Source organism: Streptomyces sp. NPDC006872, from assembly GCF_040635845.1.
In the GTDB taxonomy this organism is placed as follows: domain Bacteria; phylum Actinomycetota; class Actinomycetes; order Streptomycetales; family Streptomycetaceae; genus Streptomyces.
Map to the genome: position 1 here is coordinate 1 of NZ_JBEYIL010000015.1, position 54,935 is coordinate 54,935.

Here is a 54,935-nt window from a genome sequence, read left to right on the forward strand (position 1 = left end):
ATTTTTGGCACGCTGTTGAGTTCTCAAGGAACGGACGCTTCCTTTGTACTCACCCGAGACACTCTCAGGCTTTCCTCCGGGCAGTTTCCCTTCGGCCTTGCGTTTCCGACTCTATCAGATCCTTTTCTTGATCCGATTCCCTGTCGGCGGGATTGCCTTGGGCTTTGGACTTTCGTCCGTCGGCCTTTCGACATTCACTACGTTAGCCGATTCCCTCCGCAACTCATAATCGAGTTCCGCCGAGTTCGAATTCGGGCATGCGGGCACGCCGAATTCGCTCCCGTTGTAGGGGCGTCGTAGGTAGTGGGTTGGCCGCTTCCGGCTGCTGGCGATTGCCGTACCCGGTTCAAGCGGCTCGGGCTACGTTACGCGCAGGCCAACAGCGAGTCAACTTCGTCGGCGCTTGGGGGCATGGGCCCGATACGGGCTCACCGTCGGGTCGTCGGCGACCCAGTACCGCCAGGGGTGGACGGCCCCGTCGCCGGAGACTCCCGTGCGCGGGCCGTTGCGTACCTGGTCGGAGGGGACCGGGGTGCCGGTCAGGATCTTCAGCGGGGTGTCTCCGGTGGCGCAGGCGTCGGTGCCGTCGAGGGCTCGGTCCACGTCCAGGGCGGTGGCCAGGCGGGCGGGGCCTTTGGCCAGTTCCTTGTCATTTCGGGCCGAGAGTCGACGTTTGCGCGCCGCCTCGGTGCCCTCGACGATCTCGCCGGCGCGCAGCAGGACGGCGCTCGCCCTGCCCTCCGGGCCGCAGACGAGGTTCATGCAGTGCCACATGCCGTAGGTGAAGTAGACGTACACGTGTCCGGGCGGACCGAACATCACGCCGTTGCGGGCCGTGGGGCCGCGATAGGCGTGGGATCCCGGGTCGTTCGGGCCGTCGTAGGCCTCGACCTCTGTGAGGCGCAGGGTGATCGGACCCTCGGGGGTCGTACGGACGAGGAGGCGGCCGAGGAGATCGGGGGCCACTGCCAGGACAGGGCGGTCGAAGAAGGTCCTGGGGAGGGGCGTACGGTCGGGGGTCGCGATCATGCCCGCCGAGCGTAGTGCAGACAGGTGGCACCGACAGGTGGGTGCGTCGGGGTGGTCAGCGGGCGCTCGGCTTGCCAGGGTGTGGGACGCGGAACCGGCCACGTCCGGATCGCGTTTGTAGGGATCGAGGGATCCCGTCCGAAGGTCGTAGTTAGGGAGAGTCATGGCGTTCAAGAAGCTGCTCGCGAGTCTGGGGGCCGGCGGAGCTTCGGTCGAGACGGTGCTGACCGAGGTCAACGTCGTTCCGGGCGGCGTCGTCCAGGGCGAGGTGCGGATCCAGGGCGGGTCCGTGAACCAGCAGATCGAGGGGCTGTCGGTCGGGCTGCAGGCCAAGGTCGAGGTCGAGAGCGGCGACCAGGAGTACAAGCAGGACATCGAATTCACGAAGCTGCGGCTCGGTGGCGCCTTCGAGCTGCAGGCCGGTGCCGTGCACGCGGTGCCGTTCGGGCTGGAGATCCCGTGGGAGACGCCGGTCACGACGATCGACGGTCAGACGCTGCGTGGCATGCACATCGGTGTGACCACGGAGCTCGAGATCGCCCGCGCCGTGGACTCCGGTGACCTGGACCCGATCAACGTGCACCCGTTGCCGGCGCAGAAGGCCATCCTGGACGCCTTCATCCAGCTGGGCTTCCGTTTCAAGAACGCAGACCTCGAGCGCGGTCACATCCGGGGTACGCGGCAGAAGCTGCCGTTCTACCAGGAGATCGAGTTCTTCCCGCCGTCGCAGTACCGGGGGCTCAACCAGGTCGAGCTGAGCTTCGTGGCCGACGAGCACGCGATGGACGTCGTGCTGGAGATGGACAAGAAGCCCGGGCTGTTCAGCGAGGGCAGTGACACCTTCCGCTCGTTCCAGGTGGGACAGCAGGACTACCAGCAGACCGACTGGGCGGGCTACCTCAACCAGTGGCTGTCCGAGGTCGGCAGCAAGCGCAACTGGTTCTGAGACCCAGGGGCTGAACACACAGCGAGGGCCCGGAGTGCCGTACGGCACTCCGGGCCCTCGCTGTCCTACATGCGGGCGTAGCCCTGCGCAGTGATCTTCTCGAAGGAGAGGTGGACGACCGTGGACCGGTCCGTGGGGTCGGTGTTCGTCTCGCGCAGGGCGGTGAGCTCGTCCGCGGTGAGGGCGCGGCGGATCAGACGGAACTCGTCCAGGGATCCCTTGAGGCGGGTCGAGGCCGCGCCGTCGGGGCGGACGCCGAGGTGCACGCCGGTCACGTCAAAGGCGTCGCCGTAGGTGAGGGAGCCGGTGGGGACGGTGCCGGGGGTGCCGGTCGTGCCGTCGACGGAGAGGGTCAGTTGGGTTCCCTTGCGTTGGAGGACGACGTGGTGCCACTCGGTGCCGGTGCGGAACGGGGTGTCCGGGGCGTAGGCCGTGGTGGCCGCGTTCTCCGTCTGGACGAGTGCGGCCAAGCGGCCCGCTCCCGGTTCCGCGCGGAGCCAGAGCTGGCGTTCGGTGGCGCCCTGGCCGTAGGCCCAGGCGAGGACCGGTATGCCGGTGGCCGTGGTGGCGTCGTAGCGGAGCCAGGTGGCGAGGGTGAAGTCGCCGGAGCCGAGGGCCTTGGAGTCGGTGTACGGGAGTTCGACGGAGTCGTCGGTTCCGTCGAGGTCGAGTCCGCTGCCGAAGGCGCCCGAGGCTGTGGAGAGGGCGGGGTTGCCGCGGACGTGGGCGTGGTTGCAGTGGGCGGAGGCGTCCGGGGTGGCGGGGCCGGTGGCCGGGCGTGTGACGTCGTGGGACTGGGTGGTGCCGTTCTCCATGGACCACCAGATCCTGCTGCCGGCGGGGTAGGCGCCGGTGCCCGAGGTCGGGGCGGCGATCTTGGCGAGTTCGGTGTCGGTGAGGGCGCGGTCGTAGAGGCGGAAGTCGTCGAGGGTGCCGGTGAGGATCTCGGTGGTGCCGGGGCGGGAGCCCAGGCGCAGGCCGGGGACGGTGGTGCGGCCGGCGGTGAAGGAGCCGGTCAGGCCGGCGGCGTGCTGGGTGTGGGCGGCGTCGACGGAGACGGTGAGGGTGGTTCCGGCGCGGGTGGCGGTCAGCAGGTGCCACTGGTCGTCGCCGAAGGCCGTGCGGGCGGTGTCGGGGTCGGGGAGGGAGAAGTTGACCTTGCCCTGGTCCGTTTCGGCCCAGGCGTAGAGCTCGTCGTTCTGGGGGCGGGCGCGGATCCAGAGGGAGGGTTGGCCCGTGGTGGAGCCGTAGGCCCACAGGAGGGCGGCGTTGAGGGTGGTGGGGGTGGCGGTGTAGCGGAACCAGAGGGTGAGGGTGAAGTCGTCGTCGCCGGTGTCCAGGGCGGGTACGTAGGGGACTTCGAGGCCCGGGCGGTCCGTGGCGACGGGGAGGGCGCCGAGGCCCATGCGGGCGGTGGTGGTGACACGCGGGGTGGCGCCGGAGCCGAGCAGCAGGGTCGCGTCGGCGCAGTTGGCGGAGATGTCGTCCTCGATGGCGACCGTGGTGAGTGCGGGGTCGGTGGCGGTGTCGACGGTCTGGAAGGGGAGGTGGGCCGTGAGGGTGTTCTCCGCCGCGGCGGTGGTGTTCTTGGTGCGTAGTTCGGTGAGCTGGGCGTCGGTGAGGGCGGTGCGGTAGAGGCGGAACTCGTCGAGGGCGCCGGTGAAGGTGTCGCCGGCGGTGGCGTCGGGTTTGGCGCCGAGGCGGATGCCGTCGACGCCGGAGGCGCGGGGTGCGGTGAGGGTGCCGGTCAGGCCGGTGCCGTTGACGGTGGTGCCGTCGACGGCGAGGCGGACCTGGCTGCCGGAGCGGACCAGGGTGAGGTGGTGCCAGGCGCCGTCGCCGTAGGCCGCGGAGCCGGCCGGGGCCTGGAGGGTGAGGCTGACCCTGGTGCCGGAGCCCTGGATCCAGGCGACGATCTGGTTGTCCTTGGGGATGGCGCGGATCCAGAGCTGTGGGGCGGCGGAGTTGTGGCCGTAGGCCCACAGCAGGGCCCGTTGGGGTGTGGTGGAGGTGGCCTGGTGGTTGAAGAAGAGGGAGTAGGTGACGTCGTCGGGGCCGGGGTCGATCGTGGGGCTGTAGGGGAGGTCGGCGTGGCCGCCGGCGGGGAAGTTCAGGGCCTGCCGGAATCTGCCGCTGACGGCTGCGGCGGTGCCGGTGAGGTAGGCGTCGTTGGCGTCCGGTGTGGTGTCGGGGGTGGTGGGGCCGGCGTCGGGGGTGGGCTGTGGGAGGACGGCGCCGTCGAAGGTGCCGGGGAGTCCGATGGCCGTCGGGGCGAAGCGGTTGAAGTAGATGTTGGCGGCGGAGAAGTCCGTGCCGCCCTCGTAGACCAGGCCGAGTTCGCCGCCGGTGAGTTCGGCGAGGTCGGAGTAGCCGGCGCGGGCCGCGTTGAGCTGACCGGCGGGGGCGTCGGTCCAGGTCGTGCCGCGGTCGGTGGAGTAGCGGATGCGCATCTTCTCGCGGCCGGTGCTGCCGCTGGGGGCGGCCAGGACGAGGGTGTCGCCGGGGTGGTCCTGGTAGGTGTGGCGCAGGGTGAGGACGGAGGCCTGGATCTGGGGTGTGGTGAGGTTCGCGACGGTGTGGCGTCCTACGGTCGTGCCGCCGTCGGTGCTGATCACGTGGGTGCGGTGCGGCTTGGTGTCGTCCTGCTCGTTGCGGGCGGCGAGGTAGAGGTCGCCGTTGTCGAGTTCGGCGAGCGCGGTCTCGGTGGGCTTGAGCTCGCCTGCGACGTAGGAGTTCTCGGTGGTGCTCGTCTGCCAGGTCTCGCCGTGGTCGGAGCTGTAGAGGACGCCGGCCAGTTGGGTCGTGGCGTTGGGGCTCTCGTAGGCGCTGACGACGAGACGGCCGGCTTCGGGTCCGGTCCGGAGCTGGATGCCGTGTGCGGGGCCGGTGGCGAACCAGCCGCTGGTCCTGCCGCTGAGCCGGGGCAGGGCGCGCGGGGCGTCGAAGGTGAGGCCGTCGTCGGTGCTCTTCTGGACGTATGGCAGGCGCGTGCCGCGGGTGGCGGGTTCGCCGGTGGAGACGAGGAAGACGTCTCCGGTGGTCTCGTCGGCGACGGGGGTGGCGTTGTCGCGGGTGTACGGCGCTTCGGGGTCGGTGGCGCTGCCGGCCAGGACGGCTCTGATCGGGCCCCAGGTGCGGCCGTCGTTGGTGGAGCGTCGTACGACGATGTCGATGGGGCCGCGGTCGGCGCAGGACGGGGAGGCGCGGCCTTCGGCGAAGGCGAGGAGGGTGCCTGCCTTGGTGCGTATGAGGGTGGGGATGCGGAAGCAGCCGTAGCCGCCGGTGCCGGAGCGGAAGAGGGTCTGTTGGGTGCCGACGAGTCTGTCGTCGGAGGTCCGGGTGCCGCTCGCGTCCGCGGCGGGTGCGGCGACGAGGGTGGTGGCCACGGACAGCAGGACGGCGGCCAGGGCTCTTCGGCGTCCCCGGTTGGTCAACGATCTCCGATAGGGCATCGGGCAACGGTATGTGACGGTGTGAAGGTCGTGGGAGTCGTGGGCTCTCGGAAGGTCGTAGGCTCCGGAGGGAGGCATGGAGTGCCTTTCCGATCTAGCAGGAGGTGTCGAGGTGACCGAGCTGAAGAGGCGGCCGCTGCCCCACGATTTCCATCCGCCGGTGCCGTCGTTCACGGTCACGAGCGAGGATGTGCAGGAGGGGGCGACGCTCAAGGACGCCCAGGTGCACGCGGCGGGGAACCTCTCGCCGCAGCTGCGGTGGGAGGGGTTCCCGGCCGGGACCAAGAGCTTCGCCGTGACCTGCTACGACCCCGACGCTCCGACGGGCAGCGGGTTCTGGCACTGGGTGCTGTTCGACATCCCGGCGTCGGTGACCGAGCTGCCGGCCGGTGCGGGCAGCGGCACGTTCGAGGGGCTGCCGAAGGGTGCCGTCCAGGCGCGCAACGACTACGGCGGCAAGGACTTCGGCGGGGCCGCGCCGCCGCCCGGGGACGGGCCGCACCGGTATGTGTTCACGGTGTACGCGGTGGACCAGGAGAAGCTCGGTCCGGACGCGGACGCCTCGCCCGCCGTCGTGGGCTTCAACCTGCGCTTCCACGCGATCGGCCGCGCTCAGCTGATCGGTGAGTACGAACATCCCAAGGAGGGATGAGTCAGCTCATCGTTCATTGAACGTTTGCCCGCCCCTGGTCTTGGAAGTGATCAGGGGCGGGCATTTTGTTGCCGGGGGTCGCGGGGGTCACCCCTCGTGGAGCAGCAGATATTGCGTTGTCCATCTCGGCGTGCCCGGCCAGAGTTGATCCCAGTCCGCCAGGGGGTGGGCCGGTGCACACAGGAGGTGGGCTGGTATGCGGGACACGCTGGTACTGAACGCGAGCTTCGAGCCGCTGTCGACGGTGACGTTGAACCGAGCCGTCGTTCTGGTGCTCCAGGACAAGGCCGTCGTCGAGCAGGCCCACCCCGAACTGCGGATGCGTGGCGCGGAGTTGGACATTCCGGCGCCCCGGGTGATCAGGCTGTGCAGGTATGTACGGGTGCCCTTCCGAAGACAAGCGCCGTGGTCGAGGCGGGGTGTGCTGGTCAGGGACCGGCACCGGTGCGCGTACTGCGGTCGTCGGGCGACGACCGTGGACCACGTGGTGCCGCGGGCGCAGGGTGGTCAGGACTCGTGGCTGAACACGGTCGCCTCGTGCGCGGAGGACAACCACCGTAAGGCGGACCGGACTCCGGAGCAGGCGGAGATGCCGTTGCTGCGGCAGCCGTTCGAGCCGACGCCTGCGGACGCGATGCTGCTGGCGTTGGGGCAGGACGACCTGGCCGCGCTGCCGGACTGGCTGACGGTGGACGCCGCGTAGGCCGACCGTGCCCGTGCATGACCGGGGCCCACCTCCCGAGCAGCGGAGGTGGGCCCCGGTCGTGTGCCGGTCAGTCGATCGACGGCTTCTCCCGGCGTTCGCCGCCACCGTCGCCGTTGCCTCGGTTGCCGCTGTTGCCGCTGTTGCCGCCCGAGTTGCCACCTGAATTGCCGCCGAAGGGGCCGAAGTTGCCCATGGCGCCGGACAACCCCTTGAGCGCGTCGCCGATTTCGCTGGGGACGATCCAGAGCTTGTTGGCGTCGCCCTCGGCGATCTTCGGGAGCATCTGGAGGTACTGGTAGGAGAGGAGCTTCTGGTCCGGGTCGCCGGCGTGGATCGCCTCGAAGACCGTGCGGACGGCCTGGGCCTCGCCCTCGGCGCGCAGCGCGGCGGCCTTGGCCTCACCTTCGGCGAGCAGGATCTGGGACTGCTTCTCGCCTTCGGCGGTGAGGATGGCGGCCTGGCGGACGCCTTCCGCGGTGAGGATCGCGGCGCGCTTGTCACGGTCGGCGCGCATCTGCTTCTCCATCGAGTCCTGGATGGAGGTCGGGGGCTCGATCGCCTTCAGTTCCACGCGGTTGACGCGGATGCCCCACTTGCCGGTGGCTTCGTCGAGGACGCCGCGCAGGGCCGCGTTGATCTCCTCGCGGGAGGTCAGGGTCCGTTCGAGGTCCATGCCGCCGATGATGTTGCGCAGGGTGGTGACGGTGAGCTGCTCGATCGCCTGGATGTAGCTGGCGACCTCGTAGGTGGCGGCCCGGGCGTCGGTCACCTGGTAGTAGATGACCGTGTCGATGTTCACGACCAGGTTGTCCTGGGTGATCACCGGCTGCGGCGGGAACGGCACGACCTGTTCGCGCAGGTCGATGCGGTTGCGGATGGTGTCTATGAACGGAACGACGATGTTGAGTCCCGCGTTCAGCGTCCGTGTGTAGCGGCCGAAGCGCTCCACGATGGCGGCGCTGGCCTGCGGGATGACTTGGATCGTCTTGATCAGGGCGATGAAGACCAACACCACCAGAATGACCAGGACGATGATGACCGGTTCCATCGTCGGCTCCCCGTACCCTTCTCCGCCTCAGCGCTTTCGGAAGATCTTATGTCTGTTGAAGATCTTGCTGGTCGAGTCTGTCAGACCGTCGTGCGGCTCGCGAGGTGTTCGGTTCACTTACGTGGTGCGGGAGTTGTACAAGGTCAGATGACGATCGCGGTGGCTCCCTCGATCTCCACGACGTCGACCTCCTGCCCCACGTCGTAGGCGCGGTCGGTGTCGAGTGCGCGCGCCGACCATACTTCGCCGGCGAGCTTGATGCGGCCGCCGGAGCCGTCGACCCGCTCCAGCACGACGGCTTGCTTGCCCTTCAACGCGTCGATGCCGGTGGCGAGTTGGGGCCGTTGCTTGCTGTGCCGGGTCGCGATGGGGCGTACGACGGCGATGAGGGCGACGGAGACGACGACGAAGACGAGCACCTGGGCGACGGCTCCGAACCCGAGGCCTGCCACGATCGCCGCGGCCACCGCGCCGACCGCGAACATGCCGAACTCGGGCATCGCGGTCACCACGAGCGGGATTCCGAGCGCTGCCGCGCCGACGAGCCACCACACCCATGCGTCGATGTCGTTCACACCGTCATGGTAGGGCCGGGGGTCCCGCCTCCGACAGGGCGCAGAAGGAGCGGTCAGGACAGCGGCAGGCCCTGCGCCGTCCAGCGGTCGCCGACCTGTTCCACGACGAGCGGGAGGCCGAAGCAGAGGGAGAGGTTGCGGGAGGTGAGCTCGAGCTCGACGGGACCGGCGGCGAGGACCTTGCCCTGGCGGATCATGAGGACGTGGGTGAAGCCGGGGGCGATCTCCTCGACGTGGTGCGTGACCATGATCATCGAGGGGGCGATGGGGTCGCGGGCCAGGCGCCCGAGACGGCGTACGAGGTCCTCGCGGCCGCCGAGGTCGAGGCCGGCGGCGGGCTCGTCGAGGAGGAGCAGTTCGGGGTCGGTCATCAGGGCGCGGGCGATCAGGGTGCGCTTGCGCTCGCCCTCGGAGAGGGTGCCGAACTTCCGGTCGAGGTAGTCGCTCATGCCGAGGCGGTCGAGGAAGGCGCGGGCGCGCTGTTCGTCGATGTCCTCGTACTCCTCCTGCCAGCCGGCCGTCATGCCGTAGGCGGCGGTGAGCACGGTCTGCAGGACGGTCTGGCGCTTGGGGAGCTTGTCGGCGAGGGCGATGCCGGCCATGCCGACGCGCGGGCGCAGCTCGAAGACGTCGGTGCCGGGCTTGCCGAGGGGCTCGCCGAGGACGGAGACGGTGCCGGCGCTCGGGAAGAGGTAGGTGGAGGCGATGTTCAGGAGGGTCGTCTTGCCGGCCCCGTTGGGACCGAGGATGACCCAGCGCTCGCCTTCTTTGACCGACCAGGAGACCTGGTCCACAAGAGCCCGGCCCTCGCGGACCACGGATACGTCCTGAAGCTCCAGAACATCGCTCATGAGCGCGTTGTCTCCCCTTGCAGTGTGGCCGGTCGGTTTGTCGCGGACGTCTGTGGGTCGGACCGCCGCGCGTGGGTGGGCGCGGCCCCCTCGGGAAAATCTACGCCACCGGTCGGGCGACCCGTTCCATCGGTCCGGTCCTTAGGGTGGGGGCATGCTCTCGGAACCGCGCTCTGGTCGCCTTGCCGCTTGGGGAAATGCCCTGTTGGCCGGATTTGTCTCGCCGGACGACGCCGTACTCGCGATCGTCGGGGAGGACGCCGTCCACCGGGTGGAGGGGCTGCCCGGGGAATCGGCGCCCGTCGGGCTGACGCTGGCGCTGGGGCGGCTGCGGGCGCTCGGGGTGAGCGGGCTGCGGGTGGCGCTGCCCGCGCCGGGGCATCCGCTGGGGTTGAGCGGTCCGCCGGAGTTCAACGCGCGGGCGCTGGAGGCGGAGGAGGCGGTGGTCTGCCACGGCGCCGGGTACGGGCTGGTGCCGGAGGTGTACGAGGCCGGGCCCGAGGGCGACGTACATGTCGAGGTCGTCTGGCACTGTCTGCCGGTGCGGGAGGCTCCGCCGGCCGATGTGCCGTCGCTGGGCGAGGCGGAGCGGGAGCTGGCGGAGGCGTTGCGGGACGCCACGGCGGTGCTGACGCAGCTGGACGTGGCGGGGTCCGGGCCGGTGGCGGAGGCGGCGATCGATGCGTACCGGGCTCGGGCCGACGCGGGGCGGGAGGTGCTCGCGCCGGGGTATCCGCCGCGGGCGGTGCGGGTGCTGGAGCTGGCGCAGCGGGTGGGGCTGCTGGTGGCCCTCGCGTCGGAGCACGGGCACGGCGGGGCGGTCAGCTCCGCCGAGATGGCGGCGCGGGCCGAGGCGTTGCGGCCGGTCGAGCGGACGGCTCGGCGGGCGCTTGTCGCGGCGTACAACTCCGTTGTGGAGGAGCGGGAGCGGGGGGTTCGGTGAGCGTTTGCCGGGGGCTCTGCCCCCGGACGGGCTGGTGGGTGCCGGCACCGGCGTGAGAAAGGGGCCCCGCGTCGAGGACGACGCGGGGCCCCTTTCTCGCTGCGGCGGCCACCTCACCGGTTGACGCCCGTGTCGCCGAAGGCCGGGTTCAGGAGGGCGATGAGGTTGGCGGTGTCGCCGACCGGCGCCGGACAGGCCCTGGGCGGCAAGCGGACCGGCCTCCCCCGGTGGGGGCCGGGGGAGGCCGGAGGTCAGTGCGGGTGCGGGCCGGACCTCAGTGGTTGAGGCCCAGGTTGCCGAAGGCGGGGTTCAGCGCACCGATGACGTTCACGCTGTTGCCGACCACGTTGACCGGGACGTGCACCGGGGCCTGGACGAGGTTGCCCGAGACGACGCCCGGCGAGCCCTTGGCCTCGCCGAGGGCGGTGGCGCCGTCGGTGGCGGAGGCCATGCCGGCGCCCGCGGCGACCAGGCCGCCGGCCACCATCGTCACAGCCGCTGCCTTCTTCAGGTTCTTCACTTCTGAGCCCTCCTCGCGATGGCCGCGGCAGTCGCCGCGGCACGCACTGGAGAACGGCGGAGATCGACGAAGGATGCGCCGTCCGGGGGACATTCCCACGACGGTATGAATCTCGGATCGGAAGTTAACCTTCCATGTTGCCCGCGCCGGTCGTCAGCCGGCCACGCCGTGGCGTACGGCCCACAGTGCGGCCTGGGTGCGGTCCGCGAGGTCGAGCTTCATCAGGATGTTGGAGACGTGCGTCTTGACGGTCTTCTCGGAGAGGACCAGGGCGCGGGCGATCTCGCGGTTGGAGCGGCCGTCCGCTATCAGGCCGAGCACCTCGCGCTCCCGCTCGGTGAGCGAACCGCCTCTCCCCTGGCCCGAGTTGGCTTCGTCCTGGGACAGCAGGGCGTCGGCGACCTCCGGCTGGAGCAGGATGTGGCCGGCGTGCACCGAGCGGATGGCGCCGGCCAGGGCGTCGGGATCGACGTCCTTGTAGACGTATCCGGCGGCGCCCGCGCGCAGGGCGGGGACCACGGTGCGCTGTTCGGTGAAGCTGGTGACGATCAGCACGCGCGCGGGGTTGGCCGCTTCGCGCAGCTTGCGGAGGGCCTCGACGCCGTCCATGCCCGGCATCTTGACGTCCATCAGGACGATGTCGGGTTTCAGCTCCTCGGCGAGGGCGACTCCTGCCGCGCCGTCGGCGGCCTCGCCGACGACCTCGATGTCGTCCTGTACCTCCAGGAAGGTGCGCAGACCCCGGCGGACGACCTGATGGTCGTCGACGAGCAGCACCTTGATTGCGTCAGCCACCGGGAGCCTCCATCTCGATCGTGGTGCCCTTGCCGGGCGCCGATTCCACCATGAGCGTGCCGCCGACGCCGCTCGCCCGGTCCCGCATCGACACCAGGCCGAGGTGGCGGCCGGCCCGGCGGACCGTCGTCGGGTCGAAGCCGCCGCCGTCGTCCGTGACACGCAGGACCGTGTCCTGGCCGCGCTTGCGGAGGATCACCTCCACATGCTCCGCGCCGGAGTGGCGCAAGGCGTTGTGCAGGGCCTCCTGGGCGACCCGCAGCAGGGCCTCCTCCTGGGCGGCGGGCAGGGCGCGCACACCGTGGCTGGTGAAGGTCACGCGCGCGGTGTGGGCGCGGTCGAGGACCTGGATCTGGGTGCGGAGGGTGGCGACCAGGCCGTCCTCGTCGAGCCCGGCCGGTCTCAGCTCCACGACCGCGGCGCGCAGCTCGTCGGCCGCCTCCGCGGCGAGCGCCGCGACCTGCTGCAGCTCGCCCTTGGCGCGCGAGGGGTCGCGGTCGACGAGGGCGGCGGCGGCTTGGGCCGTCAGGCGCAGGGAGAACAGCTTCTGGCTGACCGCGTCGTGCAGTTCGTGGGCCAGCCTGGAGCGTTCCTCGGCGATCGTCAGTTCGCGGCTGCGCTCGTACAGGCGGGCGTTGGTGAGGGCTATCGCGGCGTGCTGGGCGAGGATCGAGAGCAGTTCCTCGTCGTCCTCCGTGAAGCCGCAGCCACCGTGCGGCTTGGGACAGTTCTTGTTGGCGAGGAACAGGGCGCCGATGACCTCGTCGCCGTCCCTGATGGGCAGGCCCAGGAAGTCGGACATCTCCGGGTGGGCGGACGGCCAGCCCTCGAAGCGGGGGTCCTTGCGGACGTCGGCGAGGCGCTCGGGCCTGGCCTCGTGCAGCATCGCCGCGAGGATGCCGTGCTGGCGGGGCAGCGGGCCGATGGCCTTCCACTGCTGGTCGCTGACGCCGTCGACGACGAACTGTGCGAAGCCCCCGTGGTCGTCGGGGACGCCGAGGGCGGCGTACTGCGCGCCCAGCAGTTCGCGGGCGGAGGCGACGATCGTCTTGAGGACGTCGCGCACCTCCAGGTGCCTGCTCATGGCCAGCAGCGCGGAGCTCACCGCGGCGAGGCCGGACCGGGGGCCTTGACTCATGTCCTCACGGTACCGGCGGGGTGTGACAGCGCGGATCGGACCTGTGACGGCCCTGGGTGGGGCGGGAGACCTAGGCCGGAGGTCCCGGGTCCTGCGATCCAGGGCGAAGGGACCGGGTGCTCGGGTGTACGACGAAGGGCCCCTCTCGGCCCGGTCCCGCGTCCGAGGCGGGGGTGGGGGGCCGGTTCCTAGGTTGGGGGTACCGCCGAGCGGGGCGGTCGGACGAGGGGACGGTTGTCATGCCGGTAGCGATCATCACGGGGGCCTCGAAGGGGCTGGGGCGGGCGCTGGCCGAGGCGCTGGCCGCGCGGGGCTGGGATCTGGTGCTGGACGCCAGAACGGCGGAGGTGCTGAAGGAGACGGCGGCGGCCGTGGCGGCGCTCGGGACCCGGGTCGAGGCCCGTGCGGGGGACGTCACCGATCCTGCGCACCGGGTCGAGCTGGTCGCGGCGGCCTGGGAGCTCGGCGGATGCGACCTGGTGGTGAACAACGCGAGCGCGCTGGGCGCCGAGCCGCTGGTGCGGCTGGCGGAGCTGCCCCTGGACGGGCTGCGGCGGGCGCTGGAGGTGAACGTCGTGGCGGCGCTGGGGCTGGTCCAGGAGGCGCTGCCGCTGCTTAGCGCCGCGCCGTCGGGCGCGGTGATCACCGTCAGTTCGGACGCGGCCGCCGAGGCGTACGAGACATGGGGCGGCTACGGGGCGTCCAAGGCGGCCCTGGACCATCTCGCGGCGGTGCTCGGCGAGGAGGAGCCGTCGCTGCGGGTGTGGGCGGTGGACCCCGGGGACATGGCCACGGAGCTGTACGCGGCGGCGGTGCCGGACGACGACGGCCCTCGGCCGGAGCCGGCCGAGGTGGCGCCGGCCTTCCTGCGGCTGTTGGACGAGCGTCCGGCGAGCGGGCGCTACGGGGCGCCCGCCCTGCTGGAGGGACGGCGATGACGCTGGCCATGGGGGTCCCCCCGCTCGAGCCGGGGCGAGAGTGGGGGAGGGTGCCGCAGGAGCTGTCGGCGCGGGTGCCGGCCGAGCAGCGCGGGCCGGGGCGGGGCCGGGACGACGTACGGCTGCTGGTGTCGCGGGGGACGGATGTGGCGCATCACGCGTTCCGGGAGCTGCCGTGTCTGTTGCGGGCCGGGGACCTGCTCGTGGTGAACACCTCGGGGACGCTGGCGGCGGCCGTGGACGGGCGGATCGGGCACGCGCGCGTGGTGGTGCACTTCTCCACGCGCGGGGACGACGGGCGGTGGGCCGTAGAGCTGCGGGACCCGGACGGGAAGGGCACCACACGCGTGCGTGCGGGCGGACCGGCGGGGGCGCGGGTGCGGCTGCCCGGCGGCGTGCGGCTGGTCCTGGAGGAGCCGCTGAGCCCGGGGAGCGGGCGGCTGTGGTGGGCGCGGGTGTCGCCCGGCGGAGCGGGAGGCGGCGGGGCGGTGCCGGGGCTGCTGCGGGAGCACGGGCGGCCCATTCGCTACTCCTATACGGAGCGGGATCAGCCGCTCTCCGTGTATCAGACGGTGTTCGCGCTGCCGTCGGCCGACGGGGCGGGCAGCGCGGAGATGCCGAGTGCGGCGCGGCCCTTCACCGCGGGGCTGGTGGCGGAGCTGGTGAGCCGGGGGGTGCAGTTCGCGCCGATCACGCTGCACACCGGGGTCGCCTCGGCGGAGGCGCACGAGCCGCCGTATCCGGAGCGGTTCGCGGTGCCGGAGGCGTCGGCGCGGCTGATCAACGCGGTGCGGGCCGGGGACGGGCGGGTGGTGGCGGTCGGGACCACGGCCGTGCGGGCGGTGGAGTCCGCGGCCGGGGCGGACGGGGTCGTACGCGCGCGTGCGGGGTGGACGGATCTCGTCGTCACTCCCGCGCGCGGGGTGCGGGCGGTGGACGGGCTGCTGACCGGGCTGCACGAGCCGGAGGCCTCGCATCTGCTGATGCTGGAGGCGGTGGCGGGGCGGGCGGCGATCGACCGGGGCTACGACGAGGCGTTGCGCGGGCGCTATCTGTGGCACGAGTTCGGCGATGTGCACCTCATCCTCCCGGCGGAGGGCGACGACCAGCGCCGACAGCCCCCGCCAGGCCGCTGACGCAGAGCATTGCTTTGGCAACTAGCGGTGAGAACGGGTGGGGTCCCATGTGAGCCCGCGCATAGGGCGCACATCACGTACTAGGGGCAATAGGAGATAAAGGGGGCCCACATGAACGGGACAGATGGTTCTATCTGTCCCGTTTTGCCCTTCCCTGATCCACTATCGAGGATCGTACGTCACACCTTTGCCTGGGCATTTTGCGGCCGCTAAGAATTGCTCTCGTCGCTCAGCGCCGTGGGGTTCCCCCCGCGGCGTTCCTGCCGAAAGCACCCGCTGTCCGCCGTCGGACGAAGTGAGCGACCTCCGCGCTATTCGAAGAGGTCCTTCCGCCATGCCCAAGAACACTCACAAGATCGCGATCGCCGCTGCTGCCACCCTCGGCACCGCAGCCCTCGCCTTCTCCGTGGTGCCGGCCGACGCGCAGACGACCACGACGGACGCCGTCTCCTCGGCCCGGGTCGCCTACAGCTCCAAGCCGGTGCAGGACGTCAAGGCCAGCGTCACCGACCAGCTGGCCGGGGCGAGCGTGAAGGTCGACGCCATCGAGGCCAAGAAGAAGGCCGCAGCGGACGCCGCCGCGAAGAAGAAGGCCGCCGCGGCGAAGGCCGTCGCCGAGAAGGCCGCCGCGAAGAAGAAGGCGGCCGCCGAGGCCGCCGCCAAGAAGAAGGCCGCGGCCGCGCGCAAGGCGAAGGAGGCCGCGAGCCGGTCCGCCAAGCGCGCCGTGGTCAAGCAGGTCGCCGCCAAGAGCTACGCCAACAACCTCGACGGCTGGATCAAGGAGTCCCTGGACATCATGAAGTCCAAGGGCATCCCGGGCAGCTACCACGGCCTGCACAAGAACATCATGCGGGAGTCCTCGGGCAACCCGAACGCGATCAACGACTGGGACATCAACGCCATCAACGGCATCCCGTCCAAGGGCCTGCTGCAGGTGATCCCGCCCACGTTCGCGGCGTACCACGTCTCCGGCACGTCCTGGAACATCTACGACCCGGTAGCCAACATCACGGCCGCCGCGAACTACGCCGCCGACAAGTACGGCACGATCGACAACGTCAACAGCGCGTACTGAGCAGCTGTCGCACACGCCGGAGGGCGGCACCCCACATCAGGGGTGCCGCCCTCCGGCGTCGTACGGCCGTCGCCGCCCGATCGGTCCGCGTGACTACTTGCGCATGACCTCGGGCTCGTGGCGACGCAGGAAGCGGGCCACGAAGAAGCCGCAGACCACGCCGATCGCGATCAGGGCGACCATGTCCAGGCCCCAGGCGCCGACGGTGTGCTCCCACAGCGGGTCCGTCTCGCCGCCGTCCTTCGGCGGGCTGATCTTGTTGAAGTCCAGCGTGGCGCCGGCCGCCGCGACCGCCCAGCGCGAGGGCATCAGATACGAGAACTCGTTGACGCCGACCGCGCCGTTCAGGGTGAACAGGCAGCCGGTGAACACGACCTGGATGATCGCGAACATGACCAGCAGCGGCATGGTCTTCTCGGCCGTCTTCACCAGCGAGGAGATGACCAGGCCGAACATCATCGAGGTGAAGCCGAGCGCCATGACCGGCACGCACAGTTCCACCAGCGTGGCGCTGCCGAAGACCAGGCCCTCGGTGGGGATCTCCCGGCTGGAGAAGCCGATGACGCCGACCAGCAGCCCCTGGAACACCGTGACCAGACCGAGCACGAACACCTTGGACATCAGATACGCCGAGCGCGACAGGCCGGTGGCCCGCTCCCGCTCGTAGATGACCCGTTCCTTGATCAGTTCACGGACGGAGTTCGCCGCGCCCGCGAAGCAGGCGCCGACCGCGAGGATCAGCAGCACGGTGGTGGCGGTGCCGTTGGGGATGATCCGGCCGCTCTTCGGGTTGACCGGGTTGGGCAGCAGACTGTTCCCGGAGTCGATCAGCAGACTGACCGCGCCGAGGACCACCGGCAGGATCACCGTGAGGGCGAGGAAGCCCTTGTCGGACGCGATCACCGACACATAGCGGCGCACCAACGTGACGAACTGGGACATCCAGCCTTGCGGCTTCGGTGGCCTCATCGCCTGCATCGGCGGCATCTGTACGGACTGCGGCGCGATGGCGTCGATGTCCGCGGCGTACATCTGGTAGTGCTGCGAGCCCTTCCAGCGTCCCGCCCAGTCGTAGTCGCGGTAGTTCTCAAAGGCGGAGAAGACGTCGGCCCAAGTGTCGTAGCCGAAGAAGTTCAGCGCCTCCTCGGGCGGGCCGAAGTAGGCGACGCTGCCGCCGGGCGCCATCACGAGCAGCTTGTCGCAGATCGCGAGCTCGGCCACGGAGTGGGTGACGACCAGGACCGTGCGGCCGTCGTCGGCGAGGCCGCGCAGCAGCTGCATGACGTCGCGGTCCATGCCCGGGTCGAGGCCGGAGGTCGGCTCGTCCAGGAAGATCAGCGACGGCTTGGTGAGCAGCTCCAGAGCCACCGAGACGCGCTTGCGCTGGCCGCCGGAGAGAGAAGTGACCTTCTTCTCCTTGTGGATGTCCAGCTTCAGCTCGCGCAGCACCTCGTCGATGCGGGCGTCGCGCTCGGCCGCCGTGGTGTCGGCGGGGAAGCGGAGCTTGGCCGCGTACTTGAGGGCCTTCTTGACGGTCAGTTCCTTGTGCAGGATGTCGTCCTGCGGGACCAGACCGATGCGCTGACGCAGTTCGGCGAACTGCTTGTAGAGGTTGCGGTTGTCGTAGAGGACGTCGCCCTGGTTGGCGGGCCGGTACCCCGTCAGCGCCTTGAGCAGGGTCGACTTGCCGGAACCCGACGGTCCGATGACCGCGATCAGCGACTTCTCCGGGACGCCGAACGAGACGTCCTTCAGGATCTGCTTGCCGCCGTCGACCGTGACGGTCAGATGGCGGGCCGAGAAGGAGACCTCACCGGTGTCGACGAACTCCTCGAGCCGGTCGGCGATGATCCGGAACGTCGAGTGGCCGACGCCGACGATGTCGGTCGGGCCCAGCTGGACCGAGCCGCCCTTGGGAATCGGCTGGCCGTTGACGTAGGTGCCGTTGTGCGAGCCGAGGTCGCGGATCTCCATACGGCCGTCGGGCGTCGAGTGGAACTCGGCGTGATGGCGCGAGACCTGCAGGTCGGAGACGACCAGCTCGTTCTCCAGGGCACGGCCGATGCGCATCACACGGCCGAGGGAGAACTGGTGGAACGTGGTGGGGCTGCGGTCGCCGTAGACCGGCGGCGCCCCCGCGCCGACGCCGGGGCCCTGCTGTTGCGGGATCGACGGCGGCTGCTGCCCCTGCTGCGGCGGCTGCCAGCCGGCCTGCGGGGGCTGCTGCGCCTGCGGGGCCTGTTGGGCCCAGCCCGGGTTCGCCGCCTGCGCCGCGTACGGCTGCTGCTGGGGCTGCGCGGCAGGTGCCTGCGCTCCCGACAGGTTCAGCCGCGGTCCGTCGGTCGCGTTGCCCAGGTGCAGCGCCGAGCCGGGGCCGATCTCCAGTTGATGGATCCGCTGCCCCTGCGCGAACGTGCCGTTGGTGCTGCCGTGGTCCTCGATGACCCAACTGCGGCCGTTGAAGCTGACCGTGGCATGGCGCCAGGAGACCCTGGCGTCTTCGAGGACGATGTCACCCTGCGGATCACGTCCGAGGGTGTATGGCCTGGACGGATCGAGCGTCCAGGTGCGTCCGTTCAATTCCAGTACGAGTTCCGGCACTCCAGCCCCACTGAGTTGTCCCCCGAATAGCCCCATCAACGGGGAGTCTAGGGATGTCGAACATCGGGGGGAACTATTTCAGTAGCGGCCCCCTGACCGAAAGTCGGGCCTTGTGAAGAGCGTGCGCGAGCGTATCGGCCGTTCCCGTTGACGGGGTTGAAACCCGGCCGGAGAGTGGTAAACGCACGCGAGGGGGACGGAAGCGGCGATCTTCGCCGCTGCGCGCCGCGGATCGGGGGGTCTGCATGAGGGCCGGCACAGGTGTCGAAGGCAGTGGAAGCGTGGCGCGCGGTGGGGGCGTGCCGTGGACGGACGTACTCCTGGGCGCGATCGCCGCGGTGAGCTGGGCGTTGATCGGAATGGCGGGGACGGCCGCGCTCGGGCTGCATCTGCTGGGAGCGGACTCGGCGGGCTCGTTGGGCCCGATGACGGCGGCGGCGGTGGCGCTGGGGGCCGGCGGCTCGGTGACTCCGTCCGGCGACGTTTCCGCGTTCGGGCTGACGGGCGCGGAGGCGAACACGGCCATCGAGATCACGCCATTGGGGGTGAGCCTGGTGGGTGCGCTGCTGCTGTCGTGGCTCTTCCTACGGTCCCTGCGCACGGCCGGAGTCGTGATCGCCCCGGCCGAACTCGTCGCGCGCGTCGGCGCGGTGGTCGCGCTGTTCGTGGCGATGCTCGGCGGACTGGCCTGGGCGGGGCACGACGTCATCACGCTCGACGGAAGCTCGCTGGGCCTGGACGACCTCCCCGGCGGAGGCGGAGGCGGGGGCGGGGGCGGGGGCGGGGGCGGCGGCCTGGAGATCCCCGGGCTCGGCGACGTCGGGGACATCGGGGGGCTGCTGCCCGACCGGCTCGGTGACCTGGTCGACGCGAAGGCGGCGGTCGGCTTCACCGTCGACACGGTGCCCACGCTGCTCGGCGGCCTCGGCTGGTCGCTCGGCATCCTGCTGATCGCCCTGCTGGCCTCGCGCCGCACGCCGCTGCCGCGCGGCTGGGAGGCGGTGCACCGCGTGGTGCGGCCGGCCGTGTCCGCCGTCGTCACGGTGCTGCTGGTGGCCGTGGCGGCCGGGTTCGCCGCGGCGGCCTACGCGGCGATCGGCGACGACCACCCCAAGCGGATCGCGGGCGCCGCGCTGCTCGGCGCGCCGAACGGGGTCTGGCTGGGCATCCCGATCGGTCTGTTCGTCCCGTGGGACGGGCAGGCGACCGGCGCACTGACGAACCTCCTCCCGGACCCGCTGGACGACCTGCTCGGCGTCAGCACCGAACAGCCGGTGACGCTGGGCCGACTGGCCGAGCTGGACGGACGGGTGTGGCTGCTGGGAGTGGCGGCGGCACTGATGATGCTGCTGGCGGGGGTCATGACGGCCGTACGGACGCCGGTGGGGGCGATGGGGTCGGCGGGACTCGGGACGGCTGGGGGGACCAGGGGGATCGGGGGGACCGACGGCGCTGCGCGAGGTGGGCAGGGCGGGGGGCCTGGAGGGACTGGAGGGACTGGGCGGACTGCGGGGTCCGGCGGGGTTGCGGGGCCCGGCGGGGCGGCGGCGCTGGCAGGGACCATGGCAGGGGCTGGACGAAGTGCGGGTGCAGGGGGCGGAGCGGGGCCCTCCGGAGTGGATGAGGCTGTTGGGGCAGGAGGTGCCGGTGGGCGGGGGTCCTGGGTCGCCGGGTTCGTCGGGCGGTGTGCCGTGCGGCTGGGAGTGGCGACCGCCCTGGCATTGCCGTTGATCGCCTGGCTGACGGAGGTGTCCGTCGACGCCTCGCTGTCCGTGCTGGGCTTCGACGCCTTCGGGGCCGGGATCGAGCTGCACGGACGCCTCGGCATGGCGTTGCTGCTCGGTGCTGTGTGGGGCGCGGGGGCCGGGGCCGCCGGTGCGCTGCTGGCCTGTGCCACGGGGGCCGCGGGAGGGCGGGCGGCGCCACTGGCACGGGGTGACATGGGATACGCGGGAGGCACGGGAGGCACGGCGGTCGGCGCCTCCGGCGGGGGCCCTCGGCCTTCGGGGGACTCGGGTGAGCGGACCGGGCCGTATGCGCCGAGCGCCTCGTACCGGCCGCCGAATCCAGCGACCAATCCCTACCTGCGCCTCCCGGAAGGGCTGCTGGACGCGGAGGACGCGCGACCGGGACCGCCGCCTGCCGACCGGGCCGGGCAGTCGAGGTCGTACGAGAGCTCCCGGCGGGACGAGCCCCCGGCGACGGCCGGGCGGCCGCCCGGCGTGCCGCCGGGACCGGACGACGTCTACGGCGCCCCGACCGTGGTCCGGCCGATCGGACCGCCTCCCCGCTCGCCGCGACGGCCCGCGGGTCCACGCCCCGGCCCGCGCCCCGGTGAGCGGCCGCCGTCCGGCCCGGAGGAGGGTCCGCCGCCTCCGCCACCGCCTCCCCCACCCCCGCCGAGGACGCCGAGGGGACCGAAGGGATCACGGTGAGGGCTGGACCGAGGCGGACCGAGCCTGGGCCTGCCGGCCCAGCCCGAGGAGGGCCCGCGGCCGCCGTCGGCAGTTCCCTCTCTCCCCTCGCCGAGGACGCCGAGGGGCCGAAGGGAACACGGTCAGGGGGCCGGGCCTGTGGCCGAGGCGCGGCCGGAGGGATCGTGGTGGGAGGGCCGGGCCCAGGCGGGCGGGGACGGGGCCGTGAGGGCCTGTGGCCGTCTGTTGGGGTTTGCGTCACCTCTCCGACATCGACTGTTCCCTGTCCGTCAGGCGGCCCCGAGCGGCGATCGGCACTGGGTGCCGGATACGGTGGATACACCATGAGCGCTTTGCAGACTTCGTCCTCCGACGTCCCTACTCTCCTAGTCAAGATTTTCGGCAAGGACAGGCCGGGCATCACGGCCGGCCTCTTCGACACCCTCGCCGCCTACTCCGTCGACGTGGTCGACATCGAGCAGGTCGTCACCCGCGGCCGGATGGTGCTGTGCGCGCTCGTGACCGAGCCGCCGGCCGGCCTCGAGGGGGAACTGCGGTCGACGGTCCACAACTGGGCCGAGTCGATGAAGATGGAGGCGGAGATCATCTCCGGCATCGGCGACAACCGGCCGCGTGGGCTCGGAAGGTCGCTGGTCACCGTGCTGGGGCATCCGCTCACCGCCGAGGCCACGGCATCGATCGCCGCGAAGATCACGAAGGCCGGCGGCAACATCGACCGTATCTTCCGGCTCGCCAAGTACCCCGTCACCGCCGTCGAGTTCGCCGTCTCCGGTGTGGAGGCCGCGCCCCTGCGCACCGCCCTGGTCACGGCCGCGGCGGCGCTCGGCGTGGACATCGCCGTGGTGGACGCGGGCCTCTACCGGCGGGCCCAGCGGCTCGTCGTGATGGACGTCGACTCCACCCTCATCCAGGACGAGGTGATCGAGCTCTTCGCCGCGCACGCGGGCTGCGAGGACAAGGTCGCCGAGGTGACGGCGGCCGCGATGCGTGGCGAGCTGGACTTCGAGCAGTCGCTGCACGCGCGCGTGGCGCTGCTGGAGGGGCTGGACGCCTCGGTCGTGGACAAGGTGCGTACCGAGGTGCGGCTGACTCCGGGGGCGCGCACCCTGATCCGGACGCTGAAGCGGCTCGGGTACCAGGTGGGCGTCGTCTCCGGCGGTTTCACCCAGGTCACCGACGACCTTCAGGACCGGCTCGGGCTGGACTTCGCCCAGGCCAACACGCTGGAGATCGTCGACGGCAAGCTGACCGGCCGGGTCACCGGTGAGATCGTGGACCGTGCGGGCAAGGCGCGGCTGCTGCGTCGGTTCGCCGCCGAGGCGGGCGTACCGCTCTCGCAGACCGTGGCGATCGGTGACGGCGCCAATGACCTGGACATGCTCAACGCGGCGGGTCTCGGGGTCGCCTTCAACGCGAAGCCGGTGGTGCGGCAGGCGGCGCACACGGCGGTGAACGTGCCGTTCCTGGACACCGTCCTGTACCTGCTGGGCATCACCCGCGAAGAGGTCGAGGCCGCGGAGACGCACGACGAGCAGTAGCCTCCGCGCGGACGTGATGCGAGGGCCCGGCGCCGCTGCGGTGCCGGGCCCTCGCGTGTGCCGGGTGGGTTACTCGGAGGGGGCCCAGTAGTCGAGCAGGGTGGCCACGCCCGGTTCCAGGGACTTCCAGGAGCCTTCGAAGGAGACGACGACGAAGGCGGCGGCCGGGAAGCCCCGGCGGTGCATGCGCTCCCCCGCGTCGCCCTCGGCCTGGCCGGAGACGATGTCGGCGAGACCCTGGATGCCCGGGTTGTGCCCGATCAGGACGAGGTTGTGCACGTCGTCGGCCGTCTCGTTGAGCAAAGCGATCAGCTCGCCCGGTGAGGCCTCGTAGATCCGCTCTTCGTAGACGGTTTTCGGCCGCTGCTGGAACTCCTGGACGGCGAGCTTCCACGTCTCCCGGGTGCGGACCGCGGTGGAGCACAGGGCCAGGTCGATGGGGATGCCGGTGTCGGTCAGCCTGCTTCCGGCGACGGCGGCGTCCTTACGGCCCCGCTCAGCGAGCGGACGCTCGTGGTCGGTCACCTGAGGCCAGTCGGCTTTCGCATGGCGGAAGAGGACGATCCTGCGGGGTTCTGCGACGCTCATGAGTCCCAGCTTCGCATGAAACAGGCCATGGGGCGCAGGGAGTTGACATGCGGTTTCACCCGCGGTTCTAGCGTGCTATCAGCTGCTGTACGCGCTCGACGAGGTGGGTGATCGCCGGGTCTCCGGCGGCCGCCCGGGCGTCGGCGGGGTTCAGGAGCAGCACGAGGAGGGTGATGAAGCCGAGCGTCGGGAGGGCGAGGGCCCACCAGGGCAGCCGGATGTCGACGCCGCCCGGGGTGGCCGGGCGGGGCCGGGTGTGCGTAGGGGCCGACATGGTGCCTCCGCTGTCTTCGAGTGGTCCGTGGTCGGTGGACCGTGGCGCGTGATCCGCGTCGCGCGGTCACCACTCGAAGTTACGGAATCGGCGGCCCTCAACCCATCCGGTGCTCCACCCACTTGACCCTGACCCTGGCCCCCTAGGGGACAGGGGGGTTAACCCCACCCCGCCCACCCCTCGAGCCGGGTCGGGCCGGGCCGGGCCGGGGCGGGCCGTCAGGGGGAGGCGACGGTCGCGATGACGGCGATGATCACGAAGATGGCGAAGAACGAGCCGAAGACGAGCAGCATCTTCTTCTGGCCGTTCTGCGGGTTCGGGTCGAGCACTGGCATACGGCAAGTCTCGCACCCCGTGTCCACGACGGTTCCCCCGGGGTCGGCGGTGTCGCGGCGGTCAGCTGTGTCACGGAGGTCACCGGGGTCGGCGGGCGGCCTCCTCCTCCACCGTGCGGTCGCGGCCGGCCAGGACGCCCACGACCGTCTGCGGGACCATCAGCGCCGCCATCAGCGCGAGAGGCAGGCCCCAGCCGCCGCTGTGCTGGTAGAGCACGCCCACCAGGAGCGGGCCGGGGATGGAGATCAGGTAGCCGGTGCTCTGCGCGAAGGCCGACAGCTGGGCCACGCCCACACCGGTCCTGGCGCGCATCCCGACCATGGTGAGGGCCAGCGGAAAGGCGCAGTTGGCGACGCCGAGCAGCAGGGCCCAGGCCCAGGCGCCGCCGGCGGGCGCGAGGTACAGGCCGGCGTATCCGACGAGGCCGCAGCCGCCGAGCGCGAGCACGATGGGGCCCTGCTGCGGCAGCCGGGTGGCGACGCGCGGTATGACGAAGGCGAGGGGGACGCCCATCGCCATCGTCACCGCGAGGAGCAGTCCGGCCGTGCTCGCGGGCACGCCGGCGTCCCGGAAGATCTGCGGCATCCAGCCCATGGTGATGTAGGCGGCGGTGGCCTGGAGACCGAAGAAGACGGCGAGCGCCCAGGCGGTACGGCTGCGGGTGATGCGCAGCGGGGCGGACGGCCGCGGCACGCGCGCGTGGGCCTGTGCTGCGGACGGCCGTCCCCCGCGCGCGTGGGCCTGTGCTGCGGACGGCCGTCCCCCGCGCGCGTGGATCTGCGCGGCGGATCGCGGCCCTCGCGCGCGTGCCGCGGACTCCTCCCCCGCCTCCGACCGCCCCTGTTCGGCAGGCTTCCCCGCCTCCGACCGCCCCTGCTCGGCAGGCTTCCCCGGCCGCCTCTCAGGCCGCTTGTCCGCCGTCCTCGCACCGCCCGCGCCCGCGTCCAGGCCCGCGCCCACGCCCCGGTCGCGTGCGAGCAGCAGCCACGGGAGGACGGCCGCCGCCGCCAGGGCCGCCCACACCGCGAGGCCGGTTCGCCAACTGCCGCCCAGGGTCTCGGTCATGGGCACGGTGACCGCGGCGGCGGTGGAGGTGCCGAGGGCGAGGGCCATCGAGTACAGGCCGGTCATGGAGCCGACCCGGTCCGGGAAGTGGCGCTTGACGATGACCGGCATCAGGACGTTGCTGACGGCGATGCCCATGAGGGCGAGCGCGCTCGCGGCGAGGAAGCCGGCCGTGCCTGCGGCGTAGGGGCGGACGAGCAGTCCCGTGGCGATCGCGCCCATGCCCGCGCAGACCACCGCGCCCGGCCCGAAGCGGCGGGCGAGCCGGGGGGCCATGACGCCGAAGACGGCGAAGCAGAGCGGGGGCACGGAGGTGAGCAGTCCGGCCGCGCTGCCGCTCATGCCGAGCCCGTCGCGGACCTCTTCGAGGAGGGCGCCGAGGCTGGTGATGGCGGGCCGGAGGTTGAGGGCGGCCAGCACGATGCCGACCACGAGCAGCCGTCTCGTCCACGCGCGTGTGACCGCTCGCGGGGGCTCGTCCTCGCCCGGGGTACGGAGGGGCGGTGAAGTGGTCGTCGTCCGGGTCTGCTCGCTCGCCATGCCGCCCATCATAGAATCATGGGATGATTGGTTGTCCATGTCCGGGTGCGGATCCGGCGCCCCGTCCGTGCGAAGGTGTGCCATGCCCCTGAGCCATCCCCGTCGCTCGGCGTTGTCCGAGCAGGTCATCGCCGAGCTGCGTACCCAGATCACCTCGGGCGAGTGGCCGGTCGGCTCGCGGATCCCCACGGAGCCCGAGCTGGTCGAGCAGTTGGGCGTCGCGCGCAACACGGTCCGCGAGGCCGTCCGCGCGCTCGCGCACAACGGGCTGCTGGACATCCGGCAGGGCTCGGGCACCTACGTCGTGGCGACCAGCGAGCTGGCGGGCGTGATGCACCGCCGCTTCGCCGACGCCGACCCCGGGCACATCGCCGAACTGCGCGCCACGCTGGAGTCGAGCGCGGCGAAGCTGGCGGCCGGGCGGCGGACGGAGAAGGACCTCAAGCAGCTGGACGCGCTCCTGCTGCGACGCGAGGAGGCGTGGGAGTCGGGCGACACGGAGGCGTTCGTGGCGGCGGACGCGACGTTCCACCTGGCCGTGGTGGCGGCCTCCCACAACGACGTCATGACGGCGATGTACGCGGATCTCGGAGAGGTGCTGCGGGACTGGCTGCGCGAGGACGTCGGCGCGGAGCTGACGCCGGAGACGTACATGGACCACACGCGGCTGGTGGACGCGATCCGCGCGGGCGACGCGGCGACGGCCGCCGTGGAGGCGGCCGGCTACCCGTTGCTGTGCCGGCCCGGACGGTTCACACCTTCTGGTGACTGACCCAGGCCGAGCGGACCTCCTTCCAGCAGCGGCCGGTGAGCCGTACGGTCTGGGCGGGGCCCGCGTCGGCCGGGGTGCCGTCGGTGTCGAGGTCCCACCAGCGGTCGCACTCGATGTGCAGACGGACGCGGTCGGTGTCGACGTACGGGTTGTGGCAGTAGGCGACGACGCGGGAGCCCTCGATGCCGGTGCGGCACTCCGCGCCGAACGGATCGGGGTGCTCGGAGTGCCCCACGCGCGTGTGGGGAAGCGCCTCGTACGCCGGGCAGAGGACGAGGGCGACGGCAGCGGTCACTGGGGCGAGGCTACGGAGCAGGCGCACAAGGGAACCTCCTCGGCAGAGCTGGGGAGGGAAGCGCGTGGTGAACGCGTACTTCAGAGTGCCTGGTGGGAGCCGCCCACCGCCCGGCCAGGTAGGCCGAACGAGTGATGGGTGAGGGCCCGCGTCCGACCGGACGCGGGCCCTCACCCGACACTCAGTGCCTCAGCGGCGGCGTCACGCTCCGATGGCGTGCAGACCGCCGTCCACGTGGATGATCTCGCCCGTGGTCTTCGGGAACCAGTCGCTCAGCAGGGCGACGACACCGCGGCCGGCCGGCTCGGGGTCCTTGAGGTCCCACTCCAGCGGGGAACGCTCGTCCCAGACGGCGGCCAGGTCGCCGAAGCCCGGGATGGACTTGGCGGCCATGGAGCCGATCGGGCCCGCCGAGATGAGGTTGCAGCGGATGTTCTGCTTGCCCAGGTCGCGCGCCATGTAGCGGCTGGTGGCCTCCAGGGCGGCCTTGGCGGGGCCCATCCAGTCGTACTGCGGCCACGCGTACTGCGCGTCGAAGGTGAGGCCGACGACCGAGCCGCCGTTCTGCATCAGCGGGAGGCAGGCCATGGTGAGCGACTTCAGGGAGTACGCCGAGACGTGCATGGCCGTGGCGACCGACTCGAAGGGCGTGTTGAGGAAGTTGCCGCCGAGGGCGTCCTGCGGCGCGAAGCCGATGGAGTGCACGACGCCGTCGAGACCGCCGAGCTCCTCGCCGACGATGTCGGCCAGCCGGCCGAGGTGCTCGTCGTTGGTGACGTCGAGCTCGATGACCTTGGTGGGCTTGGGCAGCTTCTTGGCGATGCGCTCGGTCAGCGTGGGCCGCGGGAACGCGGTCAGGATGATCTCGGCGCCCTGCTCCTGGGCCAGCTTGGCGGTGTGGAAGGCGATGGAGGACTCCATCAGCACACCGGTGATCAGGACGCGCTTGCCCTCGAGAATTCCGCTCATGGTGATCAGTGACCCATTCCCAGTCCGCCGTCAACGGGAATGACGGCTCCAGTGATGTACGAGGCGTCGTCCGAGGCGAGGAACCGCACCGCTGCGGCGACCTCCTCGGGCTGCGCGTAACGACCGAGCGGCACCTGCTTCACGATGCCCTCGCGCTGCTCGTCGGTGAGCACCTTGGTCATGTCGGTGTCCACGAAGCCGGGCGCGACGACGTTGAAGGTGATGTTGCGCGAGCCGAGCTCGCGGGCGAGGGAGCGCGCGAAGCCGACCAGACCGGCCTTCGAGGCGGCGTAGTTGGCCTGGCCGGGACCGCCGAACAGTCCGACGACCGAGGAGATCAGGACGACGCGGCCCTTCCTGGCGCGCAGCATGCCGCGGTTGGCGCGCTTGACCACCCGGAAGGTGCCGGTGAGGTTGGTGTCGATGACCGAGGTGAAGTCCTCCTCGGACATGCGCATCAGCAGCTGGTCCTTGGTGATGCCGGCGTTGGCGATCAGGACCTCGACCGTGCCGTGCTCGGCCTCGATCTCCTTGTAGGCCTGCTCCACCTGCTCGGCGTCGGTGATGTCGCACTTGACCGCCAGGCAGCCCAGCTCCGTCAGGGCGGCCGGCGGCTCACCCGAGCGGTATGTGATCGCGACCTTGTCGCCGGCGTCGACGAACGCGCGGGCGATGGCGAGGCCGATGCCCCGGTTTCCTCCGGTGACGAGAACCGAGCGGCTCAACGGATCACCCTTTCGGTAGGGATCTGAAACACCCGCCCGAGCACTGGATGGCAGGCGGCTTCCCTCGAAACCTATCGGTCCGATTCGGGTCGCGGACATTCGGGCACCGACAGTGGCTTACGGGAGTGTCTGTGGGGTCCCTACAGAAAGTTTGCGGACGCGGGGCGGAAAGGTGTGGTCCGGGGGCCACCGGGCGCGACATGATCGATGCCTCACACGCGACGACACCAGGGAGAGACGTAGGTGCCCCACAGCATCGATGAAAGTTTCACGGCCCTACCCCTACGCGCCCTCGCCGACGCCGCTCTCGCACGCGCGCGTGCGCTCGGGGCGGACCATGCGGACTTCCGGTTCGAGCGGGTGCGCAGCGCGTCCTGGCGGCTGCGGGACGCCAAGCCCTCCGGGTCGTCCGACACGACGGATCTCGGATACGCGGTACGAGTGGTGCACGGCGGCACATGGGGGTTCGCGTCCGGCGTGGATCTGACGATGGACGCCGCGGCCCGGGTCGCCTCACAGGCCGTGGCGATGGCCAAGCTCTCCGCGCAGGTCATCAAGGCGGCCGGGTCGGACGAGAGGGTGGAGCTGGCCGATGAGCCGGTGCACGCCGAGCAGACGTGGGTCTCGTCGTACGAGATCGACCCGTTCACCGTGCCCGACGCGGACAAGGCGGCGCTGCTCGCGGACTGGAGCGCACGCCTGCTGGCGGCGAACGGGATCAACCATGTGGACGCCTCGCTGCTCACCGTCCACGAGAACAAGTTCTATGCCGACACGGCCGGGACGGTGACCACCCAGCAGCGGGTGCGGCTGCACCCGACGCTCAACGCGGTGTCGGTCGACGAGTCCAGCGGCGAGTTCGACTCGATGCGCACGATCGCGCCGCCCGTCGGACGCGGCTGGGAGTACCTCACCGGCACCGGGTGGGACTGGGACGACGAACTCGACCGGATCCCGGAGCTGCTCGCCGAGAAGATGCGGGCGCCGAGCGTCGAGCCGGGGCTGTACGACCTGGTCGTCGACCCGTCCAACCTGTGGCTGACCATCCACGAGTCCATCGGCCACGCCACCGAGCTGGACCGCGCCCTCGGCTACGAGGCCGCCTACGCCGGCACCTCCTTCGCCACGTTCGACCAGCTCGGCAAGTTGCGCTACGGCTCGGACCTGATGAACGTCACGGGCGACCGCACCGCCGAGCACGGCCTGGCGACCGTCGGCTACGACGACGAGGGCGTCGCGGGCCAGTCCTGGGACCTGGTCAAGGACGGCACGCTCGTCGGCTACCAGCTGGACCGGCGGATCGCGAAGCTGACCGGGTTCGAGCGGTCCAACGGCTGCGCCTTCGCCGACTCCCCCGGCCATGTGCCGGTGCAGCGGATGGCCAACGTGTCGCTGCGGCCGGATCCGGCGGGCATGTCGACCGAGGGGCTCATCGGGAGCGTCGACCGGGGCATCTATGTCGTCGGCGACCGGTCCTGGTCCATCGACATGCAGCGCTACAACTTCCAGTTCACCGGACAGCGCTTCTTCCGGATCGAGAACGGGCGGATCACCGGGCAGTTGCGGGACGTGGCCTACCAGGCGACGACGACCGACTTCTGGGGCTCGATGGCGGCGGTGGGCGGTCCGCAGACCTACGTCCTCGGCGGCGCCTTCAACTGCGGCAAGGCCCAGCCCGGGCAGGTCGCGGCCGTCTCGCACGGCTGCCCGTCGGCCCTGTTCAAGGGCGTCAACATCCTCAACACCACGCAGGAGGCCGGTCGATGAACGTCAGCTTCGGAGTCGGCTGGGGGTCCGGGGGTTATCCCCCGGAAAAGCACAGTCTCAACACCACGCAGGAGGCCGGTCGATGAGCGCCCGTACCACCAAGCCGCACGAGGTCGTCGAGCGCGCCCTCGAGCTGTCGCGGGCCGACGGCTGCGTCGTCATCGCCGACGAGCAGTCGACGGCGAACCTGCGCTGGGCCGGCAACGCGCTCACCACCAACGGCGTCACGCGCGGGCGCACGCTCACCGTGATCGCGACGGTCGACGGCAAGGAGGGCACCGCCTCCGGGGTCGTCTCGCGGTCCGCCGTGACCCCGGACGAGCTGGAGCCCCTCGTGCGGGCCGCCGAGGCCGCCGCGCGCGGTGCGGCACCGGCCGAGGACGCGCAGCCGCTGGTCACGGGCGTGGCGCGGTCCCCCGAGTTCACGGAGGCGCCCGCGGAGACGTCGTCCGCCGTGTTCGCCGACTTCGCGCCCGCGCTGGGCGAGGCGTTCGCACGCGCGCGTGCGGGAGGCCGTGAGCTGTACGGGTTCGCCAACCACGAGCTGGTCTCGACGTACCTGGGCACGTCGACCGGGCTGCGGCTGCGGCACGACCAGCCGAACGGAACGCTGGAGCTCAACGCCAAGTCCCCGGACCGTACGCGCTCGGCGTGGGCGGGGCGCTCGACCCGGGACTTCAAGGACGTGGACCCGGCCTCGCTCGACGCCGAGCTCGCCGTCCGTCTGGGCTGGGCGGAGCGGCGGATCGAGCTGCCCGCCGGGCGGTACGAGACGCTGCTGCCGCCGACCGCGGTGGCCGACCTGCTGATCTACCAGATCTGGTCGGCCTCGGGCCGGGACGCGACCGAGGGCCGCACGGTGTTCTCCAAGCCCGGCGGCGGCACCCGGCTCGGCGAGAAGCTGACCGACCTGCCGCTGAGTCTGCGCAGCGACCCGAACGAGCCGGGCCTGGAGTCGGCTCCGTTCGTCATCGCGCACTCCTCCGGCGGCGATCAGTCGGTGTTCGACAACGGGCTGCCGGTGCGGTCCACCGAGTGGATCGGCGAGGGGCAGCTGAAGCAGCTGACGACCACCCGGCACAGCGCCGCCCTGACCGGCCTGCCGGTGGCTCCCGGGACCGACAACCTGATCCTGGACGGCGGTGACGACCGCTCCCTGGAGGAGATGGTCGCGAACACCGGGCGGGGGCTGCTGCTGACCTGCCTCTGGTACATCCGCGAGGTCGATCCGGCGACCCTGCTGCTGACCGGTCTGACCCGGGACGGCGTCTATCTCGTCGAGGACGGCGAGGTCGTCGGCGAGGTGAACAACTTCCGGTTCAACGAGTCGCCGGTCGGCCTGCTGGGGCGGGCGACGGAGGCGGGGCGCACCGAGAAGACGCTGCCCCGGGAGTGGAGCGACTGGTTCACCAGGGCTGCGATGCCCGCGCTGAGGGTGCCGGACTTCAATATGAGCTCTGTCAGTCAGGGCGTATAACCTCGTACTCGATTCACGAGACCACTCAAGGAGACAAGAGAACCGTGACGGACATCGTCGACGAGCTGAAGTGGCGGGGGCTGTGGGCCCTGTCCACCGACGAGGACGCTTTGCGCAAGGCGCTCGCGGACGGTCCCGTCACGTTCTATTGCGGTTTCGACCCGACGGCGGCCAGTCTGCACGTCGGCCACCTGGTGCAGGTCCTCACCATGCGCCGGCTGCAGCAGGCGGGCCTGCGTCCGCTGGCCCTGGTGGGCGGGGCGACCGGCCAGATCGGCGACCCGCGCCCCACGGCGGAGCGGACGCTGAACGACCCGGAGACGGTCGCGAACTGGGTGACGCGGCTGCGGGCGCAGATCGAGCCGTACCTGTCCTTCGAGGGCGAGAACGCCGCGGTGATGGTGAACAACCTGGACTGGACGGCCGGGCTGTCGGCCATCGAGTTCCTGCGTGACATCGGCAAGCACTTCCGCGTCAACAAGATGCTCACCAAGGACTCCGTCGCCCGGCGCCTGGAGTCCCAGGAGGGCATCAGCTACACGGAGTTCAGCTACCAGCTGCTGCAGGGCATGGACTTCCTGGAGCTGTACCGGAGGTACGGCTGCACGCTGCAGCAGGGCGGCAGCGACCAGTGGGGCAACCTCACGGCGGGCCTCGACCTGATCCACCGGCTCGAGCCGGAGGCCGAGGCGCACTGTCTGGCGACGCCGCTGATGGTCAAGGCGGACGGCACCAAGTTCGGCAAGACCGAGGGCGGCGCCGTCTGGCTCGACCCGGAGATGACGACGCCGTACGCGTTCTACCAGTTCTGGTTGAACGTGGACGACCGGGACATCTCGACGTACCTGCGGATCCTGTCCTTCCGGTCCCGTGCGGAACTCGAGGAGCTGGAGAAGCAGACCGAGGAGCGTCCGCAGGCCCGTGCCGCTCAGCGCGCGCTGGCCGAGGAGCTGACGACGCTGGTGCACGGCGCCGACCAGACGGCCGCCGTGATCGCCGCGTCCAAGGCCCTCTTCGGCCAGGGCGAGCTCAGCGACCTCGACGACCGGACGCTGGCCGCGGCCCTCTCCGAGGTGCCGCACGTCCAGGTCGCCGAGCTCGGCCTCGTCGTGGACCTGTTCGCCGAGGTCGGCCTGGTGGCGAGCAAGTCCGCCGCGCGGCGGACCGTGAAGGAGGGCGGGGCCTACGTGAACAACGTCAAGGTCACCGCGGAGGACTCCGTCCCGGCGAAGGAGGAGCTCATCCACGGGCGGTGGCTGGTGCTGCGGCGGGGGAAGAAGAACCTGGCGGCGGTCGAGTTCACCGGCTGACCTGCAGAGCGGCCGCGGGGTGACCTCCTGACGGAGGCCGGCCCGCGGCCGAACCCGTTCTCAGGCCTGTTGCTTCCGCTTGCCCAGCGTCGCCATGTAGAGCATGTCGCCGAGGGCGACGATGATGATCGCGGCGATCAGCTGGAAGGCGTGGCGGCTCCAGTCGATGCCGGGGGTGGACTCGACGCCTGCCCAGCGGGCGATCGCGTTGCCCACGATCGCGCCCAGCATGCCGAAGATGGTGGTCAGCCAGAGCGGGCTGTGCTGCTTGCCCGGGATGATCGCCTTGGCGATCAGACCCAGCACGAATCCCACGATGATCGCCCACAACCAGCCCATGACTGCCTCCTCGTACCGCTCGACGTGAGCATGGCCCTGCTCGACGTGAGCATTGCCCTTGAGTCTCGGTCCGCCCGCCGTACGCCGCACGTCGGGTACGGCCGTACGCGGGACGCCGCAGAGCCTTCGCCCGGACGGGAGACGACCCGGTCTCGAAGGCGGCGCAGGCGCGGCGTAACGTGGACGGTGTCCGGACCCGGATCCCCGATCGGGTGCGGACGACGGAGTGGCCGAGGCGAGGCCGATGCGGGCGGACGGTGGAATGTGATGCGGAAGCAGGGTGGCGGCGGGCACGTCGAGGTGTTCCGGATCACCGGTGCGCGCCAGGGGCTCCAGGACGATGTACGGGGCCGGCAACGGCGGTACATCATCTCCATGTCGATCCGTACGTTGTCGGTGATCCTCGCGGCGACGCTGTGGAACGTGGAACGGCACGTGGCCGTCGTGGCGTTGGTCCTGGGGGTGGTTCTCCCCTATATCTCGGTGGTGATCGCCAACGCGGGGCGGGAGAACGTGCCCTCGCTCCCCTCCACGTTCCTGAAGGCGCCGGTGCGGACCATGATCGCGCCGCCGCGGGCCTTCGACGATGCCGCGGAATCCGTCCCGGGAAAGACGGAAAAGGAAGGCTTCGCGGAATCCGTCCGGGAGGAATCCGTGCCCGGTCAGGCCGAACGGAAGCCATGAGCCCGCCCTGAACGGGCTGTGCGGCAAGCTCAGGAAAAGCTCAGATCAATCATGTTGTTCCAGTGCCGTGGGAGCGCTCGGCCGTGACATACTTCGTACGCGCTCCGCATCCCCCGTCGGAGCGACGGACCGACGCCGGGCAGCTCCCCCCGTGGCTGCTCGGCGTCGCCTTTTTATGCGCACACGTGAGACGGTTCTGTGACTGACGAGACCCCCATCTGTTCTGCCAAGGGCTGCCGCGTCGACGCCGTGTGGGTGCTCGCCTGGAACAACCCGAAGATCCACACGCCGGAGCGGCGCAAGACCTGGCTGGCGTGCGAGGAGCACCGGGAGCATCTGTCCCAGTTCCTCGGTGTACGGGGTTTCCTGAAGGATGTCGTCCCGCTGACCGAGTGGGAGGGGCCTCAGGCGCAGGGCTAACCGCCGATCGCCGACATCGGTCGGTCCGGCTGGAGGAAGCTCGGGTCGTCCAGGCCCGAACCCGCTTTCTTGCCCCACATCGCCAGGCGCCAGATGCGGGCTATCTCCTCGTCGGGTGCGTCGGAGCGCAGGGCCGCTCGCAGGTCGGTCTCCTCCCGGGCGAAGAGGCAGGTACGGATCTGGCCGTCGGCCGTGAGCCGGGTGCGGTCGCAGGCGGCGCAGAACGGGCGGGTGACGGAGGCGATGACGCCCACTCGGTGGGGGCCGCCGTCCACCAGCCAGCGTTCGGCCGGGGCCGCGCCTCGTTCGTCCCGGCCCTCGGGGGTGAGGTCGAAGCGGGTGCGCAGGGAGGCCAGGATGTCGCCGGCCGTGACCATGCCCTCGCGCTTCCAGCCGTGCTGCGCGTCCAGCGGCATCTGCTCGATGAAGCGCAGCTCGTAGTCGTTCTCCACGGCCCAGGACAGGAGGTCCGGGGCTTCGTCCTCGTTCAGGCCCGGCATCAGGACCGCGTTGACCTTCACCGGGGTGAGGCCTGCCTCGCGGGCGGCTTCGAGGCCTTCGAGGACGTCCTTGTGGCGGTCGCGGCGGGTGAGCTTCTTGAAGACGTCCGGGCGCAGGGTGTCGAGGGAGACGTTGACCCGGTCCAGGCCCGCCGCTTTCAGGGCGGCGGCGGTGCGGCGCAGGCCGATGCCGTTCGTCGTCAGCGACATCTGGGGGCGGGGGGTGAGGGCCGCGACGCGCTCGACGATGCCGACCAGGCCGGGGCGCAGCAGGGGCTCGCCGCCCGTGAAGCGGACCTCCTCGATGCCGAGCGTGGAGACCGCTATGTCGATCAGGCGGACGATCTCGTCGTCCGTGAGGAGGTCGGGCTTGGCCAGCCACTGCAGGCCCTCCTCGGGCATGCAGTAGGTACAGCGCAGGTTGCACCGGTCGGTCAGCGAGACTCTCAGGTCGGTGGCCACTCGGCCGTAGGTGTCGATGAGCACGTGGGCCCCCTCCCTCGCAGCAGATCGCTTGTCTTTCTCCGTCACTTGCGAGCCTACGTGACACCACTGACATCGAAAGAGCCCGATCCCACGAGGCAAGACGCGGCCGCGTCGTAGGGATCTACGACGCGGCCGCGGGGGGAGCGTGGCAGGTGGGTGCTCAGTGGGCTCCGGTGCCGGTGAGGGAACGGACCTCCAGCTCGGCGAACTTCTTCGTGTCGGGCTCCTCCTTCGACAGCAGGGTGCCGACGACGCCCAGCAGGAAGCCGACCGGGATCGAGATGATGCCGGGGTTCTCCAGCGGGAACCAGTGGAAGTCGGCGTCCGGGAACATCGAGGAGGGCTTGCCCGAGACGACCGGCGAGAACAGCACCAGGCCGACCGCGGTGACCAGGCCGCCGTAGATCGACCAGAGGGCCCCGGAGGTGGTGAACCGCTTCCAGAAGAGGCTGTAGAGGATCGTCGGCAGGTTGGCCGAGGCGGCGACCGCGAAGGCGAGCGCGACCAGGCCGGCGACGTTCAGGTCACGGGCGAGGGCGCCCAGCAGGATGGAGACCGCGCCGATGCCGACGGTGGCGTAGCGGGCCGCGTTGATCTCCTGCTTCTCGGAGGCCTGGCCCTTCTTGATGACGTTCGCGTAGATGTCGTGCGCGAAGGACGAGGACGACGCCAGGGTGAGGCCGGCGACGACCGCGAGGATCGTGGCGAAGGCGACCGCCGAGATGGTGGCCAGCAGGATCGCGCCCCAGTTGGAGTCGACGCCGCCGAGGTGCAGGGCGAGGAGCGGTGCGGCCGTGTTGCCGGCCTTGTTGGACGCGATGATCTCGTCCGGCTTGATGAGCGCGGCGGCGCCGAAGCCGAGGGCGAGGGTCATCAGGTAGAAGGCGCCGATCAGGCCGATGGCCCAGATGACCGACTTACGGGCGGCCTTGGCGGTGGGCACGGTGTAGAAGCGGATCAGGATGTGCGGCAGGCCCGCGGTGCCCAGGACGAGGGCGATGCCGAGGGAGATGAAGTCCAGCTTGGTGGTGCCGGTGGCGCCGTACTTCAGGCCGGGCTCCAGGAAGGCCGTGCCCTTGCCGCTGTTGGAGGCGGCCGAGCCGAGCAGATCCGAGACGTTGAAGTCGAACTTCAGCAGGACCAGGAAGGTGAGCAGCAGGGCGCCGGCGATGAGCAGGACCGCCTTGACCATCTGGACCCAGGTGGTGCCCTTCATGCCGCCGATCGTCACGTAGACGATCATCAGGACGCCGACCAGGGCGACGATGCCGATCTTGCCGCCGTCGCTGGTGATGCCGAGCAGGAGCGAGACCAGCACACCCGCGCCCGCCATCTGGGCCAGCAGGTAGAAGATCGAGACGACGATGGTGGAGGTGCCGGCGGCCGTGCGGACGGGGCGCTGGCGCATGCGGTACGCCAGCACGTCGCCCATCGTGTAGCGGCCGGAGTTGCGCAGCGGCTCGGCGACCAGGAGCAGGGCGACCAGCCAGGCGACGAGGAAGCCGATGGAGTACAGGAAGCCGTCGTAGCCGAAGAGGGCGATGGCGCCGGCGATGCCGAGGAAGGACGCGGCGGACATGTAGTCGCCGGAGACGGCGAGGCCGTTCTGGAAGCCGGTGAACTGGCGGCCGCCGGCGTAGAAGTCGGCGGCGTCCTTGGTCTGGCGGCCGGCCCAGACGGTGATGACGAGGGTCGCCAGGACGAACACCGCGAACAGTGTGATGATCAGTGTGCGATGCTCGCTGGCCTCACCGGCGGCGAGCAGGGTGGTGTGCTGTGCGGGGCTCATGCGCCGCCCTCCATCCGGGACTTGATGGCTTCGGCCTTGGGGTCGAACTTGGCGGCGGCGGTCCGTGCGTACCACCAGGCGATGAGGAACGTGGTGAGGAACTGACCGAGGCCCAGGGCGAGGGCCACGTTGATGTTGCCGAAGAGCTTGGTGCCCATGAAATCGCCCGCGTAGTTGGACAGCAGGACGTACAGCAGGTACCAGGCGATGAAGGCGATGGTCAGCGGGAAGGCGAAGCCACGGTAGGCGCCGCGCAGTTCACCGAACTCCGCGCTCTCCTGCACCGCGACGAACTCCTCGCTGGAGGGGAGTTGGGTAGGGGCTTTCGAAGGGGGCGGTGTCTCGGTGGCCACGGAGTCTCCTCGTGCTTGCAGGTGGCGGGTCGGGCGGGGGCTCGATCGTGCACGGGCTCCCTGCACAAGGGCACGGCGGCGCGCGAGGGCCGGTTCAACTCGATCGGGTTCTTTCGGAAGTCGCCGCATGGACCTCGTCCGAGCCACACCCGGACCTCGTCCGAGCCACACCCGGACCTCGTCCGAGCCACACCCGAGCCTCGTCCGGGCGACACCCGGACCTCGTCCGAGCCACGCCCGAGCCTGATCTGAGCCTCTTTCGGAAGTCGTCCCCAAAGGTCATTGCTGGCCAGCGAGTCCGGGAGATAGCTTCGGCACAGCACAACCCGTCATGTACCTGCCCAAGCAGCACCTGCGCTTGGGCCAGGTCCCGTTTCCGGATGATGTGGAGACCCCATGGCTCATCTGCCTTCCAGACGCCGCCTCGCTCTCGCGGTGCCCGTCGTGCTGTCGCTGACCGCCTCCCTCGGCTTCCTGCCGACGGCGGCCTCCGCGGCCCCCGTCACGACCTCCGCCACCCAGACGGCCGACGCCGGAACCCTGGCGTACGTCGTCAACACGAAGGTGGACCACCGCACGATCGGTTCGGTGAAGAAGGCGATCGCCGCGGCCGGCGGCACCGTCGTCGCGACCTACGAGAAGATCGGCGTGATCGTCGTCCACTCGGCGAACCCCGACTTCGGCGCCCAGATACGCGCGGTGCGCGGCGTGCAGTCGGCGGGTGCGACCCGTACCGCGCCGCTGAGCCTCGCCGGGACGACCGACGAGGGCGCGGCACAGATCCTGTCGCAGGCGCAGGCCACGAAGGTCGAGAAGGCGTCCGACGCCGCGGGCCAGAGCGAACCGCTCGAGGCCGACCAGTGGGACCTGCGCGCGATCGGCGCCGACAAGGCCGCCGAGATCAACCCGGGCAGCAAGAAGGTCACGGTCGCCGTGATCGACACCGGCGTCGACGACACCCACCCGGACCTCGCGCCGAACTTCTCCGCGTCCCAGTCGGCGAACTGCGTCGGCGGCGTCGCGGACACCAGCGAGGGCGCGTGGCGCCCGTACACCGCGGACGACTACCACGGCACGCATGTCGCCGGTGAGATCGCCGCGGCCCGCAACGGCATCGGCGTGGCGGGCGTCGCGCCCGGGGTGAAGGTCGCCGGCATCAAGGTGAGCGACCCCAAGGACGGCCTCTTCTACCCGGAGAACGTCGTCTGCGCCTTCGTGTTCGCCGCCGACCACGGCGTCGAGATCACGAACAACAGCTACTACGTCGACCCGTGGCTGTACAACTGCATGGACGACCCCGACCAGAAGGCCATTGTTGACTCGGTCAACAGGGCCCAGCTGTACGCCCAGAAGAAGGGCACGCTCAACGTCGCCTCGGCGGGCAACTCCAACCACGACCTGGACTCCGACTCCCTGGTCGACGCCTCGAGCCCGGACGACTCCACGCCGGTCGAGCGGACGATCGACCCGCACGAGTGCTTCGACGTGCCGACCCAGCTGCCGGGCGTCGTCACGGTGAGCGCGACGGGCGTCAAGGGCACCAAGTCGTACTACTCCACCTACGGCCTGGGCGCCATCGACGTCGCGGCTCCGGGCGGCGACAAGTACCAGATACCGGACACCCCGTCCGCCAACGGCCGCGTCCTGTCGACGATGCCGAACAACGCGTACGGCTTCCTGCAGGGCACCTCGATGGCGTCCCCGCACGTGGCCGGTGTGGCCGCGCTGCTGAAGTCGACGCACCCGTGGGCGACCCCGGCCCAGCTGCAGGCGCTGCTCAAGGCGCAGGCGAACAACCCGGGCTGCCCGACCGAGCCGTACGACGGCAACGGTGACGGTGTCGTGGACGCGACCTGCGTGGGCGGCAAGCGGGTGAACGGCTTCTTCGGCTTCGGCGTCGTGAACGCGCTGCGCGCCGTGAAGTAACACGCGCCGCGAGGGGCCGGGCGGATCATCCGTCCGGCCCTTCGTCGTGCCCGGAGCGGACCATATATTGATTGAATCAATACTGCACAATACAGTCATGACTGACATCAAGTTCGCCTGGTCGGAACTGGGCGGCGATCCCGCCCTCCTCGCGCGCGTGTCGACCGTCGCCCGGGAGGGCGCCCTACCGGCGCGCCTCCCCGTGCGGGAGCTGGCGCGGGCCTGCGTGGGCGCGTGTGCGCTGGCCGGCGCCGAGCTGGGGGCGCGGCGGGCCGGCCTCGCGGAGGTCCCCGCGGTGCGGGTGGACGACGGGGCGGTGGCCGCCGCGTTCACCAGTGAGCGGCAGGTGCTGGTCGACGGGCGGGCGCCGGTCCTCTTCGCCCCGCTGTCACGGTTCTGGCGGACGGCGGACGGCCGGGTGCGCACCCACGCCAACTACCCGCACCACCGCGCGCGGCTGCTGAAGGCGCTGGGCATGTCCGAGGACGCCGACCCGGCCACCGTCGAAGCGGCGCTCGGCGAGCGCTCCGCCCTGGACGTGGAGGACGCGGTGTTCGCGGCCGGGGGCCTGGCCGTGGCGCTGCGCACGCCCCAGGAGTGGGCGGCGCACGAGCAGGCTGCCGCGATCGCCGCTCGCCCCTTGGTCGAGCGGGGCCGGTTGGACGGGGCACGCGCGCGTACGTTCGCGCCGCTCGACGGCACCCCTGTGCTGCCCGCCGCCGGGCTGCGCGTGCTGGACCTGACCCGGGTGCTCGCCGGGCCGGTCGCCACCCGCACCCTCGCCCTGCTGGGCGCGGACGTCCTGCGCGTCGACGCGCCCCACCCGGCCGAGCTTCCCGACCAGCATGCCGACACGGGCTTCGGGAAGCGCTCGGCGCTGCTGGACCTGACGGCGACGGCGGACCGGCGCGTCTTCGAGGAGCTGCTCGCGGCGGCGGACGTCGTGGTCGCCGGGTACCGGCCGGGCGCCCTGGACCGGTTCGGGCTCTCCCCCGAGGCGCTGGCCGAACGTCGGCCCGGGCTGGTCGTGGCGCAGGTGTCCGCGTGGGGCGCGTACGGGCCGTGGGGCGGGCGGCGCGGCTTCGACAGCCTGGTGCAGGCGGCCACCGGCATCGCGGCCGTCGAGGGTTCGGCCGAGCGGCCCGGCGCACTGCCCGCGCAGGCCCTCGACCACGGCACCGGCTACCTGCTGGCGGCAGGCGTACTGCGGGCGCTGACCGAGCAGTCGCACGACGGCGGCAGCCGGTTCGTACGGCTGGCGCTGGCGCGGACCGCGGCATGGCTGACCGAAGACGCCCGGATGGACGAAGCCAAGGGCAAAGGGACGGCCAAGGCGGGAGCCCCGAAGACCGGCGGGGACGCCCGCGTCGACCCGCAGCCCTGGCTCACGGAGGCCGACGGCCCCATCGGACGGCTGCGGTATGCCCTTCCGCCGGTGTCGTTCGACGGCGGGCCGCGCGACTGGGCGCGTCCTCCCGGGCCTTGGGGGGCCGATCCGGCGCGCTGGCTGTGACCTCAGGCCGCAGTCAGGGCAGTCCAAACCGATTTGCCCCACTTTGATGCGCATGGTGAGGATCCTGCCATGGCGCTCATACGACCGACCGACGCAACCAGCTCCGGCTCTGAAGCCGGTTCCCGCTCCGCACGCCGTACCCGGCCCGGTCCCGGTCTCTACCGGGCGGTGGCGGTGCTCGTCCTGGTGGGACTCGGTGCGCTGGTCCCGCTGCTCGGGCCGTCCGTCGCCGCGCACGGCACCGGGGGGAGCGCGGCCCCCGACTCCGGTGTGGTCGCGCTGCTGCGGGCGGCCCTGTTCGCCGCGCTGTGCGTGCAGGTGGGCGAGGTGTTCGTGACCGGGTTGGCCCGGCGGGTGCCCGAGGCCCCGCCCGGCCGGCCGGGCGGCTGGGCGCCGTACGCGGCCGTCGTGGGGTTCGCGGCCGCGGCGACCGCCGGAGAGCTGGCGCCGCACGGCCACGGCTCACGGTCCGGCGTCCTGGCCCTGCTGGAAGCGATCGCGTTCGCCGTGGCGGGGCTGTGCGCACTCTCGCGTCGGCCCGGCCGTCAGATGTGGCCGCTCGCGGCGGTGGTCCTGGCGGAGGCGCTGCGCGCGCATCCGCCGACCGAGCACACGCCGTTGATCGGCTCCGCGCTGACCCTGGTGCATCTGACGTGCTCCGCGCTGTGGGCGGGCGGACTGCTCAACGTGCTCCGCACGCTGCGGCGGTGGGACGACGCGGAGGCGGGCGGCGCACTGCTCGGGCTCTACGCGCGCGTGGCGGCCGTCCTGTTCGCCGCGGTCACCGCGACCGGGCTGTGCAGTTCGCTGCGCCGACTGCCGTCGGGGCCGGTGCTCGATCAGCTGACGACGACGGCGTACGGGCGCGTGCTGCTCGCGAAGGTGCTGCTGGTCTGCGCGGTCGCCCTGCTCGCCCTGTGGGCGCGGACCCGGCTGCGCCGGGCCCCCGACCCACGGGCCGCCTGCATCCCCGCGCGCGTGGAGGTCGTCGCGCTGGGCGTGGTGGTCGCGGCGTCGGGGTTGTTGACGGCCTTGCCGCTGCCGATCAAGGGTTGATCCACCTGTTGATCAGGTGGACTGTCAGGTGGTGACCATCACCTTGAGGGCGGTGCGCTCGTCCATCGCCTTGTAGCCGTCCGGGACGCCTTCGACGTCCACGGTCAGGTCGAAGACGGGCGACGGGTCTATGGCACCGCTGAGGACGTCGGGCAGCAGCTCGGGGATGTAGGTGCGGACCGGGGCGACGCCGCCGCGCAGTGCGATGTTGCGGTCGAACAGGACACCGAGGTCGAGTCCGGTGCCGCTGCCGTGCGGGACGCCGACGAAGCCGATGGCGCCGCCGTCACGGGTGATGTCGACGGCCGTCCGCATGGACTGCTCGGTGCCGACGGCCTCGACGACCGCGTGCGCGCCCTGGCCCCGGGTGAGTTCGCGGACGGCCTCGACGGCCGCGTCCCCGCGTTCGGCGACGACGTCGGTGGCGCCGAAGCGGCGAGCGATGTCCGTACGGACCTGGTGGCGGCCGAGCGCGATGATCCGTTCGGCGCCGAGCCGCTTGGCGGCGAGCACCGCGCACAGGCCGACGGCGCCGTCCCCGACGACCGCGACGGTGGCGCCGGGCCGCACGCCCGCGCCGAGGGCGGCGTGGTGGCCGGTGCCCAGCACGTCGGACAGGGTCAGCAGCGCGGCCAGCAGACGGTCGTCGGAGGCCGCCTCCTTGGGCAGCCGGACGAGGGTGCCGTCGGCGAAGGGCACGCGCACGGCCTCGCCCTGGCCGCCGTCGTAGCCGATGGAGCCCCAGAAGCCGCCGTGCTCGCAGGACGTCGTCAGGCCCTCGCGGCAGTAGTCGCAGACGCCGTCGGACCACATGAAGGGCGCGACGACGAGGTCACCGCGCCCGAGCGTCGTCACCTCGGAGCCGGTCTCCTCGACCACGCCGAGGAACTCGTGCCCGATCCGCTGGCCGGGCCGGCGGGCGGCCTCGCCGCGGTACGCCCACAGGTCGCTGCCGCAGATACAGGCGCGCAGCACCCGGACCACGGCGTCGGTGGGCCGTTGCACCACGGGCTCGGGCACGTCCTCCACGCGCATGTCGAACGGGGCGTGGATGGTGGTGGCGCGCATGGCGAGGGTCCTTCTCGTTGCTCGTGCGATCTGTGCTGTTCGGTGCGCTCAGGGGGTGGTCGAGCGCACTTCACGGTACGTCGTCGCCGACGGGCGTCGCTCGCCGAGGGTGCCGCGGACCAGCAGGAACTGCGCGGCGAGGTACGTGAGCATGATCCAGAGGTCGGGGCGCGGGGGCTGCGGCCAGTCGGCGACGCCGGTCGCGATCAACGTGTCGGAGAGCAGGAACAGCGCACCGCCGGCGCCGGCGACCGGGCCGAGGCGGGTGGTGGCGGTGTACGCCATGGCGGTGAGCAGGGTGCTGTAGACGGCGACGGGGAGGCGCAGCTCCGGCGGGAGGCCGGGCCACAGCAGGGCGACGGTGGCGATGCAGGCGGTGGCGTAGCAGGGGGCGAGGAGCGCGCCACGCGCGCGTGGGCGGCCGACGCGGGCGAACAGCGCGAGGTAGCAGAGGTGCCCGGCGGCGAAGGAGGCCATGCCGGCGAGGAAGGCGGGGTCGGCGTCGGAGAGGAGCAGGACGTCGCCGCCCCAGCCGCACAGGAGGGCGACGACCAGGAGCCGAGGCGCGCCGCGCAGGGCCGCCCAGGCGGCGAGGAGGGGCATGAGGAGCGGCTTGGCCACGACATGCCCGGCGTCGAAGCCGACCGCGAGGCTGAGCAGGTCGACGGTGACGGCGAGCGCGAAGAGGACGAGGAGGACGGAAGGGGCGGCGAGGGCGCGGGGGCGGGTCACGCGGACGTGATCTCCTCGACCGGAGCGGCGGGGGCGGGCGTGGGTGCGGGCGCGGGCACGGGCGCGGGTGCGGGTGCGGGTTGCCAGCCGGGGCCGCGGAAGACCCGTCCGGCCCGCTCGCGCCAACTGCCCGCCGTCTTCACGTCCTTGACGATCGCGACGTATTCATGAGTGGCCACCTTGATCGGGTTGAACGTGTTGATGTTCTTGGTCAACCCATAGACGGGCCGGTCCACCTCGGGCACGAACGAGCCGAAGAGCCGGTCCCAGACAATGAGGATGCCGCCGAAGTTGCGGTCCAGGTAGCCGCCCTGGGAGGCGTGGTGGACGCGGTGGTGGGAGGGCGTGTTGAACACGAACTCGAACCACCGGGGCATCCGGTCGATCCGCTCGGTGTGGATCCAGAACTGGTAGACGAGGTTCGCCGAGGAGCAGAACGCGAGCGCGGCCGGGTGGACGCCGGCGGCGACGAGCGGGACGTAGAACGGCCAGACGGTCAGCGTGGTCCAGGGCTGGCGCAGGGCGGTGGTGAGGTTGAACTTCTCGCTGGAGTGGTGGACGACGTGGCAGGCCCACAGGACGCGGATGACGTGGTGGCCGCGGTGCGACCAGTAGTAGAAGAAGTCCTGCCCGAGCAGCATCAGCGGGAGCGTCCACCACAGGGCGGGGACGCGAAGGGGCGTGAGTTCGTAGATCGCCGTGTAGATCGCGACGATCGGGATCTTCCAGACGAAGTCGAAGACGAGACTCCCGAGCCCCATGCCGACGCTCGTCACGGCGTCCTTCGTCTCGTATCCGGCCGCGTCCTCGTCGGGATGGATCCGGACGCTGATCATCTCGACCACGGTGAGCAGCACGAAGGCGGGTATCGACCACAGCACGACATCGGGCAGGTTCGGCATGGGTGCACCGTAGAACCGCTGGTGGGCTGCGACTAGACGTTGTTACCCACAAGTATTACCAACGGTACGCGCTTGCTTGTTGGCGATCTCCGCCAACCGACCCCCAGGGCGGACGCGGCTTCGCGCCAGGTGCTCGCCGGAAACCCTCTCGACGCCGTCGGCAGGCGCGGCCAGGTGAGGTGGCCGCGATGGCGGCCCGGCTGCTGCCGGCTGGGCCGCGGGCGCGCGGCTACTGGGCAGCGAACTGGCCGACCTGGTGCGACCCGGTGGCCCCTGCGGTGCTCGCCGAGCCCTACCGGTCGGCCGCGACCGTATGGTCCCGGGAGTGGGTGGACGGCCAGGTCGCCGCGCATGCGGCGGCGGGGCGGTCGTGGGCGGAGGCCGACGCGCACGACGCGCTGTTCCCCTTCGAGGAGATCCCGTCCGCGGGTGTCGTCCCGGAGGCGTCGCCGTTTCTGCACGACGCTTTCCTGGGTGCGGCGCTGGCGCTGCCTCCGGGATACCGGTACCACCCGCGCCTGCCGTCGGCCTATCTACGGTGCAAGGCCCAGGTGGTGCGGCTGCTTCCCTCTGGGGCGCTGTCGGTGCTCCCCCGGCGCAAGCAGTACTTCGCCGGATCTCTGGGCCGTCAGACCACGGGCGGGCGGCCGGCGCCGCGGTGCGTCGAGGCCGGGCTGCTCGATCCGGTGGCACTGGCCGCCGAGACCGACACGGCGGTGTTGCTGACGGTGGCCGCGCTGGAGCGGTGGCTGGCCGGGGCGCAGCAGCACGTCGCGGCGGTGACGACCGGCTGACCCGCCCTCAGAAACCCGTGGAGCAGGGGAGACGGGTGAAGGAGAACAGGCGGTCGATCTCCGTCAGACCCGCCCGGTCGTACATGCGACGGGCAGCGGTGCGGTCACGCACGTCACCGGGCGGGGCGTCGTCGTCGACGTAAAGGATCACCTGGTCGGCGCCGAGTCGGGCGAGCAGGTGCAGGGTCGCCGGGCCGGACGGCGTAGGAGACGACGCCGAGCGCCTGACCGTCGGCGTCGTGCAGCACGTCCGTTGCGGGCGCCTCCAGTTCGGCCCACCAGGCACCGTCCACGGGCGACCGGCCGGCCAGGGCCTCGGCGAGCATCGCCCGGGTCGTCTCGGGCTGGCCGGTGAGCCGGTCCGCGTTGACCAGATCGAGCACGGCCCGCTCGTCGTCCGCTTCGCAACGCCGTACCGACAGCCGCGGGTGGCACGCATCGCACAAGGGCAGGTCACACATTCGGCGGACGAACTTCCCTTCGCATCCCGGCAGAGCACGCCCAGCCCCCGCCCGGAAGCGTCAGCGCTCACTCGCATACGCAAGAACACGCTCATACGTAGTCACGCGTCATCCGTTCCCGACCCCCGCCGCCCCCAGCACCGACCCCACCAGATACGTCACCCCCATCGCCAGCGCCCCGCCTCCCACGTTCCGCAGGACCGCGCGGCCCGGGGCAGCCGCGCCCAGGCGGGCGCTGCTCCAGCCGGTGACGGACAGGGCCACCAGGACGGAGACGACCGTCACCGGGAGGCGCCAGTCGGTCGGGGGCAGGACGATGGACAGGAGGGGGAGCAGGGCGCCGGCCGTGAAGGCGAAGAAGCTCGCGACGGCCGCGTGCCAGGGGTCGGTGAGGTCGTCGGGGTCGATGCCGAGCTCCACGCGCGCGTGGGCCTTCAACGCGTCCCGTTCCGTGAGCTGGACGGCGGCCTCCCGGGCCACCTCCCGGGTGAGGCCCCGCTCCTCCAGCAGCTCGGTCAGTTCGTTCAGCTCGGCTTCCGGCTGCTCGCGCAGTTCCCGGCGCTCCAGTGCGAGGGCGGCCTTCTCGGAGTCCCGCTGGGTCGACACGGAGACGTACTCCCCCGCCGCCATGGACATCGACCCGGCGAGCAGACCGGCCAGGCCGGCCGTCAGCAGCGCCGAGCGGTCGTCCGTCGCGCCGGCCACGCCGACGACGAGGCCCGCGGTGGAGACGATGCCGTCGTTGGCGCCGAGGACCGCGGCCCGCAGCCAGTTCAGCCGGGATCCGAGCGAGCCGTCGTGGGCCTCGGCGTGGGTTGGTTCGGTCACAGCAGGGAGGATGACACCTCAGGAGGGCACAATGCGCCAACCGCGAGGGTGACTTCGGGGGAGGTGCGACGAGGTGTCAGTGGCGGCCCGTATCCTCAATGACCATGCTCGAAGACCACACGACGACAGCGTCCTCCCCCACGGAGTGGCCGACCGCGTATCCCCAGGGGTACGCGGTCGTTGACGTGGAGACCACCGGCCTGGCCCGGGACGACCGGATCATCTCCGCCGCCGTGTACCGGCTGGACTCGCGCGGCGAGATCGAGGACCACTGGTACACACTGGTCAATCCGGAGCGGGATCCGGGGCCGGTGTGGATACACGGTCTGACCAGCGAGGTGCTGGAGGGCGCTCCCCTCTTCCAGGACGTGGCCGAGGAGTTCGCCGCCCGGCTCGACGGACGGGTGCTCGTCGCGCACAACGCGGTCTTCGACTGGCAGATGATCGCGCGGGAGTACGCGCGCGCGCAGCGCGAGGCTCCGGTGCGGCAGCGGCTGTGCACCATCGCCCTCTCCAAGGAGCTGAGGCTGCCGCTGCCCAACCACAAGCTGGAGTCGCTGGCGGCCCACTTCGGCGTCGTCCAGCAGCGGGCGCACCACGCGCTGGACGACGCGCGCGTGCTCGCGGAGGCGTTCCGGCCCAGTCTGCGGGCCGCGGCCGCGGGCGGTGTCCGGCTGCCGCTGATGGAGTGCCGGCCGCTGACGGAGTGGACCGACCGGCCCGCGCCCCTGATCGGTCGGCAGGCGAGCGGTCCCGGCGGCGGTCAGGGCGGCTACAGCAGCTACCGGCCGAGCAGTTGGCGACCGTCCCGCAAGCGGCCGGCCTGTCCGTATCCCAACCCCGGTCGATACGAAGACGACAAACCGCTCAAGCAGGGCATGCGGGTCGCCTTCTCCGGCGACACCTCGGTCGAGCGCGAACTGCTGGAGGACCGGGCCGCCGAGGCGGGGCTGCATGTGGCGACCAGCATCTCCCGGCTGACCAGCCTCCTCGTCACCAACGATCCCGACTCGGGCACGTCGAAGGTGGTGAAGGCACGCCAGTTCGGGACGCCGGTGGTGGACGAGGCGGCCTTCGGGCAGCTCCTGCGGGATGTGGAGAGCGCCGACGAGTGAGCCGTGCGCGAGCGACCCGTACGTACGGGTGATTGGCACGCGACTCGCCCGCCGCCCGCTCGCCCGCGCGGGGGCGACGGCTCACCCTGTGGCGCATGGCGAGATGCGAAGTATGCGGCAATGACTACGGGATGACCTTCGAGGTTCACGCTCAGGGCGCTGTGCACGTCTTCGACTGCTTCTCCTGTGCGATTCATCGCATGGCACCGATCTGCGAGCACTGCCGGGTCCAGATCATCGGGCAGGGCGTCGAGGTCGAGGGTCACTGGTACTGCGGCGCGCACTGCGCCCGCGCGGAGGGCAGGGTGGGCATCATCGACAAAGTGTGAATCGACGAAGCCTGAGCCGACCCGACCTGGAACACCCGAGGGTCACCCCCGGAAGGCCTGCTTCCGGTACCCGGCCTGATGCGCCCCACGACCGAGTTGTACGGTCGTGGGGTGTACCGCTTCCTGTTGTCCCGGCAGTGGGTGATCCTCACGCTGGTCTCCCTCCTCCTCATCCCCACGATGATCAGGCTGGGCATCTGGCAGATGCATCGCTACGACGAGCGCACCGCGCGCAACCAGCTGGTCTCCGACGCCCTGGGCGCCGAGCCGGTGCCCGTGGAGACGCTGACCACCCCGGGCCACGCCGTCACCCGCAGCGAGCGGTACCGCAGCGTGAGCGCCACCGGCGCGTTCGACACCGCGCACGAGGTCGTCGTCAGACGCCGGGTCAACGCCGACGAGACGGTCGGCTTCCACGTCCTCACCCCGTTCGTCCTGACGGACGGCAAGGTGCTGCTGGTCAACCGGGGCTGGATCCCCGCGGACGGGCCGAGCCAGACCGCGTTCCCGAAGATCCCCGCGCCGCCGAGCGGCCAGGTCACGGTCACCGGGCGGCTGATGCCCGACGAGACGACCTCGGCGAGCGGCATCAAGGACCTCAAGGGACTGCCGGACCGGCAGATCATGCTGATCAACAGCGAGCAGGAGGCCGAGCGCCTCGGCGTCCAGGTGCTCGGCGGCTACATCGCGCAGACCGCGCCCGAGCCGAAGGGCGACAGCCCGGAGCTGCTCGGCCGGCCCGGCAGCGAGGACGCGGCCCTGAACTACGCGTACGCCATCCAGTGGTGGCTGTTCTCGGTGGGCGTCCCCGTCGGCTGGGTGATCCTGGTCCGCCGCGAGTCCCGCGACCGGGCCCAGGCAGCCGCCCAGCCGACGGAACAGGCCGAACCGGCGACGGTGTAGCCCCCCGCCCCGCCATCCCCCGTCCCGCCCCCGCTGTTCAGCAGCAGCGGCTCTGGGGATGGTCCTCGCGGTGGCGGCTGCGCAGCGTCTCGTACTCGCGGCGGGTCGGGGTCGGAGCGAGTGGGTGACGGCGGCGGTGTCGCTCGCAGTGGCGGTCGTACTCCGCCTCCCCCGTCAGCTCGCGCAGATACCAGCGCACCGCCCGCGCCCAGCGCACGGCGACCCTCACGATCCCACCGCCGTGGGCACGTCGATACGGGACTCGACGTACGGCGCCTCGGTCGTCGGCAGCGGGACCGGGGACCGTACGGCCCGTACGCAGACGACCGCCGCGTTCACGATCACCACGGCGACCAGCAGCAGGAACACGGCGATCAGGACGCCGTCCACGGTGGAGTTGGTGACCACGGTGTGCATGTCGGCCGACGACTTCGCCGGGGCCAGCACCTGGCCGGCGTCGAGGGCGTCGGCGTATCGCGTGCGCTGGGCGAAGAAGCCGATCCTGGGGTCGTCGGAGAAGATCTTCTGCCACCCCGCGGTGAAGGTGATCGCGACCACCCAGGCCAGCGGGACGCCGGTCACCCAGGCCCAGCGCAGTCGTCCGGACTTGATGAGCACCGTCGTGCAGACGGTCAGGGCGATGGCGGCCAGCAGCTGGTTCGCGATGCCGAAGAGCGGGAAGAGCTGGTTGATCCCGCCGAGCGGGTCGGTCGCGCCGGAGTACAGGAAGTAGCCCCAGGCGGCGACCACCAGGCCGCTGCACAGCCAGATGCCGGGCTTCCAGTTGACCCGGCCGACCGGCTTCCACACGTTGCCGAGCATGTCCTGGAGCATGAAGCGGCCGACCCGGGTGCCCGCGTCCACCGTGGTCAGGATGAACAGCGCCTCGAACATGATGGCGAAGTGGTACCAGAAGGCCTTCATCGCGGCGCCGCCGAAGACGCCGGAGAAGATCTCAGACATGCCGACGGCGAGGGTGGGCGCGCCGCCCGAGCGGGCGATCAGGGTCTGCTCCTCGACCGCCTTGGCGGCCTGGGTGAGCTGGTCGGGGGTGATGGTGAAGCCGAGGCCGGCCACCGCGTGGGACGCCGACTCGGCCGTCGTGCCCAGCAGTCCGGCCGGGGCGTTCATCGCGTAGTACAGGCCCGGCTCCAGCGTGGCCGCCGCGATCAGCGCCATGATCGCGACGAAGGACTCCATCAGCATCGCGCCGTAACCGATGAGCCGGACCTGCGACTCCTTCTGGATCAGCTTGGGCGTCGTCCCGGACGAGACCAGCGCGTGGAAGCCGGACAGCGCGCCGCACGCGATCGTGATGAAGAGGAAGGGGAAGAGCGAGCCCGCGAAGACCGGGCCCGCGCCCGACCTCGCGAAGTCGCTCACCGCGTCCGCCCTGAGCACGGGCGCGGCCACGACCACCCCGACCGCCAGCAGCGCGATCGTGCCGATCTTCATGAAGGTGGAAAGGTAGTCGCGCGGGGCGAGAAGCATCCACACCGGCAGGACCGAGGCGACGAAGCCGTAGCCGATCAGGCAGAAGACCAGGGTCGTGGGGCTGAGGGTGAAGGCGTCCGCGAGGGAGGAGTTCTGGATCCAGCCACCGCCGACGATCGCCAGCAGGAGCAGCGCCACGCCGATGAAGCTCGTCTCGACGACCCGGCCCGGGCGGATGCGGTGCAGCCAGAAGCCCATGAAGAGGGCGATGGGGACGGTCATCGCGACCGAGAAGGTCCCCCAGGGCGAGTGGGCGAGGGCGTTGACCACGACCAGCGCCAGCACGCCCAGCAGGATGATCATGATGGCGAAGACGGCGATCAGGGCCGCGGCCCCGCCTACGCGGCCGATCTCGTCGCTCGCCAACTGCCCCAGCGACTTTCCGTTCCGCCGCATCGACAGGAACAGCACGACCATGTCCTGCACCGCGCCCGCGAAGATCACCCCGGCGACGATCCACAGGGTGCCGGGCAGATAGCCCATCTGGGCCGCGAGGACCGGGCCCACCAGCGGTCCGGCGCCCGCGATCGCGGCGAAGTGGTGGCCCAACAGGACGCGACGGTCGGTCGGCTGGAAGTCGACCCCGTCCTCCAGGCGTTCGGCGGGGGTGGCCCGGCGGTCGTCCGGCTCGAGGACGCGGCGGGCGACGAAGCGGGAGTAGAAGCGGTAGGCGATCGCATACGAGCCGAGGGCCGCGACGACCAGCCAGACGGCCGAGATCTCCTCGCCCCGGGCCAGGGCCAGGACGCCCCAGGCCACGGCGCCGAGCAGGGCGACAACGGTCCACAACAGCACGGACCTTGGTGATATACGCGACTTTTCCGGCACCGGACGGCCGGTTTCGGGCAGGGTGGACGTAGGCATGGCGGCTCCTCGCCTGGGCGGTGCGGCACACCTCGTGAACCGGGGTGCCTGGAGATCAGCGAAGGGCGGCTCTCCCGCTCGCTGTCGGTCTGTGCAAGAGTTGCCCGCCCGCCGGAAGTGGTTGACAGCGAATTCCCAGAGGATTTCCCGTCTGTTCCGCGTCAACCGAAACGGCCGTGAGCGCAACTGAACCGGTGAGGGTTCAGGCACACCAAGGACGGTGACCCATGGCCGACGGCGCCATGACCACGACGTTCCTCGCCGTGATCGGCGGGGCGTCGCTGCTCGCCGCGACCGCGCGTCGGCTGCGCCCGAGCGACCGGCTGCCCTCCCTGGAGGGCTGGGCGCTCGCCGACCGCTCCCTCGGCCCCGTCTGGACCTGGCTGCTGCTCGGCGGCACGATCTTCACCGCGTACACCTTCACGGCCGTCCCGGGCCTCGCGTACGGAAGTGGGGCGCCCGCGTTCTTCGCCGTGCCGTACACGGTGATCGTCTGCCCGCTCGCCTTCGTCCTGCTGAGCCGGCTGTGGAGCGTGGCCCGCAGAAACGGTTATGTCACCGCGGCCGACTTCGTCCGGGGGCGGTACGGGTCGCCGCCACTGGCCCTGGTCGTGGCGCTGACCGGGATCCTCGCGACCATGCCGTACCTGGCCCTGCAACTGCTCGGGATACGGGCGGTGCTGACGGCCGGGGGCGTGTATCCGCGGGGCGCGGCCGGGGATCTGGTGATGGTGGCGCTGTTCGCGGGGCTCGCGGTGGCCACCTACCGGCACGGGCTGCGGGCGCCCGCGGTGATCTCCGCGCTGAAGGCGGTGGCGGTGTTCGTGTCGCTCACCGCCGTCTGCTGGCTGGTGCTCCGGCGGCTCGGCGGGCCCGGGGCGGTGTTCGAGGGCGCGGCGCGCAGAAGCGGCGCGACGGATGTGGCGCACTCGGCGCTGGTCCTGACCCCCGCGCAGCAGCCGGCGTACGCCACGCTCGCGCTCGGGTCGGCGCTCGCGCTGCTGATGTACCCGCATGTGCTCACCGCCGGGTTCGCCGCCGACGGGCCGCGCACCCTGCGCAAGGTCTCCGCGGCGCTGCCCGTCTGGACAGGGCTGCTCGCCCTCTTCGGCCTGCTCGGCGTCGCGGCCCTCGCGGCGGGGGTGCGGGCTCCGGAAGGGGGCGCCGAGGCAGCCGTCCCGATGCTCGTCGACCGGCTGATGCCCGCTCCGCTGGCCGGGCTGGTGTTCGCGGCGATCACCGTGGGCGCGCTGGTCCCGGCGGCCGTGATGTCGATCGCCGCCGCCACCAGCTTCGTCCGCAATGTGTACGTCGAGTACGTCCATCCGACGGCCACGCCCAAGCGGCAGGTGCGGATCGCCAAGGCGGTGTCGCTGACCGCGAAGATCGGCGCGGTGGCGTTCGTGTTCGGGCTGCGCGACCAGGACGCCGTCAACCTCCAGCTGCTGGGCGGGGTGTGGATCCTGCAGATCTTCCCGGCCGTGGCCGTCGGGCTGTTCACCGGGCGGCTGCATCCGCGCGCGCTGCTCGCCGGGTGGGCGGCCGGCATGGCGGCCGGGACCTTCATGGTGGTGCGCGAGGGGTTCTCCTCCATCGTCAGCCTGGGGTTCGGACCGGTGGAGATCTACGCCGGACTCGTGGCGCTGCTGCTCAATCTGACCGTCGCGGTGGCCGGCACCGCGGCCCTCGACCGGCTCGGCGTCCCGCGCGGCGCCGACACCACCGACCTGCCCTCCCGCCTGGTCCTCAGGCGGCGCCCCGAGACGGGAGCGAACCACCCGTGAGACGCAGACCCCTGATCCCCGTGCAGGAGCCCCCCGTCGAGCCGCTCGCCCCCGTGGCGAGCGACCCGGCCGAGCTGGAACGCGAGGCGGGCCTGGCCCGGCTCTTCGCGCTGCACTACTCCTCGATGCTGCGGCTCGCCGTGCTGCTGGGCGCGGACGACCCGGAGAACGTGGTCGCCGAGGCCTACTACCAGATCTACCGCAAGTGGCGGCGGCTGCGGGACGTACAGGCGGCCGAGGCCTATCTGCGCTCCACCGTCTGCAATCTGACCCGGATGCGGATACGCCACCTCCAGGTCGCCCGCCGGCATGTGGAGAGCCCGCCGGAGCTGCCGGACGAGACGGTCGCCTCCGCGGAGAGCACCGCACTGCTGCGCGACGACCAGCGCGTGCTGATCGACGCCCTCCAGCAGTTGCCCGCCCGGCAGCGCGAGGCGCTCGTGCTGCGGCACTGGCTCGGGCTGAAGGAGAGCGAGATCGCCGCCGCGATGGGCATCTCCTGCGGGTCCGTGAAAACCCACACCTCACGCGGCCTGGCCGCGCTCACCCAGGCGATGGAGACCCGGCGATGAACGACACCGACCGCACCGAGCGGGAGCTGCGCGAGGCCCTGGAGGCGCTGGCCGGCGGGGTGCGGCCGCCCGCCCCGGACGCCTATCGCACGGCCCGCGGCGCGTGGCTGCGGCGCGAACGCCGACGGCGGCTGGTGCTCGCCGTGCTCATCGCCGTCGTCTTCACGCTGGCCACCCTGATCGGCCTGTGGGTGCTGAACCAGGCCCCGTCGGACCCGGGTGTCGTCTTCTCCGGGGCGGGCGCGCCGGTGAGCCTGCCGTCACTCGCCAGGCCGCACCCCTGATTGCCGCCCCGGTCCGCCGGGAACTCGCAATCCCATGCACCCCCGCATCGAGGACTACGCCCTCATCGGCGACGAACAGACCGCCGCCCTGGTCGGCACGGACGGTTCCGTCGACTGGCTCTGCCTGCCCCGCTTCGACTCCGGGGCCTGCTTCGCCCGCCTCCTCGGCGACGAGGAGAACGGCCACTGGCGCATCGCCCCCAAGGACGTCGAGGGTCCCTGCACCCGGCGCGCCTACCGGCCCGACACGCTCGTCCTGGACACCGAGTGGGAGAGCGACGAGGGCGCGATCCGGGTCACCGACCTGATGCCCCAGCGCGACGGGGCCCCCGACGTCGTCCGCGTCGTCGAGGGGCTGCGCGGCCGGGTCACCGTCCGCAGCACGCTGCGGCTGCGCTTCGACTACGGGTGGGTCGTGCCGTGGATGCGCCGGGTGGACGGGCATCGCGTGGCCGTCGCCGGTCCGGACGCGGCCTGGTTCCGCAGCGAGCCGGCCGTGCGCACCTGGGGCGAGGATTTCTGCACGCTCTCGGAGTTCACCGTCGCCGAGGGCGAGTCGGTCGCCTTCGTGCTGACCTGGCACCCCTCGCACGAGTCCCGCCCGCCGCTGGTGGACCCGTGGGAGGCGCTGCGCACCAGCGTCGAGGACTGGCAGAAGTGGTCCGCCCGCTGCCGCTACCGCGGGCCCCACCGGGACATCGTGATGCGTTCGATCATCACCCTCAAGGCCCTCACCTACGCCCCGACCGGCGGCATCGTCGCCGCGCTCACCACCTCGCTGCCCGAGGAGCTGGGCGGGGTCCGCAACTGGGACTACCGCTTCTGCTGGCTGCGCGACTCCACCCTCACCCTCGGGGCCGCCCTCGCGGCCGGCTACCACGAGGAGGCCGAGGCGTGGCGCAACTGGCTGCTGCGCGCCGTCGCGGGCGATCCGGCGGACCTGCAGATCATGTACGGGCTGGCGGGCGAGCGCCGGCTGCCCGAGTGCGAGCTGCCCTGGCTGTCCGGCTACGCCGGCTCCAAGCCCGTCCGCATCGGCAACGGAGCGGTGAACCAGCTGCAACTGGACGTCTACGGCGAGGTCATGGACTCGCTGTCGCTGGCCCGGACCGCGGGCATGTCGCCCAGGCCGCACATGTGGGCGGTGCAGAGCGCGCTGATGAACTGGCTGAGCGAGAACTGGCGCCAGCCCGACGAGGGACTGTGGGAGGTGCGCGGCGGCCGGCGGCAGTTCGTGCACTCC

Annotated in this window: 54 protein-coding genes (1 of these 54 running past the window's edge); 26 read left to right on the forward strand and 28 right to left on the reverse strand. The window is 71.4% G+C overall.

What is annotated here, in order from left to right; translation table 11 throughout:
* Positions 1-387: 387 nt before the first annotated feature.
* Positions 388-1,029, reverse strand: coding sequence for a DNA-3-methyladenine glycosylase (locus tag ABZ725_RS35890; protein ID WP_358806603.1), 642 nt, complete (start codon positions 1,027-1,029; stop codon positions 388-390).
* A gap of 163 nt (positions 1,030-1,192) precedes the next feature.
* Here ABZ725_RS35890 and ABZ725_RS35895 point away from each other — a divergent pair, with 163 nt between their 5' ends.
* Entirely contained in the window at positions 1,193-1,975 is a 783-nt protein-coding gene (locus ABZ725_RS35895) for a sporulation protein (RefSeq protein WP_351921051.1), read from the forward strand.
* A 65-nt stretch (positions 1,976-2,040) separates the two neighbouring features.
* Here the strand turns inward: ABZ725_RS35895 and ABZ725_RS35900 are convergent, their stop codons facing one another.
* Entirely contained in the window at positions 2,041-5,427 is a 3,387-nt protein-coding gene (locus tag ABZ725_RS35900) for a LamG-like jellyroll fold domain-containing protein (RefSeq protein ID WP_358806604.1), read from the reverse strand.
* 112 nt (positions 5,428-5,539) lie between these two features.
* Between ABZ725_RS35900 and ABZ725_RS35905 the strand changes: the two genes are divergently transcribed.
* Positions 5,540-6,079: a YbhB/YbcL family Raf kinase inhibitor-like protein gene (locus tag ABZ725_RS35905; RefSeq protein ID WP_358806605.1), complete on the forward strand. Its 540-nt coding sequence runs from the start codon at positions 5,540-5,542 to the stop codon at positions 6,077-6,079.
* A gap of 196 nt (positions 6,080-6,275) precedes the next feature.
* The gene (locus ABZ725_RS35910; protein WP_358806606.1) at positions 6,276-6,782 is read left to right on the forward strand and encodes an HNH endonuclease; all 507 of its coding nucleotides are present in this window, start codon (positions 6,276-6,278) and stop codon (positions 6,780-6,782) included.
* A gap of 70 nt (positions 6,783-6,852) precedes the next feature.
* Here the strand turns inward: ABZ725_RS35910 and ABZ725_RS35915 are convergent, their stop codons facing one another.
* From ABZ725_RS35915 to ABZ725_RS35925, 3 genes are all read right to left on the reverse strand, one after another.
* Positions 6,853-7,833: an SPFH domain-containing protein gene (locus ABZ725_RS35915; RefSeq protein ID WP_358806607.1), complete on the reverse strand. Its 981-nt coding sequence runs from the start codon at positions 7,831-7,833 to the stop codon at positions 6,853-6,855.
* A gap of 143 nt (positions 7,834-7,976) precedes the next feature.
* The gene (locus tag ABZ725_RS35920; RefSeq protein ID WP_358806608.1) at positions 7,977-8,408 is read right to left on the reverse strand and encodes an NfeD family protein; all 432 of its coding nucleotides are present in this window, start codon (positions 8,406-8,408) and stop codon (positions 7,977-7,979) included.
* Between the two features lie 53 nt (positions 8,409-8,461).
* Positions 8,462-9,259: an ABC transporter ATP-binding protein gene (locus ABZ725_RS35925; RefSeq protein WP_351908228.1), complete on the reverse strand. Its 798-nt coding sequence runs from the start codon at positions 9,257-9,259 to the stop codon at positions 8,462-8,464.
* A 154-nt stretch (positions 9,260-9,413) separates the two neighbouring features.
* Between ABZ725_RS35925 and ABZ725_RS35930 the strand changes: the two genes are divergently transcribed.
* Positions 9,414-10,202: a hypothetical protein gene (locus tag ABZ725_RS35930; RefSeq protein ID WP_351908230.1), complete on the forward strand. Its 789-nt coding sequence runs from the start codon at positions 9,414-9,416 to the stop codon at positions 10,200-10,202.
* Between the two features lie 113 nt (positions 10,203-10,315).
* On the opposite strand, the gene ABZ725_RS35935 is transcribed toward ABZ725_RS35930, so the two are convergent.
* From ABZ725_RS35935 to ABZ725_RS35950, 4 genes are all read right to left on the reverse strand, one after another.
* On the reverse strand, positions 10,316-10,411 hold the full coding sequence (locus ABZ725_RS35935) for a chaplin family protein (protein WP_358806609.1): 96 nt from the start codon (positions 10,409-10,411) through the stop codon (positions 10,316-10,318).
* 65 nt (positions 10,412-10,476) lie between these two features.
* Positions 10,477-10,722 (reverse strand): chaplin ChpE, encoded by a 246-nt coding sequence (gene chpE, locus ABZ725_RS35940; RefSeq protein WP_358806610.1) that lies wholly within the window; start codon positions 10,720-10,722, stop codon positions 10,477-10,479.
* Between the two features lie 153 nt (positions 10,723-10,875).
* On the reverse strand, positions 10,876-11,517 hold the full coding sequence (locus ABZ725_RS35945; RefSeq protein ID WP_351908234.1) for a response regulator transcription factor: 642 nt from the start codon (positions 11,515-11,517) through the stop codon (positions 10,876-10,878).
* Entirely contained in the window at positions 11,510-12,655 is a 1,146-nt protein-coding gene (locus tag ABZ725_RS35950) for a GAF domain-containing sensor histidine kinase (protein WP_358806611.1), read from the reverse strand. Before ABZ725_RS35950 ends, ABZ725_RS35945 begins: the two co-directional genes overlap by 8 nt.
* A gap of 239 nt (positions 12,656-12,894) precedes the next feature.
* On the opposite strand from ABZ725_RS35950, the gene ABZ725_RS35955 reads away from it, so the two are divergent.
* The 3 genes from ABZ725_RS35955 (at position 12,895) to ABZ725_RS35965 (ending at position 15,804) form a co-directional block, all read left to right on the forward strand.
* A complete protein-coding gene (locus ABZ725_RS35955) occupies positions 12,895-13,593 on the forward strand; it encodes an SDR family oxidoreductase (protein ID WP_358806612.1) in 699 nt (232 codons plus the stop codon).
* On the forward strand, positions 13,590-14,729 hold the full coding sequence (locus ABZ725_RS35960; protein WP_358806613.1) for an S-adenosylmethionine:tRNA ribosyltransferase-isomerase: 1,140 nt from the start codon (positions 13,590-13,592) through the stop codon (positions 14,727-14,729). Before ABZ725_RS35955 ends, ABZ725_RS35960 begins: the two co-directional genes overlap by 4 nt.
* 334 nt (positions 14,730-15,063) lie before the next feature.
* On the forward strand, positions 15,064-15,804 hold the full coding sequence (locus ABZ725_RS35965) for a transglycosylase SLT domain-containing protein (protein ID WP_358806614.1): 741 nt from the start codon (positions 15,064-15,066) through the stop codon (positions 15,802-15,804).
* A gap of 93 nt (positions 15,805-15,897) precedes the next feature.
* Here the strand turns inward: ABZ725_RS35965 and ABZ725_RS35970 are convergent, their stop codons facing one another.
* A complete protein-coding gene (locus tag ABZ725_RS35970) occupies positions 15,898-18,405 on the reverse strand; it encodes an FHA domain-containing protein (RefSeq protein WP_358806615.1) in 2,508 nt (835 codons plus the stop codon).
* Positions 18,406-18,650: 245 nt separating this feature from the next.
* Here ABZ725_RS35970 and ABZ725_RS35975 point away from each other — a divergent pair, with 245 nt between their 5' ends.
* Positions 18,651-20,840, forward strand: coding sequence for a streptophobe family protein (locus ABZ725_RS35975; protein ID WP_358806616.1), 2,190 nt, complete (start codon positions 18,651-18,653; stop codon positions 20,838-20,840).
* Between the two features lie 323 nt (positions 20,841-21,163).
* Positions 21,164-22,378 (forward strand): phosphoserine phosphatase SerB, encoded by a 1,215-nt coding sequence (serB, locus tag ABZ725_RS35980; RefSeq protein ID WP_358806617.1) that lies wholly within the window; start codon positions 21,164-21,166, stop codon positions 22,376-22,378.
* Positions 22,379-22,447: 69 nt separating this feature from the next.
* Here the strand turns inward: serB and ABZ725_RS35985 are convergent, their stop codons facing one another.
* The 4 genes from ABZ725_RS35985 to ABZ725_RS36000 form a co-directional block, all read right to left on the reverse strand.
* Positions 22,448-22,966 (reverse strand): histidine phosphatase family protein, encoded by a 519-nt coding sequence (locus tag ABZ725_RS35985; RefSeq protein ID WP_351908250.1) that lies wholly within the window; start codon positions 22,964-22,966, stop codon positions 22,448-22,450.
* 67 nt (positions 22,967-23,033) lie between these two features.
* Entirely contained in the window at positions 23,034-23,240 is a 207-nt protein-coding gene (locus ABZ725_RS35990) for a hypothetical protein (RefSeq protein ID WP_358806618.1), read from the reverse strand.
* 218 nt (positions 23,241-23,458) lie between these two features.
* Entirely contained in the window at positions 23,459-23,575 is a 117-nt protein-coding gene (locus ABZ725_RS35995) for an SGM_5486 family transporter-associated protein (RefSeq protein ID WP_358806619.1), read from the reverse strand.
* Between the two features lie 79 nt (positions 23,576-23,654).
* Positions 23,655-25,181: an MFS transporter gene (locus tag ABZ725_RS36000; RefSeq protein WP_358806620.1), complete on the reverse strand. Its 1,527-nt coding sequence runs from the start codon at positions 25,179-25,181 to the stop codon at positions 23,655-23,657.
* Between the two features lie 82 nt (positions 25,182-25,263).
* Here ABZ725_RS36000 and ABZ725_RS36005 point away from each other — a divergent pair, with 82 nt between their 5' ends.
* Complete coding sequence (locus ABZ725_RS36005; protein WP_358806621.1) at positions 25,264-25,953, forward strand: FadR/GntR family transcriptional regulator; 690 nt, start codon at positions 25,264-25,266, stop codon at positions 25,951-25,953.
* On the opposite strand, the gene ABZ725_RS36010 is transcribed toward ABZ725_RS36005, so the two are convergent.
* From ABZ725_RS36010 to fabG, 3 genes are all read right to left on the reverse strand, one after another.
* Positions 25,934-26,275: a hypothetical protein gene (locus ABZ725_RS36010; RefSeq protein ID WP_358806622.1), complete on the reverse strand. Its 342-nt coding sequence runs from the start codon at positions 26,273-26,275 to the stop codon at positions 25,934-25,936. The two genes, ABZ725_RS36005 and ABZ725_RS36010, sit on opposite strands and share 20 nt — an antisense overlap.
* A gap of 174 nt (positions 26,276-26,449) precedes the next feature.
* Complete coding sequence (gene fabI / locus ABZ725_RS36015; protein WP_351908261.1) at positions 26,450-27,217, reverse strand: enoyl-ACP reductase FabI; 768 nt, start codon at positions 27,215-27,217, stop codon at positions 26,450-26,452.
* A 5-nt stretch (positions 27,218-27,222) separates the two neighbouring features.
* On the reverse strand, positions 27,223-27,942 hold the full coding sequence (gene fabG / locus ABZ725_RS36020; protein ID WP_351908263.1) for a 3-oxoacyl-[acyl-carrier-protein] reductase: 720 nt from the start codon (positions 27,940-27,942) through the stop codon (positions 27,223-27,225).
* Positions 27,943-28,185: 243 nt separating this feature from the next.
* Between fabG and ABZ725_RS36025 the strand changes: the two genes are divergently transcribed.
* The 3 genes from ABZ725_RS36025 (at position 28,186) to tyrS (ending at position 32,496) form a co-directional block, all read left to right on the forward strand.
* Positions 28,186-29,709: a TldD/PmbA family protein gene (locus ABZ725_RS36025; protein ID WP_358806623.1), complete on the forward strand. Its 1,524-nt coding sequence runs from the start codon at positions 28,186-28,188 to the stop codon at positions 29,707-29,709.
* 82 nt (positions 29,710-29,791) lie between these two features.
* Positions 29,792-31,186 (forward strand): metallopeptidase TldD-related protein, encoded by a 1,395-nt coding sequence (locus tag ABZ725_RS36030; protein ID WP_351908284.1) that lies wholly within the window; start codon positions 29,792-29,794, stop codon positions 31,184-31,186.
* A gap of 44 nt (positions 31,187-31,230) precedes the next feature.
* Entirely contained in the window at positions 31,231-32,496 is a 1,266-nt protein-coding gene (tyrS, locus tag ABZ725_RS36035; protein ID WP_358806624.1) for a tyrosine--tRNA ligase, read from the forward strand.
* A gap of 60 nt (positions 32,497-32,556) precedes the next feature.
* On the opposite strand, the gene ABZ725_RS36040 is transcribed toward tyrS, so the two are convergent.
* A complete protein-coding gene (locus ABZ725_RS36040) occupies positions 32,557-32,835 on the reverse strand; it encodes a GlsB/YeaQ/YmgE family stress response membrane protein (protein ID WP_358806625.1) in 279 nt (92 codons plus the stop codon).
* Between the two features lie 267 nt (positions 32,836-33,102).
* Between ABZ725_RS36040 and ABZ725_RS36045 the strand changes: the two genes are divergently transcribed.
* Together ABZ725_RS36045 and ABZ725_RS36050 are read left to right on the forward strand one after the other, a co-directional pair.
* Positions 33,103-33,519, forward strand: coding sequence for a DUF3099 domain-containing protein (locus ABZ725_RS36045; RefSeq protein ID WP_358806626.1), 417 nt, complete (start codon positions 33,103-33,105; stop codon positions 33,517-33,519).
* Between the two features lie 198 nt (positions 33,520-33,717).
* The gene (locus tag ABZ725_RS36050; protein WP_358806627.1) at positions 33,718-33,939 is read left to right on the forward strand and encodes a hypothetical protein; all 222 of its coding nucleotides are present in this window, start codon (positions 33,718-33,720) and stop codon (positions 33,937-33,939) included.
* Here ABZ725_RS36050 and moaA read toward each other — a convergent pair.
* The 3 genes from moaA to ABZ725_RS36065 all read right to left on the reverse strand — a co-directional run bounded on the left by moaA (position 33,936) and on the right by ABZ725_RS36065 (position 37,067).
* The gene (gene moaA, locus ABZ725_RS36055) at positions 33,936-34,925 is read right to left on the reverse strand and encodes a GTP 3',8-cyclase MoaA (RefSeq protein WP_351908294.1); all 990 of its coding nucleotides are present in this window, start codon (positions 34,923-34,925) and stop codon (positions 33,936-33,938) included. The two genes, ABZ725_RS36050 and moaA, sit on opposite strands and share 4 nt — an antisense overlap.
* Before the next feature lie 160 nt (positions 34,926-35,085).
* On the reverse strand, positions 35,086-36,714 hold the full coding sequence (locus ABZ725_RS36060; protein WP_358806628.1) for a cation acetate symporter: 1,629 nt from the start codon (positions 36,712-36,714) through the stop codon (positions 35,086-35,088).
* Positions 36,711-37,067, reverse strand: coding sequence for a DUF485 domain-containing protein (locus tag ABZ725_RS36065; RefSeq protein ID WP_351908298.1), 357 nt, complete (start codon positions 37,065-37,067; stop codon positions 36,711-36,713). Before ABZ725_RS36065 ends, ABZ725_RS36060 begins: the two co-directional genes overlap by 4 nt.
* A gap of 396 nt (positions 37,068-37,463) precedes the next feature.
* On the opposite strand from ABZ725_RS36065, the gene ABZ725_RS36070 reads away from it, so the two are divergent.
* The 3 genes from ABZ725_RS36070 to ABZ725_RS36080 all read left to right on the forward strand — a co-directional run bounded on the left by ABZ725_RS36070 (position 37,464) and on the right by ABZ725_RS36080 (position 41,562).
* Positions 37,464-38,993, forward strand: coding sequence for a S8 family serine peptidase (locus tag ABZ725_RS36070; protein WP_358806629.1), 1,530 nt, complete (start codon positions 37,464-37,466; stop codon positions 38,991-38,993).
* A gap of 97 nt (positions 38,994-39,090) precedes the next feature.
* A complete protein-coding gene (locus tag ABZ725_RS36075; protein ID WP_358806630.1) occupies positions 39,091-40,506 on the forward strand; it encodes a CoA transferase in 1,416 nt (471 codons plus the stop codon).
* A gap of 69 nt (positions 40,507-40,575) precedes the next feature.
* Entirely contained in the window at positions 40,576-41,562 is a 987-nt protein-coding gene (locus ABZ725_RS36080; protein WP_358806631.1) for a CopD family protein, read from the forward strand.
* A gap of 24 nt (positions 41,563-41,586) precedes the next feature.
* On the opposite strand, the gene ABZ725_RS36085 is transcribed toward ABZ725_RS36080, so the two are convergent.
* Genes ABZ725_RS36085 through ABZ725_RS36095 form a run of 3 tightly spaced genes read right to left on the reverse strand, consistent with a single transcriptional unit; the run spans position 41,587 to position 44,264 of the window.
* Positions 41,587-42,630: a zinc-dependent alcohol dehydrogenase family protein gene (locus ABZ725_RS36085; RefSeq protein ID WP_358806632.1), complete on the reverse strand. Its 1,044-nt coding sequence runs from the start codon at positions 42,628-42,630 to the stop codon at positions 41,587-41,589.
* A gap of 48 nt (positions 42,631-42,678) precedes the next feature.
* Positions 42,679-43,362: a lysoplasmalogenase gene (locus ABZ725_RS36090; RefSeq protein WP_358806633.1), complete on the reverse strand. Its 684-nt coding sequence runs from the start codon at positions 43,360-43,362 to the stop codon at positions 42,679-42,681.
* Positions 43,359-44,264: a sterol desaturase family protein gene (locus ABZ725_RS36095; protein WP_358806634.1), complete on the reverse strand. Its 906-nt coding sequence runs from the start codon at positions 44,262-44,264 to the stop codon at positions 43,359-43,361. The genes ABZ725_RS36090 and ABZ725_RS36095 overlap by 4 nt, the downstream gene beginning before the upstream one ends.
* Before the next feature lie 188 nt (positions 44,265-44,452).
* Between ABZ725_RS36095 and ABZ725_RS36100 the strand changes: the two genes are divergently transcribed.
* A complete protein-coding gene (locus ABZ725_RS36100; protein WP_358806635.1) occupies positions 44,453-45,058 on the forward strand; it encodes a hypothetical protein in 606 nt (201 codons plus the stop codon).
* 113 nt (positions 45,059-45,171) lie between these two features.
* On the opposite strand, the gene ABZ725_RS36105 is transcribed toward ABZ725_RS36100, so the two are convergent.
* Complete coding sequence (locus ABZ725_RS36105) at positions 45,172-45,441, reverse strand: hypothetical protein (RefSeq protein WP_358806636.1); 270 nt, start codon at positions 45,439-45,441, stop codon at positions 45,172-45,174.
* Between the two features lie 186 nt (positions 45,442-45,627).
* On the reverse strand, positions 45,628-46,347 hold the full coding sequence (locus ABZ725_RS36110) for a VIT family protein (protein WP_358806637.1): 720 nt from the start codon (positions 46,345-46,347) through the stop codon (positions 45,628-45,630).
* A 104-nt stretch (positions 46,348-46,451) separates the two neighbouring features.
* On the opposite strand from ABZ725_RS36110, the gene ABZ725_RS36115 reads away from it, so the two are divergent.
* From ABZ725_RS36115 to ABZ725_RS36125, 3 genes are all read left to right on the forward strand, one after another.
* The gene (locus tag ABZ725_RS36115; RefSeq protein ID WP_358806638.1) at positions 46,452-47,462 is read left to right on the forward strand and encodes a DEDDh family exonuclease; all 1,011 of its coding nucleotides are present in this window, start codon (positions 46,452-46,454) and stop codon (positions 47,460-47,462) included.
* A 95-nt stretch (positions 47,463-47,557) separates the two neighbouring features.
* Positions 47,558-47,791, forward strand: coding sequence for a hypothetical protein (locus ABZ725_RS36120; protein ID WP_143637050.1), 234 nt, complete (start codon positions 47,558-47,560; stop codon positions 47,789-47,791).
* A gap of 111 nt (positions 47,792-47,902) precedes the next feature.
* Positions 47,903-48,694 carry an SURF1 family protein gene (locus ABZ725_RS36125; RefSeq protein ID WP_358806639.1) on the forward strand — a complete coding sequence of 264 codons (792 nt, stop codon included), beginning with the start codon at positions 47,903-47,905 and terminating at the stop codon, positions 48,692-48,694.
* A gap of 37 nt (positions 48,695-48,731) precedes the next feature.
* Here the strand turns inward: ABZ725_RS36125 and ABZ725_RS36130 are convergent, their stop codons facing one another.
* Positions 48,732-48,923 carry a YbdD/YjiX family protein gene (locus tag ABZ725_RS36130; RefSeq protein WP_358806640.1) on the reverse strand — a complete coding sequence of 64 codons (192 nt, stop codon included), beginning with the start codon at positions 48,921-48,923 and terminating at the stop codon, positions 48,732-48,734.
* Positions 48,920-51,052: a carbon starvation CstA family protein gene (locus ABZ725_RS36135; RefSeq protein ID WP_358806641.1), complete on the reverse strand. Its 2,133-nt coding sequence runs from the start codon at positions 51,050-51,052 to the stop codon at positions 48,920-48,922. Before ABZ725_RS36135 ends, ABZ725_RS36130 begins: the two co-directional genes overlap by 4 nt.
* A gap of 227 nt (positions 51,053-51,279) precedes the next feature.
* Between ABZ725_RS36135 and ABZ725_RS36140 the strand changes: the two genes are divergently transcribed.
* The 4 genes in view from ABZ725_RS36140 to ABZ725_RS36155 are tightly spaced (at most 34 nt apart) and all read left to right on the forward strand, a layout consistent with a single transcriptional unit that may run on beyond the window.
* On the forward strand, positions 51,280-52,836 hold the full coding sequence (locus tag ABZ725_RS36140; protein ID WP_358806642.1) for a sodium:solute symporter: 1,557 nt from the start codon (positions 51,280-51,282) through the stop codon (positions 52,834-52,836).
* An 11-nt stretch (positions 52,837-52,847) separates the two neighbouring features.
* Positions 52,848-53,408 carry a SigE family RNA polymerase sigma factor gene (locus tag ABZ725_RS36145; RefSeq protein WP_358806807.1) on the forward strand — a complete coding sequence of 187 codons (561 nt, stop codon included), beginning with the start codon at positions 52,848-52,850 and terminating at the stop codon, positions 53,406-53,408.
* Positions 53,405-53,692, forward strand: a complete 288-nt coding sequence (locus ABZ725_RS36150; protein WP_351908323.1) for a hypothetical protein — start codon at positions 53,405-53,407, stop codon at positions 53,690-53,692. Before ABZ725_RS36145 ends, ABZ725_RS36150 begins: the two co-directional genes overlap by 4 nt.
* 34 nt (positions 53,693-53,726) lie before the next feature.
* Positions 53,727-54,935 carry the 5' portion of a glycoside hydrolase family 15 protein gene (locus ABZ725_RS36155; protein ID WP_358806643.1) on the forward strand. The gene runs 579 nt beyond the window's last position, so only the first 1,209 of its 1,788 coding nucleotides appear in the window; the start codon lies at positions 53,727-53,729; the stop codon falls past the right edge of the window.

What these genes read in the sequence shown, in the direction of transcription:
- ABZ725_RS35890 (WP_358806603.1), bottom strand. Translation starts at nt 1,029, where the DNA reads ATGATCGCGACCCCCGACCGTACGCCCCTCCCCAGGACCTTCTTCGAC.
- ABZ725_RS35895 (WP_351921051.1), top strand. Translation starts at nt 1,193, where the DNA reads ATGGCGTTCAAGAAGCTGCTCGCGAGTCTGGGGGCCGGCGGAGCTTCG.
- ABZ725_RS35900 (WP_358806604.1), bottom strand. Translation starts at nt 5,427, where the DNA reads ATGCCCTATCGGAGATCGTTGACCAACCGGGGACGCCGAAGAGCCCTG.
- ABZ725_RS35910 (WP_358806606.1), top strand. Translation starts at nt 6,276, where the DNA reads ATGCGGGACACGCTGGTACTGAACGCGAGCTTCGAGCCGCTGTCGACG.
- ABZ725_RS35915 (WP_358806607.1), bottom strand. Translation starts at nt 7,833, where the DNA reads ATGGAACCGGTCATCATCGTCCTGGTCATTCTGGTGGTGTTGGTCTTC.
- ABZ725_RS35925 (WP_351908228.1), bottom strand. Translation starts at nt 9,259, where the DNA reads ATGAGCGATGTTCTGGAGCTTCAGGACGTATCCGTGGTCCGCGAGGGC.
- ABZ725_RS35930 (WP_351908230.1), top strand. Translation starts at nt 9,414, where the DNA reads ATGCTCTCGGAACCGCGCTCTGGTCGCCTTGCCGCTTGGGGAAATGCC.
- ABZ725_RS35950 (WP_358806611.1), bottom strand. Translation starts at nt 12,655, where the DNA reads ATGAGTCAAGGCCCCCGGTCCGGCCTCGCCGCGGTGAGCTCCGCGCTG.
- ABZ725_RS35955 (WP_358806612.1), top strand. Translation starts at nt 12,895, where the DNA reads ATGCCGGTAGCGATCATCACGGGGGCCTCGAAGGGGCTGGGGCGGGCG.
- ABZ725_RS35960 (WP_358806613.1), top strand. Translation starts at nt 13,590, where the DNA reads ATGACGCTGGCCATGGGGGTCCCCCCGCTCGAGCCGGGGCGAGAGTGG.
- ABZ725_RS35965 (WP_358806614.1), top strand. Translation starts at nt 15,064, where the DNA reads ATGCCCAAGAACACTCACAAGATCGCGATCGCCGCTGCTGCCACCCTC.
- ABZ725_RS35975 (WP_358806616.1), top strand. Translation starts at nt 18,651, where the DNA reads ATGAGGGCCGGCACAGGTGTCGAAGGCAGTGGAAGCGTGGCGCGCGGT.
- serB (WP_358806617.1), top strand. Translation starts at nt 21,164, where the DNA reads ATGAGCGCTTTGCAGACTTCGTCCTCCGACGTCCCTACTCTCCTAGTC.
- ABZ725_RS35985 (WP_351908250.1), bottom strand. Translation starts at nt 22,966, where the DNA reads ATGAGCGTCGCAGAACCCCGCAGGATCGTCCTCTTCCGCCATGCGAAA.
- ABZ725_RS35990 (WP_358806618.1), bottom strand. Translation starts at nt 23,240, where the DNA reads ATGTCGGCCCCTACGCACACCCGGCCCCGCCCGGCCACCCCGGGCGGC.
- ABZ725_RS35995 (WP_358806619.1), bottom strand. Translation starts at nt 23,575, where the DNA reads ATGCCAGTGCTCGACCCGAACCCGCAGAACGGCCAGAAGAAGATGCTG.
- ABZ725_RS36000 (WP_358806620.1), bottom strand. Translation starts at nt 25,181, where the DNA reads ATGGCGAGCGAGCAGACCCGGACGACGACCACTTCACCGCCCCTCCGT.
- ABZ725_RS36005 (WP_358806621.1), top strand. Translation starts at nt 25,264, where the DNA reads ATGCCCCTGAGCCATCCCCGTCGCTCGGCGTTGTCCGAGCAGGTCATC.
- fabI (WP_351908261.1), bottom strand. Translation starts at nt 27,217, where the DNA reads ATGAGCGGAATTCTCGAGGGCAAGCGCGTCCTGATCACCGGTGTGCTG.
- ABZ725_RS36030 (WP_351908284.1), top strand. Translation starts at nt 29,792, where the DNA reads ATGAGCGCCCGTACCACCAAGCCGCACGAGGTCGTCGAGCGCGCCCTC.
- ABZ725_RS36040 (WP_358806625.1), bottom strand. Translation starts at nt 32,835, where the DNA reads ATGGGCTGGTTGTGGGCGATCATCGTGGGATTCGTGCTGGGTCTGATC.
- ABZ725_RS36045 (WP_358806626.1), top strand. Translation starts at nt 33,103, where the DNA reads ATGCGGAAGCAGGGTGGCGGCGGGCACGTCGAGGTGTTCCGGATCACC.
- ABZ725_RS36060 (WP_358806628.1), bottom strand. Translation starts at nt 36,714, where the DNA reads ATGAGCCCCGCACAGCACACCACCCTGCTCGCCGCCGGTGAGGCCAGC.
- ABZ725_RS36070 (WP_358806629.1), top strand. Translation starts at nt 37,464, where the DNA reads ATGGCTCATCTGCCTTCCAGACGCCGCCTCGCTCTCGCGGTGCCCGTC.
- ABZ725_RS36075 (WP_358806630.1), top strand. Translation starts at nt 39,091, where the DNA reads ATGACTGACATCAAGTTCGCCTGGTCGGAACTGGGCGGCGATCCCGCC.
- ABZ725_RS36080 (WP_358806631.1), top strand. Translation starts at nt 40,576, where the DNA reads ATGGCGCTCATACGACCGACCGACGCAACCAGCTCCGGCTCTGAAGCC.
- ABZ725_RS36085 (WP_358806632.1), bottom strand. Translation starts at nt 42,630, where the DNA reads ATGCGCGCCACCACCATCCACGCCCCGTTCGACATGCGCGTGGAGGAC.
- ABZ725_RS36095 (WP_358806634.1), bottom strand. Translation starts at nt 44,264, where the DNA reads ATGCCGAACCTGCCCGATGTCGTGCTGTGGTCGATACCCGCCTTCGTG.
- ABZ725_RS36100 (WP_358806635.1), top strand. Translation starts at nt 44,453, where the DNA reads ATGGCGGCCCGGCTGCTGCCGGCTGGGCCGCGGGCGCGCGGCTACTGG.
- ABZ725_RS36115 (WP_358806638.1), top strand. Translation starts at nt 46,452, where the DNA reads ATGCTCGAAGACCACACGACGACAGCGTCCTCCCCCACGGAGTGGCCG.
- ABZ725_RS36120 (WP_143637050.1), top strand. Translation starts at nt 47,558, where the DNA reads ATGGCGAGATGCGAAGTATGCGGCAATGACTACGGGATGACCTTCGAG.
- ABZ725_RS36135 (WP_358806641.1), bottom strand. Translation starts at nt 51,052, where the DNA reads ATGCCTACGTCCACCCTGCCCGAAACCGGCCGTCCGGTGCCGGAAAAG.
- ABZ725_RS36140 (WP_358806642.1), top strand. Translation starts at nt 51,280, where the DNA reads ATGGCCGACGGCGCCATGACCACGACGTTCCTCGCCGTGATCGGCGGG.
- ABZ725_RS36150 (WP_351908323.1), top strand. Translation starts at nt 53,405, where the DNA reads ATGAACGACACCGACCGCACCGAGCGGGAGCTGCGCGAGGCCCTGGAG.